At 63.8% G+C, this 56,159-nt stretch carries 56 protein-coding genes (2 of these 56 running past the window's edge); 47 read left to right on the forward strand and 9 right to left on the reverse strand.

All coding sequences use genetic code 11. The annotated features are described in order from the left end of the window. Nucleotides 1-864, reverse strand: the 5' portion of a protein-coding gene (locus ACXIUA_RS03365) for an amidohydrolase (RefSeq protein ID WP_457976114.1). Its footprint begins 339 nt before the window's first position; 864 of the gene's 1,203 nt are visible here — the first part of the coding sequence; the start codon lies at nt 862-864; its stop codon lies beyond the left edge, outside the window. 122 nt (nt 865-986) lie between these two features. Here ACXIUA_RS03365 and ACXIUA_RS03370 point away from each other — a divergent pair, with 122 nt between their 5' ends. The 14 genes from ACXIUA_RS03370 (at nt 987) to eccB (ending at nt 13,296) form a co-directional block, all read left to right on the forward strand. Beyond that, nucleotides 987-1,601, forward strand: coding sequence for a hypothetical protein (locus ACXIUA_RS03370; RefSeq protein WP_457976115.1), 615 nt, complete (start codon nt 987-989; stop codon nt 1,599-1,601). A gap of 123 nt (nt 1,602-1,724) precedes the next feature. Then, nucleotides 1,725-3,053 carry a preprotein translocase subunit SecY gene (gene secY, locus ACXIUA_RS03375; protein ID WP_070477568.1) on the forward strand — a complete coding sequence of 443 codons (1,329 nt, stop codon included), beginning with the start codon at nt 1,725-1,727 and terminating at the stop codon, nt 3,051-3,053. After that, nucleotides 3,053-3,598, forward strand: coding sequence for an adenylate kinase (locus tag ACXIUA_RS03380; RefSeq protein WP_256000512.1), 546 nt, complete (start codon nt 3,053-3,055; stop codon nt 3,596-3,598). The genes secY and ACXIUA_RS03380 overlap by 1 nt, the downstream gene beginning before the upstream one ends. A 92-nt stretch (nt 3,599-3,690) precedes the next feature. Next, nucleotides 3,691-4,488 carry a type I methionyl aminopeptidase gene (gene map / locus ACXIUA_RS03385; protein ID WP_457976171.1) on the forward strand — a complete coding sequence of 266 codons (798 nt, stop codon included), beginning with the start codon at nt 3,691-3,693 and terminating at the stop codon, nt 4,486-4,488. 14 nt (nt 4,489-4,502) lie between these two features. After that, on the forward strand, nt 4,503-5,276 hold the full coding sequence (locus ACXIUA_RS03390) for a L,D-transpeptidase (protein ID WP_070363066.1): 774 nt from the start codon (nt 4,503-4,505) through the stop codon (nt 5,274-5,276). 196 nt (nt 5,277-5,472) lie between these two features. Continuing rightward, nucleotides 5,473-5,691 (forward strand): translation initiation factor IF-1, encoded by a 219-nt coding sequence (gene infA, locus ACXIUA_RS03395; RefSeq protein WP_018017508.1) that lies wholly within the window; start codon nt 5,473-5,475, stop codon nt 5,689-5,691. A 179-nt stretch (nt 5,692-5,870) separates the two neighbouring features. Further along, nucleotides 5,871-6,239 carry a 30S ribosomal protein S13 gene (gene rpsM / locus ACXIUA_RS03400; protein ID WP_070477572.1) on the forward strand — a complete coding sequence of 123 codons (369 nt, stop codon included), beginning with the start codon at nt 5,871-5,873 and terminating at the stop codon, nt 6,237-6,239. A gap of 3 nt (nt 6,240-6,242) precedes the next feature. Further along, nucleotides 6,243-6,647, forward strand: coding sequence for a 30S ribosomal protein S11 (gene rpsK / locus ACXIUA_RS03405; RefSeq protein ID WP_070363064.1), 405 nt, complete (start codon nt 6,243-6,245; stop codon nt 6,645-6,647). Nucleotides 6,648-6,674: 27 nt separating this feature from the next. Next, on the forward strand, nt 6,675-7,280 hold the full coding sequence (gene rpsD / locus ACXIUA_RS03410; RefSeq protein WP_070363063.1) for a 30S ribosomal protein S4: 606 nt from the start codon (nt 6,675-6,677) through the stop codon (nt 7,278-7,280). Nucleotides 7,281-7,397: 117 nt separating this feature from the next. Next, the gene (locus ACXIUA_RS03415; RefSeq protein WP_070363062.1) at nt 7,398-8,411 is read left to right on the forward strand and encodes a DNA-directed RNA polymerase subunit alpha; all 1,014 of its coding nucleotides are present in this window, start codon (nt 7,398-7,400) and stop codon (nt 8,409-8,411) included. A gap of 42 nt (nt 8,412-8,453) precedes the next feature. Continuing rightward, a complete protein-coding gene (gene rplQ / locus ACXIUA_RS03420) occupies nt 8,454-8,840 on the forward strand; it encodes a 50S ribosomal protein L17 (RefSeq protein WP_457976116.1) in 387 nt (128 codons plus the stop codon). A 116-nt stretch (nt 8,841-8,956) separates the two neighbouring features. After that, complete coding sequence (gene truA, locus ACXIUA_RS03425) at nt 8,957-9,796, forward strand: tRNA pseudouridine(38-40) synthase TruA (RefSeq protein ID WP_288792289.1); 840 nt, start codon at nt 8,957-8,959, stop codon at nt 9,794-9,796. A 58-nt stretch (nt 9,797-9,854) separates the two neighbouring features. Beyond that, a complete protein-coding gene (locus ACXIUA_RS03430; protein ID WP_288792288.1) occupies nt 9,855-11,993 on the forward strand; it encodes a DUF6541 family protein in 2,139 nt (712 codons plus the stop codon). 49 nt (nt 11,994-12,042) lie between these two features. Further along, complete coding sequence (gene eccB / locus ACXIUA_RS03435; RefSeq protein ID WP_288792287.1) at nt 12,043-13,296, forward strand: type VII secretion protein EccB; 1,254 nt, start codon at nt 12,043-12,045, stop codon at nt 13,294-13,296. Here eccB and ACXIUA_RS03440 read toward each other — a convergent pair. Together ACXIUA_RS03440 and eccD are read right to left on the reverse strand one after the other, a co-directional pair. Continuing rightward, nucleotides 13,293-14,486, reverse strand: coding sequence for a S8 family serine peptidase (locus ACXIUA_RS03440; RefSeq protein WP_457976117.1), 1,194 nt, complete (start codon nt 14,484-14,486; stop codon nt 13,293-13,295). The genes eccB and ACXIUA_RS03440 overlap by 4 nt on opposite strands. Nucleotides 14,487-14,490: 4 nt before the next feature. After that, entirely contained in the window at nt 14,491-15,816 is a 1,326-nt protein-coding gene (gene eccD / locus ACXIUA_RS03445; protein WP_457976118.1) for a type VII secretion integral membrane protein EccD, read from the reverse strand. 136 nt (nt 15,817-15,952) lie between these two features. Between eccD and eccCa the strand changes: the two genes are divergently transcribed. From eccCa to ACXIUA_RS03495, 10 genes are all read left to right on the forward strand, one after another. Further along, nucleotides 15,953-19,609 (forward strand): type VII secretion protein EccCa, encoded by a 3,657-nt coding sequence (eccCa, locus tag ACXIUA_RS03450; protein ID WP_457976119.1) that lies wholly within the window; start codon nt 15,953-15,955, stop codon nt 19,607-19,609. Next, on the forward strand, nt 19,606-20,523 hold the full coding sequence (locus ACXIUA_RS03455; RefSeq protein ID WP_288792281.1) for a type VII secretion-associated protein: 918 nt from the start codon (nt 19,606-19,608) through the stop codon (nt 20,521-20,523). The genes eccCa and ACXIUA_RS03455 overlap by 4 nt, the downstream gene beginning before the upstream one ends. Nucleotides 20,524-20,677: 154 nt before the next feature. Next, complete coding sequence (locus tag ACXIUA_RS03460; protein WP_071567367.1) at nt 20,678-20,995, forward strand: WXG100 family type VII secretion target; 318 nt, start codon at nt 20,678-20,680, stop codon at nt 20,993-20,995. Nucleotides 20,996-21,060: 65 nt separating this feature from the next. Further along, entirely contained in the window at nt 21,061-21,345 is a 285-nt protein-coding gene (locus ACXIUA_RS03465; protein ID WP_070477587.1) for a WXG100 family type VII secretion target, read from the forward strand. Nucleotides 21,346-21,539: 194 nt separating this feature from the next. After that, the gene (gene rplM / locus ACXIUA_RS03470; RefSeq protein ID WP_288792280.1) at nt 21,540-21,983 is read left to right on the forward strand and encodes a 50S ribosomal protein L13; all 444 of its coding nucleotides are present in this window, start codon (nt 21,540-21,542) and stop codon (nt 21,981-21,983) included. Beyond that, complete coding sequence (gene rpsI / locus ACXIUA_RS03475; protein ID WP_070363052.1) at nt 21,983-22,513, forward strand: 30S ribosomal protein S9; 531 nt, start codon at nt 21,983-21,985, stop codon at nt 22,511-22,513. Before rplM ends, rpsI begins: the two co-directional genes overlap by 1 nt. Before the next feature lie 95 nt (nt 22,514-22,608). Next, on the forward strand, nt 22,609-23,952 hold the full coding sequence (glmM, locus tag ACXIUA_RS03480; protein ID WP_288792564.1) for a phosphoglucosamine mutase: 1,344 nt from the start codon (nt 22,609-22,611) through the stop codon (nt 23,950-23,952). Nucleotides 23,953-24,074: 122 nt separating this feature from the next. Beyond that, nucleotides 24,075-24,410, forward strand: a complete 336-nt coding sequence (locus ACXIUA_RS03485) for a hypothetical protein (protein WP_288792565.1) — start codon at nt 24,075-24,077, stop codon at nt 24,408-24,410. Continuing rightward, nucleotides 24,404-25,762, forward strand: coding sequence for a hypothetical protein (locus ACXIUA_RS03490; protein WP_457976120.1), 1,359 nt, complete (start codon nt 24,404-24,406; stop codon nt 25,760-25,762). Before ACXIUA_RS03485 ends, ACXIUA_RS03490 begins: the two co-directional genes overlap by 7 nt. After that, nucleotides 25,763-26,068 carry a hypothetical protein gene (locus tag ACXIUA_RS03495; protein WP_070363048.1) on the forward strand — a complete coding sequence of 102 codons (306 nt, stop codon included), beginning with the start codon at nt 25,763-25,765 and terminating at the stop codon, nt 26,066-26,068. On the opposite strand, the gene ACXIUA_RS03500 is transcribed toward ACXIUA_RS03495, so the two are convergent. Next, on the reverse strand, nt 26,057-26,911 hold the full coding sequence (locus ACXIUA_RS03500) for a dienelactone hydrolase family protein (RefSeq protein ID WP_288792567.1): 855 nt from the start codon (nt 26,909-26,911) through the stop codon (nt 26,057-26,059). The genes ACXIUA_RS03495 and ACXIUA_RS03500 overlap by 12 nt on opposite strands. A gap of 128 nt (nt 26,912-27,039) precedes the next feature. Here ACXIUA_RS03500 and ACXIUA_RS03505 point away from each other — a divergent pair, with 128 nt between their 5' ends. From ACXIUA_RS03505 to ACXIUA_RS03550, 10 genes are all read left to right on the forward strand, one after another. Further along, entirely contained in the window at nt 27,040-27,699 is a 660-nt protein-coding gene (locus ACXIUA_RS03505) for a GAP family protein (protein WP_071572761.1), read from the forward strand. Between the two features lie 20 nt (nt 27,700-27,719). Further along, complete coding sequence (gene alr, locus ACXIUA_RS03510; RefSeq protein WP_288792568.1) at nt 27,720-29,267, forward strand: alanine racemase; 1,548 nt, start codon at nt 27,720-27,722, stop codon at nt 29,265-29,267. A gap of 20 nt (nt 29,268-29,287) precedes the next feature. Next, nucleotides 29,288-29,788: a hypothetical protein gene (locus ACXIUA_RS03515; RefSeq protein WP_288792569.1), complete on the forward strand. Its 501-nt coding sequence runs from the start codon at nt 29,288-29,290 to the stop codon at nt 29,786-29,788. Further along, entirely contained in the window at nt 29,788-30,456 is a 669-nt protein-coding gene (tsaB, locus tag ACXIUA_RS03520; protein WP_288792570.1) for a tRNA (adenosine(37)-N6)-threonylcarbamoyltransferase complex dimerization subunit type 1 TsaB, read from the forward strand. Before ACXIUA_RS03515 ends, tsaB begins: the two co-directional genes overlap by 1 nt. After that, nucleotides 30,453-30,926, forward strand: coding sequence for a ribosomal protein S18-alanine N-acetyltransferase (rimI, locus tag ACXIUA_RS03525; RefSeq protein WP_288792571.1), 474 nt, complete (start codon nt 30,453-30,455; stop codon nt 30,924-30,926). Before tsaB ends, rimI begins: the two co-directional genes overlap by 4 nt. Continuing rightward, entirely contained in the window at nt 30,923-31,975 is a 1,053-nt protein-coding gene (gene tsaD, locus ACXIUA_RS03530) for a tRNA (adenosine(37)-N6)-threonylcarbamoyltransferase complex transferase subunit TsaD (RefSeq protein ID WP_288792573.1), read from the forward strand. The genes rimI and tsaD overlap by 4 nt, the downstream gene beginning before the upstream one ends. A 166-nt stretch (nt 31,976-32,141) precedes the next feature. After that, nucleotides 32,142-32,441, forward strand: a complete 300-nt coding sequence (groES, locus tag ACXIUA_RS03535) for a co-chaperone GroES (protein ID WP_070363040.1) — start codon at nt 32,142-32,144, stop codon at nt 32,439-32,441. Nucleotides 32,442-32,462: 21 nt separating this feature from the next. Further along, nucleotides 32,463-34,073: a chaperonin GroEL gene (gene groL, locus ACXIUA_RS03540; protein ID WP_256006185.1), complete on the forward strand. Its 1,611-nt coding sequence runs from the start codon at nt 32,463-32,465 to the stop codon at nt 34,071-34,073. Nucleotides 34,074-34,209: 136 nt separating this feature from the next. Further along, a complete protein-coding gene (locus ACXIUA_RS03545) occupies nt 34,210-34,794 on the forward strand; it encodes a sigma-70 family RNA polymerase sigma factor (protein WP_070363038.1) in 585 nt (194 codons plus the stop codon). Continuing rightward, entirely contained in the window at nt 34,791-35,549 is a 759-nt protein-coding gene (locus tag ACXIUA_RS03550) for a hypothetical protein (RefSeq protein WP_256020650.1), read from the forward strand. The genes ACXIUA_RS03545 and ACXIUA_RS03550 overlap by 4 nt, the downstream gene beginning before the upstream one ends. Here ACXIUA_RS03550 and ACXIUA_RS03555 read toward each other — a convergent pair. Next, nucleotides 35,546-35,968, reverse strand: coding sequence for a DUF5319 domain-containing protein (locus ACXIUA_RS03555; protein ID WP_070363036.1), 423 nt, complete (start codon nt 35,966-35,968; stop codon nt 35,546-35,548). The genes ACXIUA_RS03550 and ACXIUA_RS03555 overlap by 4 nt on opposite strands. 104 nt (nt 35,969-36,072) lie before the next feature. On the opposite strand from ACXIUA_RS03555, the gene guaB reads away from it, so the two are divergent. The 4 genes from guaB (at nt 36,073) to guaA (ending at nt 41,870) form a co-directional block, all read left to right on the forward strand. Continuing rightward, nucleotides 36,073-37,596, forward strand: a complete 1,524-nt coding sequence (gene guaB / locus ACXIUA_RS03560) for an IMP dehydrogenase (protein ID WP_457976121.1) — start codon at nt 36,073-36,075, stop codon at nt 37,594-37,596. Nucleotides 37,597-37,632: 36 nt separating this feature from the next. Then, a complete protein-coding gene (locus ACXIUA_RS03565; protein WP_070363034.1) occupies nt 37,633-38,787 on the forward strand; it encodes a GuaB3 family IMP dehydrogenase-related protein in 1,155 nt (384 codons plus the stop codon). Between the two features lie 24 nt (nt 38,788-38,811). After that, nucleotides 38,812-40,104 carry a PAS domain-containing protein gene (locus tag ACXIUA_RS03570; protein ID WP_070477610.1) on the forward strand — a complete coding sequence of 431 codons (1,293 nt, stop codon included), beginning with the start codon at nt 38,812-38,814 and terminating at the stop codon, nt 40,102-40,104. A gap of 212 nt (nt 40,105-40,316) precedes the next feature. Next, complete coding sequence (guaA, locus tag ACXIUA_RS03575) at nt 40,317-41,870, forward strand: glutamine-hydrolyzing GMP synthase (protein ID WP_457976122.1); 1,554 nt, start codon at nt 40,317-40,319, stop codon at nt 41,868-41,870. Between the two features lie 9 nt (nt 41,871-41,879). On the opposite strand, the gene ACXIUA_RS03580 is transcribed toward guaA, so the two are convergent. Next, a complete protein-coding gene (locus ACXIUA_RS03580; protein ID WP_457976123.1) occupies nt 41,880-42,926 on the reverse strand; it encodes a PspC domain-containing protein in 1,047 nt (348 codons plus the stop codon). Nucleotides 42,927-43,037: 111 nt separating this feature from the next. On the opposite strand from ACXIUA_RS03580, the gene ACXIUA_RS03585 reads away from it, so the two are divergent. Continuing rightward, nucleotides 43,038-44,165: an ATP-binding protein gene (locus ACXIUA_RS03585; protein WP_457976124.1), complete on the forward strand. Its 1,128-nt coding sequence runs from the start codon at nt 43,038-43,040 to the stop codon at nt 44,163-44,165. Then, complete coding sequence (locus ACXIUA_RS03590; protein WP_457976125.1) at nt 44,162-44,785, forward strand: LuxR C-terminal-related transcriptional regulator; 624 nt, start codon at nt 44,162-44,164, stop codon at nt 44,783-44,785. Before ACXIUA_RS03585 ends, ACXIUA_RS03590 begins: the two co-directional genes overlap by 4 nt. Here ACXIUA_RS03590 and ACXIUA_RS03595 read toward each other — a convergent pair. After that, nucleotides 44,782-46,686 carry an FAD/NAD(P)-binding protein gene (locus tag ACXIUA_RS03595; RefSeq protein ID WP_457976126.1) on the reverse strand — a complete coding sequence of 635 codons (1,905 nt, stop codon included), beginning with the start codon at nt 46,684-46,686 and terminating at the stop codon, nt 44,782-44,784. The genes ACXIUA_RS03590 and ACXIUA_RS03595 overlap by 4 nt on opposite strands. A gap of 109 nt (nt 46,687-46,795) precedes the next feature. Here ACXIUA_RS03595 and ACXIUA_RS03600 point away from each other — a divergent pair, with 109 nt between their 5' ends. Genes ACXIUA_RS03600 through ACXIUA_RS03620 form a run of 5 tightly spaced genes read left to right on the forward strand, consistent with a single transcriptional unit; the run spans nt 46,796 to nt 53,088 of the window. Further along, nucleotides 46,796-48,451: a TIGR04028 family ABC transporter substrate-binding protein gene (locus ACXIUA_RS03600; RefSeq protein ID WP_457976127.1), complete on the forward strand. Its 1,656-nt coding sequence runs from the start codon at nt 46,796-46,798 to the stop codon at nt 48,449-48,451. Then, complete coding sequence (locus ACXIUA_RS03605; RefSeq protein ID WP_457976128.1) at nt 48,436-49,449, forward strand: ABC transporter permease; 1,014 nt, start codon at nt 48,436-48,438, stop codon at nt 49,447-49,449. Before ACXIUA_RS03600 ends, ACXIUA_RS03605 begins: the two co-directional genes overlap by 16 nt. Nucleotides 49,450-49,454: 5 nt before the next feature. After that, nucleotides 49,455-50,267, forward strand: a complete 813-nt coding sequence (locus tag ACXIUA_RS03610) for an ABC transporter permease (RefSeq protein ID WP_457976129.1) — start codon at nt 49,455-49,457, stop codon at nt 50,265-50,267. 3 nt (nt 50,268-50,270) lie between these two features. Next, a complete protein-coding gene (locus ACXIUA_RS03615; protein ID WP_457976130.1) occupies nt 50,271-51,872 on the forward strand; it encodes a dipeptide ABC transporter ATP-binding protein in 1,602 nt (533 codons plus the stop codon). Then, nucleotides 51,865-53,088, forward strand: a complete 1,224-nt coding sequence (locus ACXIUA_RS03620) for an alkylhydroperoxidase domain protein (protein WP_457976131.1) — start codon at nt 51,865-51,867, stop codon at nt 53,086-53,088. The genes ACXIUA_RS03615 and ACXIUA_RS03620 overlap by 8 nt, the downstream gene beginning before the upstream one ends. Here the strand turns inward: ACXIUA_RS03620 and ACXIUA_RS03625 are convergent. Further along, a complete protein-coding gene (locus ACXIUA_RS03625; RefSeq protein WP_457976132.1) occupies nt 53,085-53,528 on the reverse strand; it encodes a hypothetical protein in 444 nt (147 codons plus the stop codon). The two genes, ACXIUA_RS03620 and ACXIUA_RS03625, sit on opposite strands and share 4 nt — an antisense overlap. 106 nt (nt 53,529-53,634) lie before the next feature. Between ACXIUA_RS03625 and ACXIUA_RS03630 the strand changes: the two genes are divergently transcribed. Both ACXIUA_RS03630 and ACXIUA_RS03635 read left to right on the forward strand, forming a co-directional pair. Beyond that, the gene (locus ACXIUA_RS03630) at nt 53,635-54,348 is read left to right on the forward strand and encodes a hypothetical protein (protein ID WP_457976133.1); all 714 of its coding nucleotides are present in this window, start codon (nt 53,635-53,637) and stop codon (nt 54,346-54,348) included. Then, nucleotides 54,345-55,889 (forward strand): Y-family DNA polymerase, encoded by a 1,545-nt coding sequence (locus ACXIUA_RS03635; protein ID WP_457976134.1) that lies wholly within the window; start codon nt 54,345-54,347, stop codon nt 55,887-55,889. Before ACXIUA_RS03630 ends, ACXIUA_RS03635 begins: the two co-directional genes overlap by 4 nt. A 3-nt stretch (nt 55,890-55,892) precedes the next feature. Here ACXIUA_RS03635 and ACXIUA_RS03640 read toward each other — a convergent pair whose 3' ends face one another. After that, a protein-coding gene (locus ACXIUA_RS03640) for an AMIN-like domain-containing (lipo)protein (protein WP_457976135.1) crosses the window boundary here: on the reverse strand, nt 55,893-56,159 show its 3' end. The gene runs 327 nt beyond the window's last position; the window shows 267 of its 594 coding nt (coding positions 328-594); its start codon lies beyond the right edge, outside the window; it ends in the stop codon at nt 55,893-55,895.

The following is a 56,159-nucleotide window of genomic DNA, read 5'->3' on the forward strand; positions in this document are numbered from 1 at the left end:
GCACTCTGCGCGAACGATCCGCTTGATGGAGGCGTTGAGCTTCTCCGAAAGCTCGGAGGTAAACGCGCGCGTGGAAACGGAAATCTCGGCCGTCGCGGCAATTGTGTTCGCCGAGTTGCCCGCGTGGACCGCGCCAACCGTGACTACGGCCATGTCCTGCGGGTCCACTTCGCGTGCAACGATCGTTTGCAGCCGAGTGATAATGCTTGCCGCGATCACCACCGGGTCGATGCCGTTGTGCGGTTGCGAGCCGTGGGCACCCTGCCCGAAAATGGTGACCTTCGTCTGTTCGGCCGCAGCGAATACTGGCCCTGGTAGTGCGCCGAGGCCGTAGTTCGGCAGCATCGGTCCCACGTGCTGGCCAAGCACTACCTCGGGGGTAGGTACCTTCGTGGCTAGCCCCGCGTCGGCCATGTCCTGGGCGCCAGCGCCGGTCTCCTCACCAGGCTGGAAGATGGCAAGGAAGGTGCCGCTCCACGCGTCGGTATTTTCCTGCAGCAGGCGAACCGCACCCAACAGTGCGGTCGTGTGCATGTCGTGGCCGCAGGCGTGCATGATGCCCAGCTCCGGGGAAGCCGAGTACTCAAGCCCCGTTTCTTCCTTGATTGGGAGGGCGTCAAAGTCGGCGCGGAAACCGACAGTTGGGCCGTCGCCGTTTCGTACGACGCCCACGAGCCCCGTTGTGCCGACGGGCACCACCTCGACGCCGAGCGCCTCCAGCTCCTCCTGAATGCGAGCGGAGGTAGCAAACTCCTGCATGGACAGTTCGGGGTTCTGGTGGAACCACTTGTACAAATTCTCTAGCTCACCGCGGTGAGCTTCCAGGCTTTGTAGGAACGGCGTGAACTTTTCTTCTAGGCGCATGGCTTGAGCATAGTTCCGCACTCACACCTTTTGTGCTGGCTGCCGTGCCGATGGGGCAAATTAGGGCAAAAGGTGGCATTGTGTACTCAAGAAACGTCTGTGGTCGGAGTGGAAGGGTGCCTATGTTGCTTCGCCGAGTGTGTGCGCTCGTTGCTGGGGTTGGAATCGCGGTCGCAGGGGTGGGGCTCGCGCCACCGGCAATAGCGCAGGTGCGCTCGGAGTACGAGGGCAACGTCGACCCAAACTATGTCTGGCGTAGCGACGCCGCTTCGAAGCTACTCGCCGGAAAACCTTGGACCGACTACGTGCTGCACCGCGTGCCCGGTTCCTTCCACGACGCCCCGCGGATTCCGGAGGCCTCGAACCAAGCGCTCACTCGGGGGACGGTGCAGGCCGACCAGACGAACTTCGAGTCGGTGCTGGAGCCTTCCGCGGCTTCGGCGGCGCCGACACCTGGGGTGCCGCGCAGGAGCGTGCCAGAGACGGCCGTCGTCGCTACGGCCGCGCCGCCTACGAGGCCTGACCATTGGAGAAATTTACGCCGACTGACGGGAGTCGGCGTTGGTGTAGGTGCTGTGCTCATCGCTGTCCCTTCGAATGCGAGGATTTTCTACAGAAAAGTCGTGAATAAATGTAATACCAATTACCTATTTTCGAATGTAGTGATTTTCAATCGAAAGTTGGAAACCCTCGCGGGGGTGCTGGCCGAATCGGGGGTTTGGCCTGCTAACTGGTAGAGTAGTGGGGTCAATCCTGTCTGGAGTGTCCCGTCAGCCCGCTACGGTGGTTGTGACGTGCACTTTTGGCAACCGTACTGTCCACTATCTCCTGCGTGAGTGCTGCAGGAGCCAGGAGGCTTTGTGTCCGCTATATTGCAAGCGTTCAAGGACCCGGATCTTCGGAAGAAGATTCTGATTACCCTTGCGTTGATGATTCTGTACCGCATTGGTGCCCAGATTCCGACGCCTGGTGTCGACTACGCGTTGATTAACTCCCGTCTGGAGGAAGTCGCTCAGGGTGACAACGCCACGATGTTCTCCATCATCGGGCTGTTCTCTGGTGGTGCGTTGCTGCAGTTGTCCATCTTCGCGATTGGCATCATGCCGTACATTACGGCGTCGATTATCGTGCAGCTGCTGACCGTGGTGATCCCGAAGTTCGAAGAACTGAAGAAGGAAGGGCAGTCGGGCCAAACCAAGATGACGCAGTACACGCGTTACCTCACGGTTGCGCTGGCGCTGCTGCAGTCCGCAGGTATTGTGGCGCTGGCCGACCGTGAGCAGCTGCTCGGCCAGGGGATTCCGGTGCTTATTGAGGACCGCAACATCTGGACGCTCATCATGATGATCATCGTCATGACGTCGGGTGCAGTCCTGATTATGTGGCTCGGCGAGATCATCACTGAAAAGGGCGTCGGCAATGGTATGTCCCTGCTGATCTTCGCTGGTATTGCGACGAAGCTTCCGTCCGAGGGTGCCTACATCCTGAAGAACTCCGGCGCGGTTACCTTCGCCATGGTCGTTGCGGCGATCATTGCGTTGGTCGTTGGCATCATCTTCATCGAGCAGGGCCAGCGCCGCATTCCGGTGCAGTACGCGAAGCGCATGGTTGGGCGCCGTCAGTACGGCGGTTCCTCTACGTACCTGCCGCTCAAGGTCAACCAGGCTGGCGTTATTCCTGTGATTTTCGCCTCCTCACTGATGTACGTCCCTGTCTTAATCACGCAGATCGTGACCATGAACAACACGACTCCGCCGGACAACTGGTGGATGAACAACGTTATGGCGTGGCTGCAGAACCCAGGCTCCTGGCAGTACATCCTGGCGTACTTCGCCATGATCATCTTCTTCTCCTACTTCTACGTCTCTATCCAGTATGACCCGGTCGACCAGGCAGAGAATATGAAGAAGTACGGTGGCTTCATCCCAGGCATTCGTCCGGGTCGCCCAACCGCCGAGTACCTCGCGTTCGTGATGAACCGCCTCCTGTTCGTTGGCGCGCTCTACCTTGCACTCATCGCGATCCTGCCGAACCTGGCGCTCGACGCCGGCATTGGCGGCGCTGGCCGCGGTGGCATGAGTGCGTTCGGCGGTACGGCTATCCTGATTATGGTGTCCGTAGCATTGACTACGGTCAAGCAAATTGAATCCCAACTTCTCCAATCCAACTACGAAGGACTGTTGCGATAATGCGACTTGTACTACTTGGCCCTCCCGGCGCTGGCAAAGGCACTCAGGCAGCCATTCTCTCCGAGAAGCTCGGCGTTCCGCACATCTCCACCGGTGACCTGTTCCGTGCGAACATCGGCCAGGGCACCCCGCTTGGTGTCGAAGCGAAAAGCTACATCGATGCTGGCAAGCTTGTGCCGACCGATGTCACCGCACGCATGGTGGAAGACCGACTCAGCCAGGAAGATGCTGCGAACGGCTTCCTGCTCGACGGTTTCCCGCGCACCGTTGAGCAAGCAGAGATCCTGAAGGAGCTGCTGAGTAAGCAGGGCCTGAAGCTGGACGGCGTGCTCAACTTTGTTGTCGACGAAGACGTGGTGGTCGAGCGCATGCTCGCCCGTGGCCGCGCGGACGACAATGAGGAAACGATCCGCACCCGCCTCAAGGTTTACCGCGAAGAAACCGCGCCGCTGATTGATCACTACGGCGACGAGATCATCTCCATCGACGCTGTTGGTGACGTTGATGAAATCAACGAGCGCGCGATGGCGCAGCTGAAGAAGTAACATACAGCGTCTATATAGGCGCAAGGGCCGGTAGGGACTCGACGAGTGCCTACCGGCCCTTTTACGCAGTAACTCTAGGAAGGAAGCGAATGATGGGGTTCCGGAAGCGCAAGATTGTCGCAAAGACACCTGAGCAGCTCGACGCGATGGAGAAGGCAGGCCGAATCGTCGGTTTGGCGCTGCAGGAGGTGCGGGCGGCGGCCGCCCCCGGCAAGTCGACGCTTGACTTAGACAAGGTCGCGGAGGCTGTTATCCGTGATCACGGGGCCACGCCCACGTTTTTGGGGTACCAGGGGTTTCCGGGCTCGATCTGTGCATCAGTCAACGAGGTAGTCGTGCACGGAATCCCGAACAATGAGACTGTGCTCCGCGAGGGAGACCTGGTCTCTATCGACTGTGGCGCGACCTTGCATGGTTGGGTAGGGGATTCTGCGTGGACGTTCGGTGTGGGTGAGCTCGAAGCGGACGTCGAAAAGTTGAACCGGGCAACTGAATGGGTGCTGTACGAGGGGCTGAAAGCGATGGTGCCGGGCAACCGGTTGACCGACGTGTCGCATGCACTCGAACGCGCGACGTATGCAGCAGAGGAGAAGTTCGGAGTGGAGCTCGGCATTGTGGACGGGTACGGCGGCCACGCGATCGGACGCACGATGCACGAGGATCCATACCTTGCCAACGAGGGAAAACCCGGACGCGGCCCTGTGATCCAGGAGGGGTCGGTGTTGGCGATTGAGCCGATGCTGATCCTCGGCGGGGAGATCGACACGGAGGTGCTCGGTGACGACTGGACGGTCGTTTCCATCGACGGCGCCCCGGCATCGCACTGGGAGCACACGGTCGCCGCCACGGCTGACGGGCCGCGCATCCTCACTGTCCGCGAAGCGAAGTAAGCTATACTGCCCACATGCGTTATCAACCTCGACATGCGAAGCCATCCCAACTGAGCCGCAAGCTTGCCGGTTTGAGTGTTGGAATTGGCGTCGCCGCCTCCCTGCTTGCCCAGCCAGCGATGGCGGAGGCGCAGCAGATGCCAGCGATGTCTTCGAATGGTGGACTGGGTGCCCTGCTTGAGCAGACGCAGTCTCAGCTCTCCAGCATCGGCTCCAGTACGCCCGACGCACGTGAGCGAGCATGGCAAACCCGCAACTCGCTGCGCGCGCAGGCCGACGGATTGGCGGCAATCAACAAGGACCTGCCAGCCCAAGCGAAGGCCAGCATCGATGCTACTGTCGAACGCTTCTACCCAGGCCTGATCGCCGAGAAGACTCCGAAGCCAGCGCCGAAACCAGCTGCACGCCCGGCGCCACCTGCACAACCCGCGTTCGATTACGGCCCATGTCCGAAGGATGCGAAGGTGTGTGTGGACACCGGCGGACGCCGTTCCTGGCTGCAGAATAACGGCCAGATGTACTACACGGCTGACCTGATCGGTCCGGGCAGGCCTGGACTTGATACGCCGAAGGGTACGTTCTACGTCAACCGCAAGGTGAAGGATGAGATCTCGTGGGAGTTTGGCAATGCGCCGATGCCGTACGCGACGTACTTCACCAACAACGGTATCGCGTTCCACCAGGGGGATCCGTCGATTCTCTCGCACGGCTGCGTTCGCATGTACCGCGCGGACGCCCAGCGCTACTTCCAGGATCTCGCTATCGGGGACAAGGTCTTCGTCTTCTAGCTGCTCCATTCTTTTCGACGCCCACCTGCGGACTTAGCTTCGCAGGTGGGCTTGTGTTTGCGCTGGTGAAGGGATATAGTTGACCACTGGTGTTTATGCACCACGTAGTACAAGTATGTTTTACGTCAGCTACCAGCGGAAACATTGCGCATCAATGAGGATCGCTGTGTTCCGTGAGCTATAGGAAGTGGAGTGTATGGCAAAAGAAGGCGCCATTGAGGTAGAGGGTCGCATCGTCGAACCTTTGAAGAATGCTATGTTCCGTGTCGAGCTCGACAACGGGCATGAGGTCCTTGCTCACATCAGTGGCAAGATGCGCCAGCACTACATCCGCATCCTTCCTGAAGACCGGGTCATCGTGGAGCTGTCTCCATATGACCTGGACCGTGGGCGTATTACGTACCGCTACAAGTAATTTCGTTTGAAGCCTCCTTACCCAGACGCGTGGCGTTGCTGCGCGTCGCTTACCTTTGGCTACGGTGGCCAAAGCCACGTGTATCACGGCCCATCCTCCGGTACGGTCCGGATAAAGAGTCGGTTGGCGTGGGCGGATAGGGAGAAAACCGCCGTAACAACCCGAAAGGTACGTTCCACATGGCACGTCTAGCTGGTGTTGATCTTCCGCGCAATAAGCGCATGGAGATCGCACTTACTTACATTTATGGCATCGGCGCAACCCGCGCCAAGGAGCTGCTCGAGAAGACGGGCATTTCTCCAGACCTGCGTACGGACAACCTGAGCGACGATCAGCTGTCCGCACTGCGTGACGCAATCGAGTCCTCCTACACCGTAGAGGGCGACCTGCGTCGTGAGGTGCAGGCAGACATCCGCCGCAAGATTGAAATCGGCTCCTACCAGGGCCTTCGTCACCGTCGTGGCCTGCCTGTTCGCGGGCAGCGCACCAAGACGAACGCTCGCACTCGTAAGGGCCCGAAGAAGACCATCGCAGGAAAGAAGAAGTAATCCATGCCTCCTAAGACTCGTTCCGGTGCGCGCCGTGGTGGCCGTCGCATCGTAAAGAAGAACGTGGCTGCTGGCCACGCATACATCAAGTCGACCTTTAACAACACCATCGTCTCGATCACGGATCAGACCGGTGCTGTTATCTCCTGGGCTTCCTCCGGCCACGTTGGCTTCAAGGGATCCCGCAAGTCCACGCCGTTCGCTGCTCAGATGGCAGCTGAGAACGCTGCTCGCAAGGCGATGGACCACGGTATGAAGAAGGTTGACGTTTTCGTCAAGGGTCCAGGCTCCGGCCGTGAGACCGCAATCCGTTCGCTCCAGGCTGCTGGCCTGGAGGTGTCCTCGATCTCTGACGTGACCCCACAGCCGTTCAACGGCTGCCGTCCGGCGAAGCGTCGTCGCGTTTAAGGCAGAAAGGAAAAGAGGTAATACATCATGGCTCGTTATACCGGCCCTGCTACCCGTAAGTCCCGTCGCCTCCGCGTCGATCTCGTCGGCGGTGACATGTCCTTCGAGCGTCGCCCGTACCCTCCGGGGCAGGCTGGCCGCGCTCGCATCAAGGAATCTGAGTACCTGCTCCAGCTCCAGGAGAAGCAGAAGGCTCGCTTCACCTACGGAGTGATGGAGAAGCAGTTCCGTCGCTACTACGAGGAGGCCAACCGCCTCCCAGGTAAGACCGGCGACAACCTGCTGATCCTGCTTGAGTCCCGTCTGGACAACGTTGTATACCGTGCAGGTCTGGCGCGCACGCGCCGCCAGGCACGTCAGCTTGTTTCCCACGGTCACTTCACCGTGAACGGCAAGCGTATCGACGTTCCTTCTTACAAGGTCACGCAGTACGACATCATCGATGTTCGTGACAAGTCCCGCAAGATGCTCTGGTTCGAAGAGGCCCAGGACAACTTGCTGGACGCCGTTGTTCCGGCATGGCTCCAGGTCGTTCCGGACACCCTGCGCATTCTCGTGCACCAGTTGCCGGAGCGCGCTCAGATCGAGGTGCCGCTGCAGGAGCAGCTCATCGTCGAGCTCTACTCGAAGTAAGCCCGCTTACTTCACCCCGCACTGCGTCGATACGTACGTATACAAGTGGTGCGATATCTTTCCGAAAGTCCATATTCTCGCGGCTTCATATAGTGGTAGCCGGAAAAGGAGAAGTTCATGCTCATCTCACAGCGTCCGCAGCTGACCGAGGAGTACATCGATACCAACCGCTCGAAGTTCATCATCGAGCCACTCGAGCCAGGTTTTGGTTACACGCTGGGTAACTCCCTGCGCCGTACGCTGCTGTCGTCCATTCCGGGCGCAGCGGTTACCTCGATCAAGATTGATGGTGTGCTCCATGAGTTCACCACCATCAACGGTGTGAAGGAAAACGTTTCCGAGATCATCCTCAACATCAAGGACATCGTGCTGTCGTCGGAGTCCGACGAGCCAGTCGTGATGTACCTGTCCGTTGAAGGCCCGGGAGTCGTTACCGCCGGCGACATTGAGACGCCAGCTGATGTTCAGATCCACAACCCGGATCTGCACATCGCTTCGCTCAATGAGCAGGCACGCCTTGAGATGGAGCTTGTCGTGGAGCGTGGCCGTGGCTACGTCCCGGCGATGCCGAACTCTGGTGGGGAAGCCGGCCGCATTCCGGTCGACCAGATCTACTCGCCAGTGACCCGTGTTGCCTACAAGGTTGAGGCAACCCGTGTTGAGCAGCGCACCGACTTCGACAAGCTGATCATCGACGTGGAGACGAAGAACTCCATGTCTGCTCGCGACGCGTTGGCTTCGGCCGGTTCCACCCTGGTGGAGCTGTTCGGCCTGGCACGTGAGCTGAACACGGCAGCAGAAGGCATCGAGATCGGCCCGTCCCCACAGGAGACGGAGTACATCGCGGCTTACAACCTGCCGATTGAGGATCTCAACTTCTCCGTCCGGTCCTACAACTGCTTGAAGCGCGAGGGCATCAACACCGTCGGCCAGCTGGCTGAGTGCTCCGAGACCGACCTGATGGATATCCGCAACTTTGGCGAGAAGTCCATCAATGAGGTCAAGATCAAGCTCGCCTCCATGAGCCTGACGCTGAAGGACGCTCCGGAAGATTTCGACCCGACCCAGATCGAAGGCTACGACGCCGAGACTGGTGACTACGTCGACGACACCGCGGAAGAAACCGAGTAAACCAAGAGCACGCGCTCACAATCCCATACGAGGAGTACGAAAATGCCTACCCCGAAGAAGGGTGCCCGTCTCGGAGGGTCCGCCGCCCACCAGAAGCACATTCTGTCTAACCTGGCGCAGTCCCTGTTCGAGCACGGCGCCATCACGACGACCGATGCAAAGGCGAAAGCACTTCGCCCATACGCTGAGAAGCTGATCACCAAGGCGAAGGGCGGTTCCCTGCAGGAACGCCGCGCTGTTGCTGCGAAGCTTCCGAACAAGCAGATCGTTGCATACCTGTTTAACGAGCTTGCACCGAAGTTCGAAAACCGCAACGGCGGCTACACCCGCCTGATCAAGGTTGCACCTCGCTCCGGCGACAACGCTCCAATGACCCAGATTTCCCTGGTTCTGGAGCCAGCTGAGGTGAAGGCTTCCAAGGAGGACTAATCCTTCGCTGAGTGAGCTTTTCTAGCTCAACCACATGAGACCCCGCGTCCACCTTCACGGTGTCGCGGGGTTTTCGCATTCCAAGAGCACGCGACCAGTTTGCTAGCCTGTAACGAATGAACACGATGCGGCTGCGTTTCGACATCGCCTATGACGGCACCGACTTTCACGGCTGGGCCCGGCAGAAAGGCGACCTGCGGACCGTCCAAGGAACCGTTGAAGACGCGCTCGCGCTTGTGCTGCGCCACCCCGTCGCCCTGACGGTCGCGGGCCGTACGGATGCGGGGGTGCACGCCCGCGGTCAGGTTGCGCACGCGGACATTGCTCCGGAGTCATTGCAGCAGCGCTCTCTTGACGGTGATCCTGCGCGCCTGGTGCGTCGCCTTGCCAAACTGCTACCGGACGACATCCGAGTTCATCAAGTCCGGGAGGTTGCCCCTGAGTTCGACGCTCGCTTCTCGGCGATGGCGCGTCACTACATCTACCGCGTTACTACCAACCCAGCGGGGGCGCTGCCAACACGGACGCGTGACACTGCAGTGTGGGCTCGCCCAGTCGACGTGCAGCTAATGCAGCAGGCCGCCGACGTGCTGCTCGGGCTGCACGACTTCGCGGCGTTCTGCAAGCCGCGACCGCACGCGACGACGATCCGCGACGTGCACAGCTTTCGCTGGGTGGACGCTTCCACGGAGGCGGAGCCGCAGCTCTACGAGGCACACATCAGTGCCGACGCGTTCTGTTGGAACATGGTGCGCGCACTGACCGCGACGTGCCTCACGGTCGGGCAGGGCAAGCGCGACCTGGCGTGGGCCACTGGACTGCTCGACGCCACTGAGCGGCGCGCCGACGTACCGTTAGCCCCCGCGAAGGGGCTGACCTTCGACCACGTTGTGTACCCACCAGAGCAGGAGTGGGAGGCACGAGCCAACACAACTCGTGATCGGCGTTCGCTCTGAGAGCGCAAAGCGATAAGATTTCACCAGTCTCAACGTCTTAGGTCTCGAAGGAGTACGCGTGGTCACTGCCGGGATGTTCATAGCAGCGGTACTTGTGTTTGTGCTGCCAGGATTCCTGGTCAACGTCATCTCCGGCATGCGTGTGCCGGCGTCGGTGGTGGCGTCGATACCCGCGAGCTTCGGCATTATTGGCTTCAGTGCCTGGTCTTGGGGCCTGACGTCGGCGAGGTTTTCGCCGTGGACGTTCTCTGTGAGCGTGGTGTTTGTGATGTTGTGTGCTGCGGGGTGGCGCTACGCGTTTGCGCGCCGCGCCCGCGAGCGCTGGACTGGCACTGGGCAACTGTCGTGGCGTCGGGCGCTGCTGCCGGGGACTCCGCAGGAGCGGCGCGAAGGCAGCGTGGTTGACCCCGTCTGGGTGCTGCCGCTGCTTGGTGTGATTGCGGGGTCGGCGATGCTGATTAGTGACAAGCTGCGGTGGCTGCAGGGAACTCCGCTGGGTTTGGCAAATATCGTGCAGGGTTGGGATTCCCAGTGGCACGCTAATACTGTGCGCTTCATCATGGATGAGGGGATTGCGTCGCCAACGCGCATGGGGGAGCTGATGTACCAGGAGACGCACAGTTCGCTGTTGTATCCCTCGGGGTACCACGCGGGGGTTGCGTTGTTTGCCAAGACCGCTGGGATGGCGCCGATCCCCGCGCTGAATGTGGCGCAGGCGATCGTGCCATCGGTGGCGGCTTGCGTGTCCGTGGCGTGCCTGGTGTTTGCGTTTCTGCGGTCGCGGGGGCTGACGGCGCAGATCGCGGCGGGGTTCGCGCCGCTGCTGGTGTACGGTGCGCCGCAGCTGATGTGGGTGTCGGATTTTGTTGGCATGTGGCCGTACATGATGGCAGTTGCGCTCACGGGCATTGTGATTTGGCAGTTCCTGGAGGTGCCACGGCATCACAACTCGGCGTTTGCGGCGGCCATCGGGTTCTTCGGGGTGGTGGCGGTGCACCCGTCGCCGGTGACCACGATTGCGCTGGCGGTGGCCTTCGCTTGGTGCTTTTCGACGCTTCTTCGTCCCGTCCGTTCACGCCTCGTGGACACTGTCTGGTTAGCGGCCCCGGCGCTTGCCGGTGCGGTGCTGTTCCTGCCACAGATGTTTGCTGGTTCCGAGCAGGCGCAGGAGGTCGCGGGGTGGTCTACTCCGGAGGATGGCACGGCGCCAAATCCGTGGGCGCTCGCGATCACGATGGATACGCGCCACGTCACTGAGTACTTCGCGAACTACAACCCGACTGTGCTGCTGTGGCTCGCGCTCGTGGGGGCGGTGGCGCTTGTGGCGTGGCGTCGCCAGGTGTGGCCGGTGGCGTTCTACGTCCTGTCACTTGCGACGGTGGTGCAGGCAACCGCACCGCTTCCGCCGGTGCTGGACGTGGTGCCTTCGCTGGTTTCGGGGCTGCACTACAACACGGCGCACCGCCTGGTGTTGCCGGTGGTGATGTGCGTCATCGTCGCGGCGGCCATAGGGGCCTCGGTGATGATTCGGATGCTGACGTTGGCGCCGGTTGCCGCGCGTGAGGGCACGGTGGTGGCGAAGGGGGCGTCGACAATTGGGGCGGTGCTCGTGTCCCTCGTGGTGGCTGCGAGTACTGCGACCGCCGTGCACGCGAATGCAGCTCAATCGGCGGAGGGCATTTACACCGCTCCGCGCGTTGGCGGTCGAATGGTCAACGATGACGACCTGGCTGCGTTCGACTGGCTCGCGACGCAGCCTGTGGCGTGGGAAGGCGTGACCTACGGCGAGCCCGCGGACGGGCATTCGTGGCTGTATGCCTACACCGGCGTGCCGACGCTCTCCCGGCACTACCTGTGGCCAGCGAAGACACGAGGCGACGACACCGCAACCGCGTTGTTCGACGTAGAGATGCTCGGGCGCGGGGTGCTCGGCGACGCGACGGCGAAGAACGCCGTGGACCGGGCCGTTGAACGGCTGAACATCAAGTTTTACATCGCATCGCCGCCGTCGTTCTGGGCGCAGCAGCCGCCGCGCGTGAATTTGAACAATGCCACGGCCAATAGCGCGCTGACCCCGGTGTACGTGAAGGGAGACACGGTGATCTTCGCGGTGAACGAGGCGTTTACGCGCGCCGAGCTCGCGGAGATGCAGCACGACGCCGTCAAGCACGGCTCGGAACCGCTGGAGCTTTGGTAGTGTAAGGCAGCGTTATTGGTTATTGGGGGATACAACATCGGGGGTATACATGTCGCAACGTTTGTTGCCAACAACGCGACCGCAGGTGTCGGGGCACAGGTTCATGCAGCGCCGTGTGGAGCACGGCCTGATCTACGGCGACATCCGGATGATCCATGACCCGCTGGCGGCGCGGCGCCGCGCGGGGATCTTCGGGGCGGTCGGAGTGGCGTTGATCGCCGCGGTGATGGGGCTGTTCGCCTGGATGAGCCCGAACCCGCACCCCGGCGAAGCCTCGATCGTGCGAGCTACTGACGGCGGCCTGTTCGTGCGTGTCGACGGCACGTTGCACCCTGTGACGAACTTGACTTCCGCTCGCCTCATCGCCGGGGAGGCCGCCGAGCCTGCCCGCGCCGGTGGGGACTACTTGGCCACTGTGCCGCGTGGCCTGCCAGTGGGCATCGTCGCGGCTCCTGGGATGTTTGCCCCTGAGGCCACGGAGGCGCATGCCTGGTCCGCGTGCCACGCCGAGGGCAAGGTCACGGTGGTCGCGGGTCAAGCGCCTGCGCCGCTACCGAGGGGTACGGCGGTGCTGGCGGTGGCGGATCACCGGGAATGGGTCGTCGATGCGCACGGCCGCAGGCAGCTGCCGCCATCCACCACGCCGGAGGGGCGCATCATGCGCCGTGCCCTGGGGATCGACGCCACGACGTCGCGCTGGTCGCCGCCGAACGCGGTGCTCGGCGCTCTGCGCGAGGGACCGGCGTTCACGCTGCCACCGCGCCTCCCTGAGGTACTGCGCACCCCGGAGGCCACCTGGGTGCTTACGGAGCACGGCGGTGTGCAGCAAGTCTCTGACACAGCCGCCCAAGTGCTTCTCGACGCCGGCGCCGCCTCCCGCGACGTCAACCGCGCAGACATCGCGCATTACCCGGATGCGCAGCCGCCACTGGACCTGCGCATCCCGCACGAGGCTCCGCGCTGGGTGCAACCCACACAGGATACGGTGTGCGTGAACGACAAACGTGGCGCAGCCACCTGGCCGAAGGACGCCGGTGGCGTGCTCGAAGGAGCGATTGCGCTGGCGGGGACGGGCACCACGACCCACTTCGCGGGACTGCGCGAGGGTGCCGTCGGCGTGGATACAGGGCAAGGCCTGCTCGTGGTGTCGCCGGAGGGCTCCCGCCACGAGGTCGCCGGGCGGGACACGCTGGAGCTGATCGGCGTGCGCCACACCGAGGAAGCGCCGTGGCAGATCGTTGCGCTGCTGCCGAGTGGAGCTCCGCTCGAGCGGTCGGTGGCGCTGAAACCGGTGGCGTCTTAGAGCCCGCGGCGTCCGCGGCCCCCACGGAGGGAGCGCGCCACGATCGTCAGCGCGATGCATGCCAAGAGCCCACCGAGCGCCAGTCCGGCGCGCCGGACCGCAAGGGATGCGGTGGGCAACGGTGCGTCGATGGTGGTGACGGTTGCCTCGCGCGGTGGCGTGGGTGGGAGTTGCGTGACGATGTCTTCTGGGCGCAGCGCCCCGCCGTTGGGTTCCGCGGCGGCGTAGACGATCTCACGCACTTGTTGCGGTGAGAGGTGTGGATAGCGCTCGAGGAGGAGGGCGATGGCGCCACTGACGACGGGTGCGGCGAAGCTGGTGCCCACGTAGGGCTGCACGGTTGGTGTGCCGTCGGGTTGGAGCTCGCCGGTGATGCCGGTGGCGAACCCTGCGCCGTCGGACGCGAGGACCACGGGGGTGGTGCCGCGGGCGGAGAGCGGCGGCTTTGGGGATGCGATGGAGTAGTCGGCGACAGTGTGGGCGTCCTCGCGTGCGCCGACGGCAAGGACCGTGGGCATGTGCGCGGGGAAGACGGCGAAGCCGTGGGCGCATTCGTTGGTGGCGTTGCCTGCGGCGGCCACGACGACGGCACCGGAGGTTTCGGCGCGGTGGAGCGCGGCCTCCAGCTCGCGGGTGTCCAGGCTCGCGGCGAGGTAAGGCGGCATGCAGGAGACGATTGAGATGTTGATGACGCGTGCGCGTTCGTCGACGGCGTTGTTGATGGCGTCAGTGAGGGTGGCGAGTGATCCCGCGGTCTGCTCTTCGCGGTAGTGCGCGGAGGTTTGCCGGATTGAGATGAGGTGCGCTGTGGGCGCGATGCCGAGGTCGCGGCTGGCGATGATGCCGGCGACGATGGTGCCGTGGCTGTCGCAGTCGAAGAACGGATCGGGGTCGTCGGGTGTGACGAAGTCTCGGCCGGGTGTGACCGGCGGCAGTTGCGGGTGCCGCGCGATGCCGGTGTAGATGACGGCGACGCGCACCCCGCGTCCACTCGCGTGGCTGCGGGACGCGGCGACGGATGGGTCAAGCTCCGGTGGCGTGTTTCGGTCTAGTTGCAGGTGCGCAGGGCGGGCACAGGCGTAGTCCTGGGCCTGCGCCGGTGGGGCCGGGATCGAGATTGGCAGCGTCGTTCCAACGGCGAGCGGGACGCAGAGGGTGACGAAGAGGCGTCGAGAAGCAGTGGTGCGCATGGGCTTAGAGCCCCCGGATGAGGTCGAACAGCCCGGTGAGGTGCACCGCGAGCGGGATGACTGCGATGATGGCGGCGGCTTCGGCGCGCTCGAACCACACCACCGTGGTTGGCTCGAGGTCAGGCACGCGGCGCGACCAGATGACGGCGGTAGCGCACACAATGGCGATGCAGCCTGCGGCCACGAGGAACGCTGGGTGCGGGCTTGGCTCGTATACGGTGGCGAGCACCACGGCGCCGAGCGCGCCGAGGGCCAGCGCCGTCAGTGCTATTCGCGGGGTGGGGTAGTGGTGGCGCACCGCGTGGATGAGTAGCGCGCCAGCCATGCAACCGGCGAGTGCGACGCGCCAGCCCAGTGCGGCGTCCATCGTGGCAATGCCGTAGAGCGCTGGTAAGCAGCAGGTGGTCACGGCACATGCAATCGCGGCAGATACGGTCAGCGCGGTGAGGCTGCGTGTATCGACGTCATGCTGGTACACATCCGAGCGATCAAATTCCTCGCCAGCGGTGGGGATGCGTGGCACCTTCAAGCCCGCGGCGGCCGTGGCGATATGGGGCGTGAGCATGACCAGCAGCAACCCGAGCAGCACGACCACCGCCGCCCCCGCGTGGTGCTGTGGCAACCACGCACCGAGCGAGGCCGCGGCAAGGAGCAGCGCGCACACCGCCGCGAAGGTCGCGACGGCCGCACCGCACAGTCTGAGCATCGCGCCGATGACTACGCAGGACACGGCGGTGATCGCGGCGGCTAGCATCCCGATTGACGTATCGCTCGACCCGTCCCATGTAGCCGGAGGCCCAGCCACCCAGGCGCCGACTGCGAAAGGGGCCGCGCACAGAAACGCTACGTAAACCGCGCTGCTTCGCGCCGCGAGCGACAGCACCAGCGCCGCCGCAGCAGCAAGGCCCGCACCGAATGCCGAGCCACCGACCGTGCTCGCCACCGCTGCAATGCACAGCAGCCCCAACATTGTTGCGCCTATGTGCAGGCCACGCACATCGCGTGCAGAAGCCGCCGCGGCGCTGAGCGAGTGGGCCGCGTCGCGGATCACGGGCGGTGCCGCCTGCTCCTGTGGGCGCATCACCACCGTCGCGCCGTTTCGCATCTTGAGCTGGTACAACGGCATGTGTCCGTCCAGTGGGATGCCAGCTACGTTGGTGAACTCCCAAGGGCGGTGCAGCTGCGGTAGTTCCACGAAGCGCGCGATTTCGGGTATCAGCTCGTAGAGCGACGAGGACGTCGGCAAACTGAGATCGATATCGCGGTGAAGCGAAGCGACGTCGATACGAATGGTGACGTGCACGATGTGATGCGTTGCAGAAACTGCCACGATGAATCCCCCCGGAAAACAAACAAATGCGCGACTTGGCGCTTAACTTGAACAATGTAGCGCACCATCGCCTAGAATGCATGCAGAAGTTGCGCGAGGGGGAATGCGCAACCGGGGAATGCATGAGGGGGAATGCATGCTAGGTCTTGACCACGAACCAGTCGTGACACCATCGACGGCGCACACACTCGCGCCGCCACCACCACTGCCGACCGGTCAACTCCGCGCCGAAGCGGTACCGCAGGCGCACAAGGACCAGCCGATGCCACTGTTGAAAGTGCTGCTCCCGGTGGTCATGGTGGTCGCCATCGGCGCGGTGATGGCGCTGATGGTGATGTCGGGGCGCACCGTGAGCCCAATGATGCTCATCTTCCCGGTCATGATGCTTTTCGGCATGGTCACCATGTTTTCGCCGCAGGAGCGCCAGGGCGACATCGACGAGACGCGGCGGGTCTACCTGCGACACTTGGACGCACTAGCGCATCGGGCACGCAGCAACGCTGAGGTCCAGCGCGAGCACGCCGAATACCTTCACCCGGCGCCGAACGCTCTGCTCACGGCGGTGCCTGCGGAGCGTGTCTGGGAACAGTACGCCGCCTCGCCGTACGCGCTGCAGGTGCGCATTGGTGTTGGCGCGGTGGCACTGCATACCCCAATCGAGGTCGACGACCCTGGCTCGCCCGAGGACCTCGACCCGGTGTGCGCGGTGAGCCTGCGCAGGACGGTCGCCGCGGTGAACACGATCCAAGAGATGCCGATCGTGGTGGCGCTCAATGCGTTTCCCGTGATCACGATGGTGGGGCCGCGTGCGGCGGAGGTCGCGCGCTCGATCGTTGCCCAGCTGGCGTTTTTCCACGGCCCGGAGCTCGTCGGCATCGACGCCGCCCAGGCACCGAGCGAATTCGAGTGGGTGAAGTGGCTGCCGCACTCCGCCACGCCGGAAGCGGCCGAGTTCCAAGTCATACTTCTCGACGCCACCACCCACCCCTCCGTGATCTCCTTCAGCACCAGTGCCTCCAGCAGCGAGAACGTGTGCGTGCTGGTTATCCACCCGGACCCGGACTGGTTGGTGGATGAGGAGGCGTTCCACCTTGTCTGCGACGACGAACTCCACGCGCTGACCGGGATGGGCCTAGAGTTTCTGGGCAGGCCCGACAGGATTGATGCCGCAGAGGCGGAGCTCATCGCGCGCCAACTGGCGTTCTATCGCCGCCCCGAACAGCTCAGCGCCGAAAGCGCCTCCCACGGAGGCAAGCTGCTCCCGATGCTCGGCATCAACGACATCGCCGAGCTCAACGAGCACACCATGTGGACCGGACGTGAAGGCACCCGACAGCGCCTCATGGTCCCGATTGGCTCGACTGCCCAGGGCCAGGCCCTCTACCTGGACCTGAAAGAGTCCGCCCAGGGCGGGATGGGCCCGCACGGGTTGTGCATCGGTGCGACGGGGTCCGGAAAATCGGAACTTCTCAGGACGCTCGTGGTGGCGCTTGCCGCCACGCACTCGCCGGAGGAGCTCAACCTCGTGCTCGTGGACTTCAAAGGCGGCGCAACGTTTCTCGGCTGCGAGTCCTTGCCTCACACCTCGGCGGTCATTACCAACCTGGAGGACGAATCCATCCTGGTTGAGCGCATGTACGACGCCATCTCCGGTGAGATGAACCGTCGCCAGGAGCTGCTGCGCAAGGCGGGGAACTACGCCAATATCACCGACTACACCGCGGCCCGGCTCGCGGGCGAGGATCTCGCGCCGCTGCCGGCGCTGGTGATCATCCTGGACGAGTTCTCGGAGCTGCTGGCCCAGCACCCGCACTTCGCTGACCTCTTCGTCGCGGTCGGCCGCCTGGGCCGCTCGTTGGGTGTGCACCTCCTGCTTGCCTCGCAGCGGCTGGAGGAGGGCAAGCTGCGCGGGCTGGACTCGCACCTTTCTTACCGTATCGGCCTCAAGACGTTCTCCGCGGCCGAATCCCGCCAGGTGCTTGGCGTGCCGGACGCGTACGAGCTACCCAGCGAGCCCGGCGCGGGCTTCTTGTCCACGGGCTCAGGCGACTTGGAGCGTTTCCGCGCGGCGTACGTGTCGGGGCCGCTGGAGCGCGCCCGCGGCGTGACCAGGCGCGAGGCGGCCGTGGAGGTTCGCCTGTTTCACGGGTGGGAGCCTCCGCCGGTGGAGGACGCGAAGGAGAGTGTCGGTGTCGATACTGATGCGACGACGACGTTGCTGGCGGCGGTCGTCGAGAAGTCGAGGGAGGTGGCGGATGCCCTGGGCATGCGGGCGCACCAGGTGTGGCTGCCGCCGCTGCCTGCACAGATTGAGCTTTCGCAGGTCTACGGTGGCAGTGAGTCGATGCCGAAGCTGCGGGCGATTATCGGGGTGATTGACGAGCCGATCAAGCAGCGCCAGGTGCCGCTCGTGCTGGACCTGTCGGTGGCGGGTGGCCACGTGGCGCTCGCGGGCGGGCCGCAGACGGGCAAGTCGATGGCGGTGCGCACGATGGTGGCGTCGCTCGCGCTGCGCCACTCCACTGACGAGCTGTGCTTCTACATTATCGACGCCGGCTCCGGCGACTTCAGCGACGTCGCCGAACTGCCGCATGTGGCCGGTGTTGCGCAGCGCACGGACGAGGAGCGCGTGCGCCGCGTCGTCGACGAGCTGGTCGAGATGCTCGACGACTCGCAGCGGCGCACGAAGCGCCACACCGTGTTGATTGTGGACGGCTGGCACACGTTGCTCGCACCGGATGCGAAGACGGAAGACTTGCGTGAACCGCTGACTCGTCTTGCTGCGGAAGGCCCGGCTGTGGGCATTCACCTGGTTGCGACTACGCAGCGTTGGAATGCGATCCGTGCGAACGTCCGTGACGTGATCGGCACAAGGATTGAGCTGCATCTTACTGAACCGATGGACTCGGTGATTGATAGGAAGGTGCAGGCGAAACTTCCCGCGCTGCCGGGCCGCGGCATTACCGAAGAGGGGGCGTTCATGCTGGTCGCGCACACCTCCGCGCAGGACGTGGCACACGTCCGCGCAGCGACGCAGGGTCAGCCTCCGGTGCCACGCCTAAGGGTGCTGCCGAGTCACGTGGAGGTTGCGGACCTGCTCACCTCGGGAGGCCAACGTCTGCCACTCGGCGTCGGTGGACCCCGCCTTGCACCGCTGTGGAGCGAGTCTGGCCACCTGCTGGTCATCGGTGCGAGCGGTGCTGGCAAGTCCACCGCGATTGCCTCGGCCATCACCGCGATTGAGGCGATGGGCCGTGAGCAGGCCCGCATGGTGATTCTGGACGTGCGCCGCGCGCACCTCGGGCGGGCGAACCCGGACATGGTGGCGGCCTACGCAGCCTCTACCAGCGCCGTCGACGAGGCGGTCAGTGCGCTGATCACCACGCTGCGCGGCAGGCTACCAGGGTCGGATGTGACCCCGCAGCAGCTCGCGCAGCGTTCCTGGTGGGAAGGCCCGGAGCTCTATCTCGTCATCGACGACCTCGAGCTCGTCCCGGAGGACACCCTGCGCGAGCTGGCCACGCTGTTCCCGCACGCCCGCGACATCGGCCTGCACGTGGTTGCCGCCCGCAAGTTCGGTGGAGTATCACGCGCCATGTTCGGCAGCTTCCTGTCCTCGCTGAAGGACCTGTTGCCCGACGTCGTCATCCTCGACGGAACCAGGGACGAAGGCGCGCTCTTCGGAGTGTGCCCAGCCCCGCAGCCGCCCGGCCGAGGCCTGCTCGTCCAATCCGGCGAGGCCCGTGGCCTGGTCCAAGTCGCTGCACCCTACTCCGAAGGAGCCACCCTATGAAACCCGATCTCCGCATCACCATGACGCCCACGAACACCGTGTTCACCGGCGCCGCCAACGTCCACCGTTTTGACGGCCCCGGCCCACGGGAAGTCGCGCAGTACGTGCGTGGCCTGTTCGGGCCAGATCCGGGCGGCGCCGTGATCCAGATTGCCGCGACCCCCGAGGACCTCGATCAGTTTGAGCAGGCCATGAGCGGCTACGACGTCACCATCACCGGCGAGCCCCTCGAAGTGGAAGTCGACCCACCGACTGAGGAGCAGCCCGCCATCACCGCCGCAGACCTTGCGCCACGCCGCGCGTGGTGGCCGTTCGTCGCCCTCGGTGCCGCAGTGGTTGTGGTCGCAGCAATCTGCGGGTTCGTGCTCTTTCGTTTCTTATCGACGCCCTCTTCGCCCACGTCCGCCCAGGCTTCAGTAGGGGCGACATCGACCACTGTGCTGCACAGTCAACCGACGGCCTCGCGGGCGTCAACAAGCCCCTCTCCTTCTGTTGCGAGCGAGCCTACCGCCGTGCGAATCGCGCAGGACGGACTTGCGATTGAGCTGCCTCCCGGGTTCCAACTCGCGCAGCACGAGCAGGGCTGGATGGCAACAGGCGCCGACCCCGACATGCGCGTACTGATTTCCGCAGAGAACCGCTACACGCTGCCGCCCGAGCAGTTCGTAGCGCAGCTGCTCGGGGGTATCGAGCGCGACCCCGAGCTCACGCTCGTGGATCACAACCTCCACGCCGTGACGTACCGCGAGACCGCCCCCGGAGGAGCCGAAACTCTGTGGCGAACTTGGGCGCAGGATTCTTACCAGCTTTTCGTGGCGTGCCAGACGCGGCAGGCGCCCAGCAGGGTGCAGCAGGCGACGTGTCAGATGGCCTTCGACACCGCCGAATTCACGCCACCGACAGGGGAGGGGTGAGGCAAACTCGCAGCATACACGTGGTGGGAGGGTGGGGAGAAAAGTTTCTTCAACATTGAGGGAACCGGAGCACCAAAACGTGCGTCCAACTATATGAACAGCTTGGAAGGCTGTCGTTACAACCAAGACACAGTACCTAGTAGGGGGATTGAACATGGAACAGTTCAGAACAGAAGCCGACGTCATGCGCGCAACTGCCGACCGGGCAGATGACACCAACGCAAACGTCAACCGAGAAATCGACCGCGTGCAGCAGGTCGCGGAGTCCACGCGCAGCTACTGGGTGGGCAATGCGCAGCGCAGCTTCGATGACCTGATGGTCCGCTACGACGACGCGCAGCGACGCCTCTCCGAAGCGCTGCGTGACATCGCGAACAACATCCGCGACAACGCCAAGAACTACGAGAGCACCGACGCTACGAACACCGACAACTTCCGTTCGCTGTCCGGCTCAGCAGGCTTGGCTCTCTAAAACGCTCCCAGCGGTTCTCAGCAGACAAAACGACCATCTTCCGAATGTAAAGGGACATACTCATCATGCAAATCAAGTACGACTTCGCCCAGATCGCCAACGCAGCTGAAGACATGCGCTCGTCGGCGACCCGCATCACCAGCCAGCTCAACGAGCTGAAGCAGATCATCCAGCCGATGGCGCAGACCTGGGAGGGCACCGCAGCGTCCGCGTACCAGGCACACCAGGCGAAGTGGGACCAGGCCGCAGAGGATCTGAACACCATTTTGAACCAGATCGCCAGCACCGTTGAAGACGGCAACTCCACCATGCTCGCGGTAAACAACGCCGCGGCAAACAGCTGGGGATAACAACACAGAAGCTTGCTGAACAGCAAGGCGCCAGGGGGAGCGTCTTGCTGTTCAGTGCTTTGTGCTGTAAAGTTTGCAGCTTGTGTGCCGTGCTGCTTGTCGGGTCTCCACCGGCCGCCGTCTGAGCAGGATACAGCGCACAGTTTTATACGTTATGGCCGGCAGCCAACTAGACAGACTTGAAGGAGTCATGCATGTCTACTTACCACCCAAAGAGCGGTGACATTACCCGTAAGTGGTACGTCATCGACGCCACGGACGTGGTCTTGGGCAAGCTTGCGTCGACTGCAGCGGATATCCTGCGCGGCAAGCATAAGCCACAGTTCGCACCGAACGTTGACACCGGCGATCACATCATCGTGATCAACGCCGAGAAGGTCCACATCTCCTCGAACAAGCGCGATCGCGAGATGCGCTACCGCCACTCCGGCTACCCGGGTGGTCTGACTGCTATGACGCTTGGTCGTGCGCTCGACGAGCGCCCGGACCGCGTTATCGAGGAAGCTGTCAAGGGCATGATGCCGCACAACAAGCTTTCCCGCGAGTCCATCAAGAAGCTTCACGTCTTCGTCGGCTCCGAGCACCCATACGAGGCTCAGAAGCCGGAAACCTACGAGTTTAAGCAGGTGGTACAGTAATGGCTGATCAGAACAACATTGCAGCTGAGACCGACATCGACGCGGCAACCGCGGCGACGGAAGAGTTCAACTACACCATCGGTGACGCTATTGCTCCAGAGGTCGAGGAGACCCAGGACACCGTTGAGGTTGCTCCGCTGCACGAGGGCCCAATCCAGACCGTTGGTCGTCGTAAGCGCGCAATCGCTCGCGTGACCGTCGTCGAGGGCGAAGGCAAGATCACGGTCAACGGCCGTGAGTTCGAGGACTACTTTCCGAACAAGCTGCACCAGCAGGACATCCTGCTGCCGCTGACCCTGCTCGAGCGCGAGGGCCAGTTCGACATCAAGGCAAACATCAAGGGCGGCGGCCCAACCGGTCAGTCCGGTGCGCTGCGTCTGGCGATTGCCCGTGCACTGAACATCTACAACCCGGCTGAGCGCCCAACCCTGAAGAAGGCTGGTCTGCTTACCCGTGACGCTCGTGCGGTCGAGCGTAAGAAGGCTGGTCTGCACAAGGCCCGTCGTGCACCGCAGTACTCCAAGCGTTAATCACTACGCTGGTTGTATCATCAACCGCCCCCTGGCACTGGCCGGGTGGGCGGTTGTTGTTTTTGTATAGCTGTCGGTAGTGCATAATAAACAGCATGACTCGATTGTTTGGAACTGATGGTGTCCGAGGTCTCGCCAATGAGCGACTGACGGCGTCGTTGGCACTGAAGCTCGGTGCCGCCGCCGCGACCGTACTAACGAAGGACCGTGAGTCCTCGAAGCGCCGCCCGACGGCGCTGATTGGCCGCGACCCACGCGTGTCCGGCGAAATGCTTGCGGCAGCGATGGCTGCGGGCATGGCGTCGAAAGGCGTGGATGTCCTGCGTGTCGGCGTGATTCCTACTCCCGGCTTGGCGTACCTCACTGATGACTACGGTGCGGACATCGGTGTGATGATCTCCGCGTCCCACAACCCCATGCCGGATAACGGCATCAAGTTTTTCTCCGCGGGTGGCCACAAACTGCCTGATGAGGTCGAGGACGAAATTGAGCGGGCTCTCGACACGCTTGAAGAAGGCGGGCCAACCGGCACCCGTATCGGCCGCGTGATCGAGGAGGCGCCGGACGCGCAGGATCGTTACCTGACGCACCTCAAAGAGGCGATGAGCACCAGCCTGAAGGGCATCAAGGTCGTTGTGGACTGTGCGAACGGTGCGGCGTCCGAGGTCGCCCCGAAGGCGTACGAGGCCGCCGGTGCCGAGGTTGTGGCGATCTACAACGAGCCGAACGCTTTCAACATTAACGACGGCTCCGGTTCCACTCATATGGACAAGATCCAGGCGGCCGTCGTCGAATACGGTGCTGATCTTGGCGTGGCACACGACGGCGATGCGGACCGCTGCCTCGCCGTCGACGCCGAAGGCAACATCATCGACGGTGACCAGATTATGGCGATCTTGGCCTGCGGCATGAAGGCCGAGAACAACCTGCGCGACAACACGCTCGTAGCCACGGTCATGAGCAATCTGGGACTTACCCTCGCCATGGAGCGCGAAGGCATTGCACTGAAGCAGACCGCGGTGGGCGACCGTTACGTTCTCGAGGAGCTCAACCGTGGGGACTTCTCGCTTGGTGGCGAGCAGTCCGGCCACATCGTTGTCCCGGAGCACGCCACGACTGGCGACGGCACGCTGTCCGCGCTGCTGCTGATGGAACAGATGGCGGAAACCGGCAAGAGCCTCAAGGAACTCGCACAGGTGATGCAGGTGCTGCCACAGGTACTCATCAACGTGCCGGTGTCGGAGAAGTCCAAGATTATGAGCTCGCAGGAGGTGCTGGCTGCGATCGATGAGGCCGAGGAAGAGCTCGGGCACTCGGGTCGCGTGCTGCTTCGTCCTTCCGGTACTGAGGAGCTGTTCCGCGTCATGGTGGAGGCCGCTGAGGAAGAACAAGCCCGAAAGGTGGCGGGTCGCCTCGCAGCAGTCGTTGCGGCAGTGTAGAGTCCGTTGGTAAGAAATTTGGCCTCGCGGGGAACCGCGGGGCCGTTGGGGGAGTCTAACTAAGAGAAGTAGTTAGAACTGTCGGTGGTGAGCCGACGTGGATTTTGGGGGAAATTTTGAACATGGTGAACACGGTAAACACTGTGCACAACAAGGGCGTCAGCCTCAACGTTGACGCGGTGCGGTCATATTTTGCCGACGCCATCTCCGCCTACGAAGACACCGCCACGGACTTCGCCCGCCAGCAACCAGACCTGGGTGCGGACGACTTCGGTGCCGATTTTGCCTTGCAGGGCCAGCGCATCACGGCGGCGGTGCAAGCGGTCTATGCGGACTCGCTCCGGTTGTTGCAGGAGCGAACGCGGCAGTGGGAGGGGATTCGCAGCCTTGCACAGGAGGTCCGCGACGCTGACGAGGACGCCACCGATGGCATTTCGGGGGTGGGTTCCGCATGGTAACCAGCGACGTTGTCGAACAAGGGGTGCAGCGCTTCTCTCAGTCCGTTGCGACGGCCCCAGCCCTGGAGGGGCCTGAGCGCGACCAATTGCAGGCACTAGCGAAGGAAGTCATTCGGGAGCTGCAGGCCACCCGCTGCCAGGACCTACGCGGCTTCCACCAGGTCGGTGTCTCGCTGTCACAGTTCAATTGTGACGCCGTGGGCTACAGGTTTTCGTTGAAGGCGCCTTGCCAGGATACGCCGGGCAGTCAAGAGTGGTTTGAGCAGATCGGTGTGGGGCCGCGGGAGCGGTGCTCGGCAGATTCGGAGGCACAGCACTTTACACGCCTAAATGAGCTGGGAAGCTCGATCACCTCGTGCTGCAGCGCTATAGATGACGTCAAGAAGACGTCCAACCTGGCGGTGGAACAGTTCGTGGTCCTTGCGCACTCGCACCTTGAGATACTTGCGAAGCTTGGAATCGCCACCCTGATTCGCCCGTTGGTGCAGGTCGTAATTGATGCGATGCGGCAGGCGAGCCAGACAGCGAAAGAATGCAACGTAGCTGTCGCTGAGTGCCTCGATGCGATCGCGGTGTGCGTGGAGGAAGCACAACAGCCTTGCAGTCAGGCGCCCGGCGGAAAGCCAGCTGGAAGTGCGCCTGCTGCGGCGCCAGCGACGGCTGCGCACGCAGCCGGAAGCACCTCGACCGCCAGCGCGAGTGTTGCCGCACCACCTTCCGCCCCAGCACCAGCACCAGTGCCTGCCCCTGCTCCTGTGCCGCCGGCACCGCCGCAGCCGTGCGAGCGCCTTGTTTCTCTGGAGAGCGTCGGTACGCAGTCCGCGTCAGCGGCACTGGCAGGTGCGGCAGGGATCAACGTGGCCTTTAACTTCGACGTCGATGTGCATGTTAACGCGCCCATCGAGGCCGTGACACGCGACGCAGCGGCGTTGTTCGCACCGGTACAGGAGCAGTGCGACGCTGCGCAGGCGTTCACGGGCGCGTTTGCACAAACGGGCGCGGCCGTCGTCATTGAAAGCATCAACGTCTTTGCAGCAAATATCGACGCGGCCTGGCAGTGCGCGACGGAGGCTGTGGAGGTGCCGTGTGACGTCGCGGAACCAACACCACCGGCACCACCGACACCCGAGCCCGCTCCTGCGCCGGAGCCTGCACCGGCAGTCGACGAAAACGGTGTGTTCGTGCCACCTGAGCAACTCGGCGAGGTGGAGCAGCCACCAGTACCGGCCGAAAAGCAAGCGATGACGGCACCGGCGGCAGCAGAGACGTCATCAGAACAACACGCTGAGCAGCAGCCAGTCGATACAGACCCGGCTGATGCTTGGGGCGTCAAGAAATTGGGGGAATGGTAAATGGATTTTTCAAGGTTTGCAGCAGAGTACCGTCAGCGCACGGCGATGCGGATGGAGAACTTTGAAAAGATGATCGCTGAGCACCATCGCCAAATGGAGATGATGCTTACCGAGCAGCGAAGGGCCGCCGCGCTTGGCTACAAACGCCAACCTGTTGTCATTCCACAGGGCGGCGAGCGGTTGTTCCCATTTCGCCGCCCGCCGCAGGGCGGAATCGCGTCGATCCGTACCGAGGCACGCCCCAACGCCCCGGAGGCACAGGGGGAGATGAAGCGTGCTGGTCAGCCCGGCACGCTAGAAGAATGAGAAGAGGCTGTCATCCTTGGTGAGGCCCGCCAGCTCGGCGAGGTCCTCACCGGTAAAGGACGTCACGTTCTTTCCTTCGGCGTCCGGCTCGGAGTAGGAGGAGTACTTCTTCTCCCCGGCTAGCTGGTGGAGGAGGAACCCTGTGAGCAGGCCGCGCACTGTGGTCTGCAGCGAGGCGCTTGACTTGCCCAGGCCGAGCAGACGCTTGGTCAGTGTGTCCTCCGAGAAGCTTTGCTGGTCGCCTTTCTTGATGCTGCGGTAGGCCACCTCGCCGGCCCAGTTGTATGCAAGCTTGGCAGGGTTACCCGGATCAAAGAGCGAGTCGCCGTCTTCGCCGGGCCCGATGATGAGGCCTGGGCGAAGCGCGCGGCGAGCCGCCTCTACTGCGGAGGGCGCCACGTTCGCCGGGTAAATTGCGGCGACTGCCTGCACCTTCGGGTTTTCTACCGCGGTGAGTACGGCAGCGCCGCCGCCCATGCCGTGGCCAACGACGCCGAGGCGCTGTGGGTGGATGCTAATCTTGCCGTTCCCGAGGCGCACCCCAGTCAGGATTTGCAGGGCGGTTTCTAAATCGGCGGCGAAGCCAGCGTGGTCGGGGCGCCACCCCTTTTCAGTATCTGGCGCGGCGACCGCAATGCCCCAACTGGCCAGGTGGCGAAGTGTGCCGTGGTAGTCGTCGACACTCTGGCGCCAGTCGTGGCCGAAGGCGACGGCGGGGAGGTTCTTGCCCTCTGCAGGCGTATACACCTTGCCTGGCAAACCGGTGTAACCGAGGTCGCCTTCCAGCACCTTGTGGGGGCCTCGCTTGGACAGTTCAGCTAGCTTCTTCAAATTCGCAGACACGCAACCTACCCTACTTGAATTCTGCAGTACGGAAATAGCGCTTCTGTGTTTTCGTGGTTTAGGGTTAGGGGCCAGACCGAGAGAGGGCCGATTTTGAGCCCGATGAAGCCACGCGGAAGGAGCGATGCATGCTTGGAGCGTTGTCCTTTGCGTTTATTGATTCCATCAACGTGCTGTTGATCGGGGTTATCGTGGCAGTCGGGGTGGTTGCCTCCCAAGCGAAACGGCAGTATGCGAAGATCACGGCGCTGCTCATTGCTGGCGACTGGCTTGGGGTGGCGAGTCTCGCGGCGGTGATGTTGTTCGTATTCGATGGCCTCGGTCCGGTGGTGCAAACGTTTGTCGAGGGGCCCATTTTCGGGTGGCTCCTCATCGCTACTGGTCTCCTGACCGCGGTGCTGGCGCTGCGTGGGGGAGATAACCACGCGTTGATTGAACGGGTGATGCGCCCGCTGCGAGCACCCAACGCGCTGACGGTGCTGACGGGGTTTGTGCTGGGGATCGTCCAATCGGCGACCTCGGTGCCGTTCTTTGGTGGCCTTGCGGTGCTGTCTGCGACGGGCATCGATACGACGACGAAATACAGCTTCCTGGTGCTCTACGCGACGGTCGCGCTGTCTCTGCCAACGCTGTGCGCGTTGCTGGTCGGCTGGGTGCGGGCGAAGCCGGACTCGGTTGCTGGACGAGGTTTCGCGTGGGCGCGCTCACACCCGGATACGGTTGGTTTGACCGCGACGTGGGTGGTATCGCTGCTGCTAGGTGTAGTCGGCGTGGCGCATTTGCTGTGATCGTTGTTCAATAGATGCCCATGAACGCTTTAAAACTTCGCATTGACCTGGCGGCGATTGCCCACAACACGAGGCAGATGCGCCGTCAGGCTGGTGGCGCGCGTTTGATGTGCGTGGTGAAGGCGGATGCCTATAACCACGGCGCGGCGAAGTGCGTCCCCATCATGGAGGCGAACGGTGCGGATGCGTTCGGCTGCGCGACGATCGCGGAGGCGGCTAGTGTGGCGAAGCTGACGTCGAAACCCGTGATGGCGTGGCTGTGGGCTCCGGGGGAGGAGCTGGTGGAGGGCATCGAGATGGGTGTGCCGAGTCTTGCGCACCTGCGCGCGCTTATTGACGCCCCCTTCGTACCCACCGTGCATCTGATGATCGACACGGGGATGAACCGCTCGGGCGTAGATGAGGAACAGTGGCCGGAGCTGTTCGCGATGGCCGCCGAGGCGCAGCGCGCCGGCCAGATCCGCGTGGCCGGGCTGATGAGCCATTTTGCGTGCGCGGATAACCCAGCGGACCCGTATACGGACCGCCAGCTGGCGACGTTCCGGGAGGCGCTCCACCAGGCGCACCAGGCTGGTCTGAAGGACCTGGTGAACCACGTGGCGAACTCCCCCGCGACGTGGACGAGGGAGGACGCACGCTTTGAACAGATCCGTCCCGGAATCGGCCTGTACGGGTTGGAAGCAATCGACGGCACCGACAACGGGCTGCGGCCCGCGATGAGCTGGGTCGCAATAGTGACCGCGGTCAAACCGATCCGCGCGGGGGAGCCGGTGAGCTATTCAGGAACATGGACCGCGCCCGAGGACGGGTGTACCGCCGTGGTGCCCGCCGGCTACGCGGACGGTGTGATGCGCATTTGGCAGGACCGGATGGACGTCACCATTCGTGGGGCGCGCTACCCCCAGGTGGGCCGGGTGTGTATGGACCAGATCGTGGTGTGGCTGGGCGCGAACGAGGCCGGGGTCGCGCCGGGTGATGAGGCGGTACTTTTTGGTGCCGGCGGCGTGAGCGCGGACGAGTTCGCGCTGCGGGCAAATACCATTCACTACGAGGTGCTGTGTGCACCGAAAGGACGGACAGTGCGGGAGTACGGCGGCAGGCGCGTCTGCGAGACACGCGAGGAAACACAGGCGTTGGGGCGTGAGTTGGGGGAGACCTTGCGCGCCGGGGACGTGGTGATTCTCGACGGCCCGCTCGGCGCCGGGAAAACCACCCTGACACAGGGCATTGCCGAAGGGATGCAGGTCAAGGGGCGCGTGACGAGCCCAACGTTCACAATCGCTAGGGAACACCGCGCGAAGGAGGCGGAGGGGGCGTCGTTAATTCATGTCGATGCCTACCGCCTGTTGGGGGAGGGCGGATCGGGCGACCCGCTGGGTGAGCTCGACGCGCTGGACCTCGAGTCGGAACTGGACCGCAGCGTCGTAGTGGCCGAATGGGGCGGTGATCTTGCAGGTCACATCGCAAACGAGTACCTGTTGGTCACGATTGATCGCACCACGCTCGTGGAACAAGACGAAGACAGTGAGGGCCGCATCATTACATGGCGGTGGGTGCACACAGAATAGGAAGATGTAGGCTGTAGGCCATGCTGAAGCTGAACAATACTAGCCGTGGTTGGGTCGCTATTGCGTGTGCGCTGTGGGTGATTGTGCTCGTCGCTCTCATTTTCATCCCACTGACGAAGCCGTCGCCAATGGCGGCTGCGACGCCAACGAACTCCCTTTCCCGCTCCCTTGAACAGGTCAAGCCTAGTGGCGAGGCTGTTGCGGGCCAGCTGATCGACCTGACTCGCGTTTACGACAAGGACTACATCGGGTTCACCACGCTGTGCCCGAACGAGCCGGACCAGCTGTTGCTGAGCAAGCTACAGGCACTGAAGCTTGACCAGGATCGCTTTGATTTCTCCGGCGACTGGGGTTACATGCTGCTGTTCGACGAGGACGAGAACGCGGAGATCGACCTAGATAAGGTGGAGCTTTCCAAGGTGAACATCTGCTCCATCCCGCAGTCGGAAATGTTCCCAATGAACACGCCGCTGCCGTTCCACAAGGACGGTAACGGCTGGATCATGGGAGTAGCGGCGTAATGCTGACGCTGGCGCTCGATACCGCCACGCACGACTTGGTTGTCGGCGTGGGCGATCAGCAGTCGCGCCGCGTGGATGCACAGCGAGTGATCAGGACTCGCTCCCATAACGAACTTTTGGTCCCCACTGTCAACGAACTACTGGCGGAAGCGGGCTGCACGTACGGTGCGCTCGACGCCATTGTTGTTGGCGTGGGGCCTGGCCCGTTTACGGGCCTCCGCGTAGGCATGGCCACCGCGTCCGCGTTTGGGCAGGCGTTGGGAGTGCCGGTCTACGGCGTGTGCACCCACGATGCCATTGCCGCGGAAGTGGGGGACACTGAGGGCAAAAGCGTGCTTGTGGTCACCGATGCGCGCCGCCGCGAGGTGTACTGGAGCCTGTACCGTGACGGCACGCGCGTCGACGGCCCACACGTCAGCGCTGCCAGCGCGATCGGCGTCGAGGGCGACGCGGTGGACCTCCTCGTCGTTCCAGAAGCGCTGCGTGAGACTGTGAAGGTCGCCGCTGGCGAGGTACGTGATCTCGCGCCGGGTGTTCGCGGCTTGCTCGCCGCGTGCGATCCATCAGATACGCCGGAGCCACTCACACCGCTGTACCTGCGCCGCCCGGACGCCGTGCCGCCGAAGCCGCGCCCGCGCTCTGCTGCGCTGCCGGACATCAAACTGTGAATATCCGGGAGCTCACACCCAGCGACGCAGACGCAGTCGCGGCGCTGGAGGCGGTGCTGTTCGCTGGCGAGACCCCGTGGTCGCGGGAGGTGCTGCTGACGCAGTTCGCGCAGCCGTACACGTTCTATATCGGCGCCTTCGACGACGAGGGCGCACTTCTGGGGTATGCGGGCCTTGCGATGCTGGGCCCGCGCAACGACCCGGAGTTCGAAATTCACACCATCGGCGTCGCGCCCGAGGTGCAGCGCCGCGGGGTGGGTAGGGAGCTGATGGACCAGCTCGTCCACACCGCCGACCTTCTCGACGGCCCGATGTTCCTCGAGGTGCGCACCGACAACTCCGCGGCGCTTGGCATGTATGAACGCTACGGCTTTTCCGTGGTTGGCACCCGAAAGAATTACTATCAACCTTCTGGCGCGGACGCGTTTTCGATGATGCGCCCACGCAAGAGCGAAAGGGAGCAGGCATGATTGTTGCCGGGATTGAGTCATCGTGCGACGAGACGGCCGTCGGTATTGTCGACGTCCACTCCGACGGCACCATGGAGATCCTTGCGAACCAGGTGGCGTCTTCGATGGAGCAGCACGCACGCTTCGGTGGCGTGGTGCCCGAGATCGCGTCGCGTGCCCACCTTGAGGCGATGCCGCAAGTGATGGCCGCGGCACTGGAAGAGGCCGGTATCGATGCCCCGGACGTGGTTGCGGCGACGATCGGGCCTGGTCTTGCCGGTGCGCTGCTGGTCGGCGCGTCCGCTGCGAAGGCCTACGCGGCGGCGTGGGGTGTGCCGTTTTACGCCGTGAACCACTTGGGTGGGCACGTGGCGGTGGCGAACCTGGAAGGCCAGGAGCGGCTCCCGCACTCGGTGGCACTGCTGGTCTCTGGTGGGCATACGCAGTTGTTGGAGGTTGAGGCCGTCGGCAAGCCGATGCGCGAGCTTGGCTCCACCCTTGATGACGCCGCCGGCGAGGCCTACGACAAGGTCTCGCGCCTGCTTGGGCTTGGCTACCCGGGCGGCCCGGTCATCGACCGCTTGGCGGCGAAGGGTAACCCGGATGCGATTCCGTTCCCGCGCGCGCTCAGTAAGGCCGACGATCTGCGGGGCGAGCACCGCTTCGACTTCTCGTTCTCCGGCTTGAAGACTGCCGTGGCGCGCTACGTGGAAAAAGCGGAGCGCGAAGGCTGGGTGGTCAACGTGGAGGACGTGTGCGCGTCGTTCCAGGAGGCGGTGTGTGACGTGCTCGTGCGCAAGGCGCTGCTGGCACTGGAGGAGACCGGTGCGAAGACGCTGTTGCTCGGCGGCGGGGTGGCGGCGAACAGCCGCCTGCGCGCACTTGCCCAGGAACGTTGCGAGAAGGCTGGCGTGGAGCTGCGTGTACCGCGCTTCGGGCTGTGCACCGATAACGGCGTGATGATCGCAGCGTTGGCTGGCCAGCTCATCCATGAGGGGGCCAAGCCTTCGGAGCTGTCCGTGGCGACGGATACGTCGTTGGAAGTGGAGATCCCGCTCGTTCACCAGTAAAGATTGGTGAGTGTCGTCACAATGTTGAGTGTTAGCACTCGCAGGGGTAGAGTGCTAACAAGGTTGTGGAGAGCGCAGTTGTACACCCGCGACGACGGCTGGGCCTTCAAATAACCGCAAAACTACTGAACTGATAGATACAACATTGAAGGAAGGCGTTCAGATCATGGCAAACGTCAACATCAAGCCACTGGAAGACAAGGTTCTGGTACAGATCGCTGAGGCGGAGACCACGACGGCATCCGGCCTGGTTATCCCTGATTCCGCTGCTGAGAAGCCACAGGAGGCAGTTGTTATCGCTGTCGGCCCTGGCCGCTTGGATGAGCAGGGCAAGCGCATTGCTGTCGACGTCAACGAGGGCGACACCGTGATCTTCTCCAAGTACGGCGGCACCGAGCTGAAGTACAACGGTGAAGAGTACTTGCTGCTTTCCGCTCGCGACCTGCTGGCCGTCGTCGAAAAGTAATTGAAGGGGGCGTAGCCACCAATGGCAAAACTTATTGCATTTCATCAGGAGGCCCGCGAAGGCATCAAGAAGGGCGTTGACACTTTGGCGGATACCGTCAAGGTCACTCTTGGCCCGCGTGGCCGAAACGTTGTGCTTTCGAAGTCGTGGGGTGGCCCGACCGTTACCAACGACGGTGTGACGATCGCCCGCGACATCGACCTCGAGGAGCCGTTTGAGAACCTCGGTGCGCAGCTGGTGAAATCCGTCGCAGTGAAGACGAACGACATCGCCGGTGACGGCACCACGACCGCGACGCTGCTCGCGCAGGCGCTGGTCACCGAGGGGCTGCGCAACGTCGCTGCTGGTGCGAACCCGATCCAGCTGAACAAGGGCATCCAGGCTGCGGCCGAGAAGGTCATCGAGGAGCTGAAGTCGCGTGCGACGGAGGTTTCTTCGTCCGCCGAGATCGCCAACGTTGCCACCGTTTCCTCCCGCGACCCTGAGGTCGGCGAGATGGTTGCCGGTGCGATGGACAAGGTCGGCAAGGACGGCGTCGTCACCGTCGAGGAGTCCCAGACGATCGACTCGTTCGTCGACGTCACCGAGGGTGTCTCCTTCGACAAGGGCTTCCTGTCGCCGTACTTTATGACGGACCCTGACGCCGGCCAGGCGGTGCTGGAAAACGCCCGCGTGCTGCTGGTCCGTAACAAGATTTCCTCGCTGCCGGACTTCCTTCCGCTGCTGGAAAAGGTTGCGGAGGCATCCGTCCCGCTGCTGATCATCGCCGAGGACGTCGACGGTGAGCCGCTGCAGACGCTCGTGGTGAACACGCTGCGCAAGTCCCTGAAGGTTGTCGCCGTGAAGTCGCCGTACTTCGGCGAGCGCCGCAAGGCCTTTATGGATGACTTGGCTGTAGTGACCAATGCGACGGTCATCGACCCTGAGGTTGGCATGGCGCTCAAGGACGCCACGCTGGATGACCTCGGCTCGGTACGCCGCGTCACCGTGACCAAGGACGACACCGTGCTTGTCGACGGCGCCGGTTCCGCTGAGGACGTCGAGGAGCGTCGCAACCAGATCCGCCGCGACATCGAGGCGACGGACTCCACCTGGGACAAGGAGAAGATGGAGGAGCGCCTGGCGAAGCTGTCGGGTGGCGTCGCCGTCATCCGCGTCGGTGCCGCGACTGAGACCGAGGTCAACGAGCGCAAGCTGCGCGTCGAGGACGCCATCAACGCTGCCCGCGCGGCAGTCGAAGAGGGCATTATCGCCGGTGGCGGTTCCGCACTGGTCCAGATCGCACGCGACCTGGAGGAGTACGCGGAGTCCTTCGAGGGCGAGCAGAAGACTGGCGTGTTGGCGGTTGCCCGCGCGCTGGTGAAGCCGGCGTTCTGGATTGCGGACAACGCTGGGCTGGACGGCTCAGTTGTTGTGTCGAAGATCGCAGACATGGCGAACGACGAAGGCTTCAACGCCGCAACGATGGAGTACGGCAACCTGGTTGAGCAGGGCATCATTGACCCTGTGAAGGTGACGCACTCCGCGGTTGTCAACGCTTGCTCGGTAGCCCGCATGGTGCTGACCACGGAGGTTTCTGTGGTGAACAAGCCGGAAGAAGCTGAGGAACACGCACACGGTCACGCGCACTAATTAGCGTTTGTGACGAGGGAAGCCCGGACGGATACATGCCGTTCGGGCTTTTGCGTGCCTGATGGGTCAGACTTTGGGAATGGCATGCTCGGCGCTGTACCCTTAGGCGATACTGGAAAGGAGTCGGGCGTCGCGTATGAGCGGTATAGATACTGATGACGTGAATGCGCAGCTTGCGCAACTGCTGCCTGCTGCACAGTCCGGTGATGATCGGGCGACGCAGCGCGTCGTGGCGCTCATTTATCCATTTGTGCTGCGCTACGCCCGCGCCCGCATTGGCGGCGGGCGCACCCCGACCCCGGAAGACGTCACTCAGGACGTGTGCTTTGCGGTAGTCAAGGCGCTCAGTACCTATAAGGACCAGGGCAAGCCGTTCATGGCATTCGTGTACGGGATTGCATTTAATAAGGTGACGGATGCGCACCGCAGCTATGCGCGAGACCGAATGCTGCCCACCGAAGATATCCCCGATGGGGTATCGCAAGAGGCGGATCCAGAGGGATATGCGCTGGATGTCGACGCGAGTAACAAAATGCGCGAGCTGCTCGATGTACTCAATGAGAAAGCGCGAAATATCATTATTCTTCGCGTATTTGTTGGCCTTTCGGCGGAAGAAACAGCAGAGATTGTTGGCGGGACAGCTGGGTCGGTTCGTGTCGCACAGCACCGTGCCCTGGCTCGCCTGCGTGAGGCCCTTGAAGAAGAGGAGTCTGCGAAATGACACGTGATGCTCACCGCATCCCGCAGTTTGATGAGCTGTTGGCGGATGACGCCCTGTTGACCAAAGCGTCACGTGGAGAGGACCCTAGCGACGGCACCGATCCGCTTTTGGGCCTGATGGGTGCGCTGCGCGAGGACGTCGAGCGTCCGATGCCGGAGCCGCCATACATAGCGCCCGTGGCGGCGCCTGCGCGCAAACAGATGAACCCGTGGCTCAGTGGGCTTGTGGGCGCGGCAGCAGCCACCGCAATCGTTGCTGGAAGTGGGGCAGTGTTGTACAACGCGACTCCTGATTCCCCTCTGTGGCCAGTAGCCTCAACCGTGTTTGGGGAGCGGGCGTCGGTCATGGAGCTTGCGAGCACGCTCGACGAGATGGAAGTAGCCAGCGATGAGGGTAACGGCGACGCTGTGCGTGCCCTGGTGTTACAGGCCAAGGCGTTGCTTGACTCCATGGATGTGAAGAAGACGCAAGGGTCTGAGCCCACGGTGGCGTCGACAATCCCCGAGGTGACGGTGACGCGCACCGTGACTGTGACGGTGACACCTGAGCCGCGCGAACCGGTGACGGTGACGCAGGTGGTCACGGAGCAGCCTGCCGTCGAGCAGCATTCCTCCGCGCAGCCGACAGCGAGTGCGGAACCGAGCGGTGCGCACGTGTCGGCTACTACAGGTAAGGACGCCGCACCGGAATCGCCAGTGGCGACGACCTCCCCCAAGCCGGTTGAGCCCCCGGCGTCAGCCTCGCCGCAGCACTAGCGCCCGGCGGACTCGATGCCATCCATGTACCCCAGCGCGTAATCCCACGTGACATAGGCGTTGACGTCCGGGTTAGCGCTTGGTTCGTGGACGGGCGGCAGCGCGTTGTTGAGCGTGGAGATCATGTTTTGCTCCATGATGTCCCAGTCGTAGTAGTGCGTCTGCTCGCAGTCTTCACACATGAAGAAGATCCCGAGGATGCCGCGGGGGCGCAGGATACGTTGTGCGTCGCGGACGTGGGCGAGGTCGTGAATGATCGCCTGCCGCTCCTCGCTGCTTAAGGGCTCCGGCTGTTCGTCGTCCTCGATGAACGATGCCGGGTCGTTCGGGTCGTTTGCGAACGGGTCGAGTGGCATCATGTCGTCGTAATTCACACCGATCAGCCTATTGTGTGGGGAGTAGCAAGGCCAATTAGCCATGTGCGTTGGGATTTTTCGACGCCGCTGTGTGTCGTGTCGCGCGACGTTATATCATGGCTGAAAACCAATGTCGGGTACACCGCGCGCGGAAGGAGAAGTTGTCAATGGCAAACGAGCGAGTTCTTACAGGTGGGGATGACCCGCACAAGGTTGCACTGCGGGGCTTGACCTTTGATGATGTGCTGCTGCTGCCAGCCGAGTCTCACATTGTGCCGGCCGAAGTGAGCACGAGCTCGCAGTTCAGCCGCAACATCAAGCTGGGTATCCCGATCGCATCGGCTGCGATGGATACGGTCACGGAGTCGCGGATGGCGATCGCGATGGCGCGCCAGGGTGGCATTGGCGTGCTCCACCGTAACCTGAGCGCTCAGGACCAGGCGGAGCAGGTTGACATCGTAAAGCGTTCTGAGTCCGGCATGGTGACCAACCCGGTCACCGCCACCCCGGACATGAGCATTCGTGACGTCGACGCGCTGTGCGGCCGTTTCCACATCTCCGGCCTGCCGGTCATCGACGCAGACGAGCGCCTGGTCGGCATCATCACGAACCGCGATATGCGTTTCGAGCCAGACTTTGACCGCAAGGTCGCAGAGGTGATGACACCGATGCCGCTGGTTGTGGCGGATGAGGGCGTCGATAAGCAGGAGGCACTCGCGCTGCTGTCGGCGAACAAGGTGGAGAAGCTGCCGATCGTGGACAAGGCAGGCAAGCTGGTTGGCCTGATCACGGTGAAGGACTTCGTGAAGAGCGAGCAGTACCCGAACGCGTCGAAGGACTCGAACGGCCGTCTGCTTGTTGCCGCTGGTATCGGCACTGGTGAAGAGTCCTACGAGCGTGCCGCGCTGCTCGTTGAGGCGGGTGTCGACGCCCTCGTCGTCGACTCTGCGCACGCACATAACAACCGCGTGCTGGAGATGGTGTCCCGTGTGAAGAAGGACTTCGGCGACCGCGTTGACGTCGTCGGCGGCAACCTGGCAACGCGCGAAGCCGCGCAGGCCATGATCGATGCCGGTGCGGACGCGATCAAGGTCGGCATCGGTCCTGGCTCCATTTGCACCACCCGCGTTGTTGCGGGCGTCGGAGCACCACAGATCACGTCCATCCTGGAGGCTTCCGTACCTGCTCACAAGGCCGGAGTACCGATCATCGCAGACGGTGGCATGCAGTTCTCCGGCGACGTTGCTAAGGCCCTCGCCGCTGGCGCATCGACCGTCATGCTCGGCTCCATGCTCGCAGGCACCACTGAGGCACCCGGTGACGTCGTGGTTGTTGGGGGTAAGCAGTACAAGCGCTACCGCGGCATGGGCTCGATGGGCGCGATGCAGGGCCGTGGCCTGACCGGCGAGAAGCGTTCCTTCTCCAAGGACCGCTACTTCCAGGCAGACGTCACCAGCGAAGACAAGCTGGTGCCGGAGGGCGTCGAGGGCCGCGTTCCGTTCCGCGGAGATATCGACGCCATCACCCACCAGATCGTCGGTGGTCTGCGCGCCGCGATGGGCTACACCGGCTCCGCCTCGATCGCAGAACTGCAGACGAAGCAGTTCGTCCAAATCACCACGGCTGGCTTGCGCGAATCGCACCCGCATGACATCACGCAAACGGTTGCAGCGCCGAACTACCACAACTAATCCTTTCTGACTGGCTCCTGAAGGAGAGAACCTGACATGCGTGAATATGTAGAAATTGGCATCGGACGCGAAGCCCGCAAGGCCTACGACCTTGACGATCTGACCCTGGTTCCGACGCGGCGCACCCGCTCGTCGAAGGACGTCAACACGGAGTGGCACATCGACGCCTACTCCTTTGACATGCCGCTCGTATCCCACCCGACCGATGCCCTGGCGAGCCCCGAGTTCGCCATCGAGATGGGTAAGCAGGGTGGACTTGCGGTGCTCAACGCCGAGGGCATCCTGGGCCGCCACGCGAACTTCGAAGAGGCGATCAACGAGGTCTGCGGGCAGGCGCCAAATCCCAAGGACCTCGAGCAGGAGAATTACCACGAGATTCCTAGCAAGATTGCCAAGGCTACGGCAACGCTGCAGAAACTCCATCAGGCCCCAATTAATTTGGACGTGTTGAGCGAGCGCATTGCGCAGGTCCGCGCGTCGGGCGCGACCGTCGCTGTGCGCGTGAGCCCGCAAAACGTGCGCGAGCTTGCCCCTGCAGTGATCAAGGCCGGCGCGGAGATCCTGTTCGTGCAGGGTACGTTGATCTCCGCCGAGCACGTGCAGCCCGGTGGGGAACCGCTGAACTTGAAGGAGTTCATCGGCTCCCTCGACGTTCCGGTCATCGCAGGTGGTGTCTTCGACTACACGACGGCCACGCACCTGATGCGTGCTGGCGCTGCTGGCGTGATTGTCGGTTCGGGTCGTTCCTCTTCCGGCCTGGCGCTGGACGTTCCCCTTGCAACTGCGATTGCTGACGTGGCTGCAGCTCGCCGCGACTACTTGGACGAGACCGGTGGCCGTTATGTCCACGTCATCGCTGATTCGGCACCGTCGAACGCCGGGGACATCGCGTTGGCACTCGCCATGGGCGCCGACGCCGTCATGGTAGGCAGTCTGTTTGCGAAGGCGAACGAGGCCGCTGCTGGCGGCGCGTACTGGGAACCGGCGGCTGCGCACCCGCGCTTCCCACGCGGCGAGGTTGCCAACTGGGAGTTCGGCGATCGTCTTCCGCTGTCTGAGATTTTGTTCGGACCATCGAGCGATTCGGGCGCTGCCACGAACTTAGTGGGCGGTTTGCGCCGTATTATGGCGAAATGTGGGTACACTGATCTCAAGTCGTTCCAAAAGGTCGACGTGACCGTCCGCCCGTAAACAGATTGACCTAATATATCGAATATGGCCTACGAAGTAGTTATTAAACGAGATGCCCCTGACGGCCCACACCACGAGGTTGATGTCAACCACATCTTCTTCTCGGTGACGGACAGCAAGGGCATTATGACCCATGTCAATGAGGTCTTTATTCACTACGCGCAGTATCCCGAAGTCGAGATGATCGGGAAGCCACACAATCTCATTCGCCATATTGAGATGCCTGGTGGCGCGTTCAAGCTGATGTGGGACGTCATTGAGGACGGCCGACCGTTCGCAGGCTATGTTCGCAACCGCGCAAAGAGCGGCTCTGCGTACGACGTGTTTGCTACCGTGACGCCTCTGCCAAATGGCGACTACCTCTCGGTGCGCACCCGCCCGATGACCGAACTGTTCAAGGTCGTCGGCGACGTGTACCAAGCGGTGAACGACGTTGAGTGGAAGGCGCGCCACGAGGGCGTTGGCCGTCGCCGCCGTGCAGAGCTTGGCTTGGACAAGCTGCAGGAGCTTGTGCCTGATTACGACGCCTTCGTTGCCGAAGCGCTGCCGGCCGAGGTGCTGGCGCGTGAGGAAGCGGGCTTCGACCTTCCAGAGGGCACCGGTGAGGTGTACGAGGCCACTAAGCGCCTCTACCGCGAGCTGGACCGCTTCATGGAAATCCAGTCGTCCATTAAGGAAGCCGCTGAAGAACTGGCAAAGGCCAGCCAGACTTTGGTGGAAGAAAACGCTGTGACCAACAGCGTGAAGGGCGAGATGGAGAACGTCATGGCGGAGGGTGCTGCCCGTACGCTGTTGCTTGCACCACTGCAGGTGTGGGCGACGATGCGTGGCATCATCGACGAGAACGCGCAGTCGCTCAACGAGGTGGCTGGCGAGTTGGCGAAGAAGGCGGCGTCCGCGCGTATGGCGATTGCGCTGGCTCGTCTGCATACTGCGCAGACCGCGATTTTCTCCCTTGAGGCGAACCGTGGCGAGGTGCTCTCTATGCTGTTCGACGCCCTCGAGGTGGACGTGAAGCAGATGGACGACGCAGTCTTCCTGCACTCCTCCCTGGCGAACCGCGTGGACCTGAAGGTGAACTCGATTTCCGAGCTGACCAAGATGCCGCTCGAGATGATTCGTCGCTGGTCCCAGACCACGGCGCAGGAGCCGTTCGGCGAGAACATCGAGCCGCTTGTTGCTCAGGTGCACCGCGCTATCCAGGCTGCTGATAACTCTATCGAGCGCCTGCACGCTTCCTCGCAGAAGCTGGGCTCCGACCCGGCGATTGACGGGGTGCACGATGCGCTGGAGAACCTGCGCGCACTGCTGAAGTAGTCTGTTGTAACGCCGCAACGCTGAAGACACCACCTGCCTGGCGGGTGGTGTTTTGTTGTTTCGAAGGGATTCCCGCACCAGATTCCAGTATTTCGGCCGGGTGCATTGGTGTTTCCCCAGGTCCCGAATTGTGCGCGCGGGAATGTGGTGCGCAGGACACTGTCATCGGGCTCACGTACACATTAGGTGCTGCGTAGGTTAAGATTTGGTGCGTGACTACAGCTCAAACTCGCCCTGTTCTTGTTGTTGATTTCGGTGCGCAGTACGCGCAGCTCATTGCGCGTCGTGTGCGTGAGGCGCACGTGTTCTCCGAAGTCGTTCCGTCCACGATCTCCGCTGCGGAGGTGAAGGAGAAGCAGCCGCTGGCGCTTGTCCTATCCGGTGGCCCGTCGTCCGTGTATGAGGATGGCGCTCCGCAGTTGGACCCTGAGATTTTCGAGTTGGGGATTCCGATCTTCGGCATCTGCTACGGCTTCCAGGTGATGACGCGGGCGCTCGGCGGAAAGGTTGAGCAGACCGGCGCCCGTGAGTACGGTCGCACGTCGATGGACGTCAAGGGTGGTGTGCTGCACGCCGGCTTGCCGGAGGAGCACAAGGTGTGGATGAGCCACGGCGATTCGGTGACGCAGGCTCCGGAGGGCTTCGAGGTCACCGCGTCTTCGAAGGGTGCGCCGGTCGCCGCGTTCGAGAACGTGGAGCGCAAGTTCGCCGGTGTGCAGTACCACCCGGAGGTGATGCACTCGCCGCACGGCCAGGAGGTGCTGACGCGCTTCCTCACCGAGATTGCTGGTCTGGAGCAGAACTGGACGGCATCCAATATTGCGGAGCAGCTCATTGAGCAGGTTCGCACCCAGGTTGGCGACGGCTACGCCATCTGTGGCCTGTCCGGTGGTGTGGACTCGGCTGTTGCTGCGGCGCTGGTGCAGCGTGCGATCGGGGACCGCCTGACCTGTGTGTTCGTGGACCACGGCCTGCTGCGCCAGGGTGAGCGCGAGCAGGTGGAGAAGGACTTCGTCGCCGCGACCGGCGCGAAGCTTGTCACTGTCGATGAGCGCAAGGCCTTCCTGGACAAACTGGCCGGGGTGACCGAGCCGGAGGCCAAGCGCAAGGCGATCGGTGCGGAGTTCATCCGTTCCTTCGAGCGCGCCGTGGCTGATGTACTGTCGGACCACAAGGTGGATTACCTGGTGCAGGGCACCCTGTACCCGGACGTGGTTGAGTCCGGCGGCGGCACCGGTACCGCGAACATCAAGAGCCACCACAACGTCGGCGGCCTGCCGGACGACGTCGAGTTCGAGCTGGTCGAGCCGCTGCGCCTGCTGTTTAAGGACGAGGTCCGCGCGGTTGGTCGCGAGCTGGGCCTGCCTGAGGTGATCGTGAACCGTCAGCCGTTCCCGGGCCCGGGCCTGGGCATCCGCATCATTGGTGAGGTCACCGAGGAGCGCCTGGAAACGCTGCGCGCCGCGGATGCGATCGCGCGCGAGGAGCTGACTAAGGCTGGCCTGGATGACCAGATTTGGCAGTGCCCTGTTGTGCTGCTGGCCGATGTCCGCTCGGTGGGTGTGCAGGGCGACGGCCGCACCTACGGCCACCCGATCGTGCTGCGCCCGGTCGCGTCCGAGGACGCGATGACCGCGGACTGGGTACGCATCCCGTACGAGACGCTGGAGGTCATCTCGACCCGCATCACCAACGAGGTGGCGGATGTCAACCGCGTGGTGTTGGATGTTACATCCAAGCCGCCGGCCACCATTGAGTGGGAGTAGGTAGCCGAATTATTCGGCAAAGTACGCGGACACGGACCCGACGCGCTGCTTCACGTTGATCGTGAGTAGCTCGCCGTCCTTGTCCGCGTTTTGCTTGCCCTGGGGGCATGTAGTTTCGCCGACGGTTGCTTCGCAGTGGACGTCGACCGGCACATTGTTGGGCAGAATGATCTCGATTTCGCCGACGCCGTTGGCAATGTTGACGGTCTTCGGTTCGTCGAGAGGCGCGAGGCTCGACAGGTCGAGGTGGGTCTCGCCGATGAGGTTGTTGAGATCGGGGATCGAAGCCGCGTCCTCGAATGAGAGGTGCATTTCGCCGATGCGGCTGCCCACGTTGCTCTCGAATCGGGGGCCCGCAATACCGGTGATAAACAGGGCGCAGACGAGGATGACAGCCAGGGGCAGCCATGGCCACAGGCGTGTCTTTTTCTTCGGCTGTTCCGGCGCAGGTTCGCTCGGCTCAGGCAGGTGCCACAGCCCGGGCGCCGCGCCGAGTGGGTCCCACGCGGGTGGCGTGCCGGGGTGCTCGTAGCCCTCGGGCACGGTGAGGTGCGAGGTATCCACGGTAGGGCCTTCGCTTGTCGACGCCTCCTCAGGTTTCACCACCAGCAACCCCGCGGGAGGCTCTGGTTGGCGCTGGTGGGCGAGGTACCAGCCGAGCGCGAACAACACGAACGTAACGAGCACCCCGTTGAGATCGCCTGCCGCTGAGACAGATGGGAAGAAGATCACCAACCCGATGAGTAGCCACCAACCGGTGCTGCGGTCCTTCTTCTCCGGTTCGGTGAGTTGTTCTTTCGGCGTGGTGATTGTGTTCCACGGGCTGCGGGTCATGCCGAAGCGTGGCATGTTGATCCAGCACAGTAGGTAGAGGAAAAGTCCGCCGCCAAATACGAGTGCAAGTGCTACGAAGATGACGCGAACAAGCGTCGGGTCGACTTGGTAGCGGGCGCCGATGCCTTCACAGACGCCAGCGATGACAGCCTTACCGCCCTGGTCTTCTGGGATGCGGGGCGGGCGGGTCTCCCACATGCGCTTCAGTGTGTTGGTTTCCATGCCTCCATTGTCGCGTGGTGGGCCCGTGGGCGGTATCGGGAATGACCCTGATTTTTGATTTCAGGGTTTACCCCGATGTGGCCGAGGCGCCGCCCGTGTCATGATGAGTGCATGTCTGCGTTGTATCCCCGGCTGACCCGGGACCGTTCACGCCGCGTGATCGCGGGTGTGGCCTCTGGAGTTGCTGGCCACTTCGGGGTGGACGTGAAATGGGTGCGGCTGTTCTTTGTCGTCGCAAGTTTCACTGGCGGGATTGGCGTGTTGTTGTACACGGGCTTGTGGATGTTCGCACCGGTTGCAGAGAGTACCGAGCCCCGGCAGCGTCCTGGAGCGCTGGATGTTTTCCTTGTGCTGGTGGGGTTTGCGGGTGCGCTGATGTCCTTGCAGAGCTCCTCGGGCGTTGGATCGGCTGTGCTGTTCGTGGTTGGCGTGCTCATAGTGGGTGCGATTATCGCGTTGCAGGCCTACGACCGTGGTATGGCCTCATGGAAGAATCTTGCGGCGCTGGCGCTGGGTGCGCTGCTCATGATGGGTGGGGTGCTGGCGCTCGCGCTCATGGGGGAAAGCAGCGGGGTCGCAGGGGTGGTGGTCTCTGTGCTGGTGACGGTGCTGGGGGTAGCAGTGCTGGTGGTGCCGCTGATTACGAAGTTGGCGAACTCGCTCGTCGCGGAGCGTGAGCAGAAGGCGGTGGCGGACCAGCGCGCGGAGATCGCTTCCCGCTTGCATGATTCGGTGCTGCAGACCTTGGCGCTGATTCAGCGCCAGGCCGGTGACCCGGACGAGGTGGTGCGCCTTGCTCGTGGCCAGGAGCGTGAGCTTCGCGCCTGGCTTTTCGACGACACCGTGTCCAACCACACCACCACCTTCGCCGCGTTGCAGAAGGCTGCTGGCGAGGTGGAGGACGCGTACGGGGTCGTGATCAAACCGGTCACGGTGGGAGACGACATTCCTTTCGACGAACGCGCCGAGGCGGTCGTGCTCGCAGCCAGGGAAGCGATGGTCAACGCGGCAAAGCACGCCGGTGTGGACACCGTTGATGTTTACGCGGAGCACCTTGCTGGCAGGCTCACCGTGTTCGTGAGGGATCGCGGTAAAGGCTTCGACCCTCAGGCTGTGCCAATGGACCGGCACGGTCTGCGGGAGTCCATCGTGGGCCGCGTGGAGCGAGTTGGGGGAGAGGTGCACGTGGTGGCGTCGGAAAGCAGTGGCACCGAGATTGAACTAGCGTTGGACCTATGACTCGCGTGTTTCTAGTGGATGACCACTCCGTGTTCCGCGCTGGGGTGAAGGCAGAGCTGCAGGAAGCGGTGGAGATCGTCGGTGAGGCCGGCACGGTCGCCGAGGCGGTGCGAGGGATCGAGCAGACACAGCCCGACGTCGTGCTTCTCGACGTCCACATGCCCGACGGCGGCGGCCTCGCAGTGCTGAAGCGCGCTCCGGGCCCGGCGTACCTGGTACTCAGCGTGTCCGATGCAGCCGAGGACGTCATCGCCCTGATCCGCGCGGGCGCCCGCGGGTACGTGACCAAGAACATCGCGGGCGCGGAGCTCGCGGAGGCCATCGAGCGGGTACGCGGCGGGGACGCGTACTTCTCGCCGCGCCTGGCGGGGTTTGTGCTTGACGCGTTTGCGAGCGGGCCGGTCGTCGAGGAGGACGACCCAGCGGTGGACTCACTGACCCGGCGCGAACTCGAGGTGCTGCGGCTGCTGGCGCGCGGCTACACGTACAAGGAGATCGCGCAGCGCCTGTTTATTTCGGTGAAGACGGTGGAGACGCACGCGTCAAATATTTTACGCAAGACGCAGACCTCGAACCGCCACCAGTTGACCCGGTGGGCGGTTGCGCGCGACCTGGGTTAGCGTACGCCCGCCTGCCGCAGCAGCGACTGAGCGGTGAGGTCTGTTTCCTGCAGCATGCGCGGGTCGGTGCCGGGCATTGGGGAGATGGTGGTGTCTGCCCACTGCTTGCCGGTGGGGATGCCGGCGATGTGCAGGCGCGGGTCCAGGGTGCCGTCGGGGTGGATGGTGCGGCGGGTGTCCGCGTCGGTTTCTGGGGAGCCGGTGGGCGTGTCGAAGGGCGCGAAGGGGCGGATGCGCTCGTGTTCCAGCAGCGACGCGGTGAGTGGGTCGGCTGCGCGGGTGATGTTGGGGGACGGCAGGAAGGCGTCCGCGAGGGTATCCGCGGTGACGGTGCGCTCGGCGCTGGTGGCGGTGAACGTGGTGCCCGACTGCGTGACGGTTGGGGCTGGGCCGAGCAAGGTGACCAGGCCGGCGTCGATGAGTGCGAGGAGCTCGCGGGAGCGGAACAGCGGCGGTCCGGAGCCGACCATCTGGCCGAATGCCATGTAATCGGAGAGCGCGCCGCGCTGGTCCTCCGGGGTGCCGCGGCCGTTCTCCACAGCGATGGCGGTTGGTTTGCGGCCTGCGGAGATCACCCACAGGGCGGACTTGATGGGGGAGTCGTGGGCAGCGACGGCCTCGGCGATGTCGCGGGCCAGGGCGTCGGCGATGACGCAGTTCAGGCTCTCGTCGTCGAGGCCGTCGCACCCGGCCAAGGGGTCGATCCAGTAGGAGATGTCGAAGGGCTCGGTGGTGGCGTCGGCAAGGGCGTCGTTGAGCGCGCGGGCGCAGGGCAGGAGGCTGGTGCGGGTGGCGGCGCCGGCGAGTGGTGCGGCGTCGATGCGCGAGATGATGTCCGCAAGCGGGATGTGCAGGGCGTCGGGGCGTACGCGCGCAAGCGTGGTGTAGTAGGCGGCGTAGGAGTCGCGGATGAGCGCCGGCCAGAGCTGCTCTCCGAAGCTCACCGTGGTGGCGCCGCTGTGCTGCTCGATCGCGGCGCGCAGCCGCGAGAGGTCCGCCTTGGGCGGCAGCGAGTGGTACTCGGATTTCGGCAGGTAAGGGTAGCCGCGGCCAGAGGTAACCACGAGGTGAGGCTCGGCGCCGCTGGGCTCGTAGCGTAGCCCGGAGCGGGTGTCGGCGGGCACGAAGCGGCCGCCGCGGTTGATGGTGCTCAGCGCCATGAGGTCGAAAAAACCCATGCCAAGGCCGCGCACGATTGCGGTTTCGCCAGCAACCAGCGTATCGACGTCCTGTTCCACCGGGTTGCCCGGCTGAATCCAGTGCCCGCGGAAGGCCACCGAGTGCTCGGGGACGACCCAGCCGGTGGCGAGCACGGTGGCGTCGGCGTGGACGGTGGTGCCGTCCTCAAGCGTGATGGCGTCGCGGCCGTTCTCGGCGGTGATGCGCTGCGCGCGGGAGCGGTGGTTGGTGACGGTCACGTGTTCGGGGAGCTGCGCCAGCGCGACCGTGAGGACCCAGTGGAGGTACTCGCCGTACAGCGCGCGGGATGGGTTGGACTCCGGGCGGGTGGCAGCCAGCTCCGCGCCGAAGTCCGCGGTGACGTGGTTGGGGGTTGGGTGGGCGTCGAAAAGTGATTGCTTGGTGGCGGACACGGCGTCGCGCTCGCCGCGCAGGAGCTGGATCCACTCGTACATGGTGGGGCCCTCGAGTACGGGGGCGGTGACGGTCGCGCTGGGTTCGGTGAAGAGGGTGACGGCGCCGGCCAGCGTGTTCATGCACAGCGTGTGGGTTTGTGCGGTGTCCCAGACGCGCCCGGCGCCGTGCGGGGCGTCGTCGATGAGGTGGATTGTCAGTGGTTGGGTGGGCTGGGTGGAATTAGATTCGTTGAGCGTGGCGGCGACGCGTTCGATGATGGAAATGCCGCGTGGACCTGCGCCGACGATGGCGATTGCTGGCTGCACTGTGTGTTCCTTCCTGTTGCGACAGTGACCGTTTAGACTGCTTAGTCTAGACGCATGAGACCGCTCCGTCTAATCTGTGTTAGCGTTATCGCTCATCGAAGGGAGAACAGTGAAGCACACACGTCGAACGCAGGCCGGAGCGCTGCTTGCGGCTACCACGCTACTCGGGTTATGCACCGCATGTGCAGGACAAACAGAGCAAAGCGGGGACACGCAGGCAATCACGTACCTGGAGCCGAACTGGTTTACCTCGCTCTATCCGCCGGCGGCTGGGTTCTACCCGAATGGTGGCGTCGTGAATCAAATAACAGACAGACTGCTCTATCAGGACCCGGAGACACTCGAGCTGCACCCGTGGATCGCCACGAAGCTGCCGGAGATCAACGAGGACGCGACGGTATACACGTTCGACATCCGCACCGACGTCACCTACTCCGACGGCTCGCCGCTGACCGCGGAGAACGTCGTGGCCAACTTCGACCTCTACGGCAAAGGCGACAAGGAGCGGCTGCTCAACGCATCCGAGCAGATCTCGAACTATGACTACGGCGAAGTCATCGACGAAGACACGGTGCGCTTCCACTTCACCGCACCCTCGCCGGGGTTCGAGCAAGCGGTCTCCGTGTACAACGCCGGGCTGCTTTCCGACGCCACCCTGGCGCTCGACAACGAGTCCTTCGGGCCGGGCAGCGCCCACAACATCATCGGCTCCGGCCCGTTCGTCATCGCCGGTGAGGAGCTGGGCACCTCCATCGAGCTGCGGGCGCGCGAGGACTACGACTGGGCACCGCCCATCCTCGAGCACCAGGGCCGCGCCCGGCTGGACAGCGTGACGTACCGGCTCGCCGCCGAAGAAGCGATGCGCACCGGAGCAGTCCTATCCGGGCAGGCGGACATCGTGCGCGACGTGACTGCATCGGCTGAGCGCCACTTCCAAGACCGCGGCGTGCAGATCGTCTCCCGCGGCACGAACGCGATGAACAACCAGATCGCGATGCGCCCGCAGCACCCGTACCTGCAAGACATCCGGGTGCGCCGCGCGATCACGCACAGCGTGGACCGCGAAGAGCTGCTGCGCATCCTGTTCTCTGATTCCTACCCGCTGGCGACCTCGAGCGTGGCCGCCACGGGCTTGGGCTACAAAAACCAGGGCGACGCCTATACGTACGACCCGGAGCTTGCCCGGCAGCTCCTCGATGAGGCCGGGTGGGTCGTGGGCAACGACGGCATCCGCGTCAAGGATGGGGAACGCCTGCACCTGACCGTCAACTACGCGCAGACCCAGCCGCGCGCCCGCGAAGTGATGACGATGGTGCAGTCCAACCTGCGCGACATCGGCATTGAGCTCTCCGTGCTCTCCGGCGACCGTTCGACGCAAAACGTGGCGTCGAAGGACCCGAACAAGGTGCAGCTCTACCACACGATGGTCGGCCGGGCGGACTACGACGCCATCGAGTCGCACTACGCGGTTGGGCGCCGAGACTCCTTCATTAACCAGGATGAAAACGACAACGTGATCGACCAGCACCTCGAAGACCTGCTGCAGACCGTGGTCTCCACACCCGACGACGCCGGCCGGGCCCGTGCGGTGGAAGCCGTCCAGGACTACGTCACCGAGCAGGCCTACACGCTGCCGCTGTTCGAAGAACCACAGGTATACGCCGTCAGCCCACGTCTGTGCGGGTTCGGCGTGGAAGCCGTTGCACGCCCTGCGCTCTATAGCGCCTACCTCCAGGAAGGGGATACGCCATGCCGTACATCGTAAAGCGGGTAGGTCAAGCACTGATCGTGCTGCTGCTGACCTACACTCTCGCATTCTTTCTGCTTTCGGCTCTGCCATCCGACGGTGTCATGGCCCGCTACGCCGACCCGGCCCTGGGACTCAGCCAGGCGGAGATTGAGGCGATCCGTTCGGAGATGGGCGTCGATAAGCCGCTGCTCACGCAGTACGTGGCGACGCTGACGGGTCTGTTCACCGGCAGTCTCGGCTACTCGGTGCGCACGGGCACACCGGTGGGCCAGCTCATTGCCGACGCACTGCCGCACACGCTCGCGCTGGCCGCGACTTCGGTCGGACTCGCGATCATCGTGGCGCTGGCGACCGCATTCGTAGCGACGCTGCCCGGCGCCGGGCGCATCGGCGCGCTGTTTCGCGCGGTGCCCTCCCTGATGGTGTCGCTGCCAGGGTTCTGGATCGCGATCGTGCTGCTGCAGCTCGTGTCCTTCGAGCTCGGCTGGATCAACGTGATTGCGCCGGGCCCGCTCGAGGGGCTCGTGCTGCCGACGCTCACGCTGTCCGTCCCGATGGCGGCCCCGCTCGCGCAGGTGCTGATCCGCTCCATCGACGAGGTGCAGCGCAGCCCATTCGTGCAGGTAGCTCGTGCGCGCGGCGCGAGCGAGACCCGCATCTTCTGGTCCGACGTGCTGCGAAACGCACTGCTGCCGGCGCTGACCATGGCGGGCCTGCTCTTCGGCGAGCTCGTCGGCGGTGCAGTGGTGACGGAAACCGTCTTCGGGCGCACCGGGTTGGGCTCCATGGTGGTCACCGCCGTGTCGAACCGCGACACGCCGGTGCTGCTGGGCGTAGTCCTCATCGCTGCGGTGGCGTACGTGACCATCAACCTCATCATTGACCTGCTCTACCCGGTGCTTGACGTGCGGCTGCGCACCGCCGGCGGACCGTTTGCCGCAACACCGAAGCAGTACGCCAGCCAGTCCGCCGACGCCATCGACGTGCGGGCAATCGAAACGGGACGGGAGTAGCAACCATGCGAACGACGAATTGGAAACAGCATTGGAAACAACCAGGCACGGTTCTCGCACTGCTCGTGCTGCTGCTTGCGTGCGCGTGGGCCCTGCTGCCGGGCATATTTGCCACGCACGACCCATACAAGGGCGTCGACGTAGCCCTTGCAGCGCCGAGCGCGGAGCACTTCTTCGGCACCGACGCCGTGGGGCGCGACGTGTACTCGCGCGTGGTCTACGGCGCGCGCCAGTCGCTGCTCGGCGCGGTGATCGCGGTGGCGGTCGGGCTGGTGTTCGGCACGCTGATTGGCCTGGTGGCGGGCGCGCTGCGAGGCAAAGTCGACACCGTACTGATGCGGATCGTGGACGTCCTGCTCGCTATCCCAGGCATCCTGCTGTCTCTGTCCATCATCATCGTGCTGGGCTTCGGCTCACTACAGGCGGCCTTCGCTGTCGGTATGACCACGGTGGCGACGTTCGCCCGCCTTGCCCGCTCGCAGGTGATGCAGGTTGCAGGCGCCGACTTCGTGGAGGCCGCCTACGGTTCTGGGGCGACGAAGACGCAGGCGTTGGTGCGTCACATCCTGCCGAACTCACTGACCCCGGTCATTGCGCTGGCGGCCCTGCAATTCGGTACGGCAATCCTGCAGCTCTCCATCCTCGGATTCCTCGGCTACGGCGCCCCGCCTCCGACCCCGGAGTGGGGTCTCATCATCGCCGAAGGCCGAGACTTCATGGCCACCGCCTGGTGGATCATCGTCCTGCCTGGCGTGGCGATCATCGCCACCGTGATGAGCGCGAACCACCTGTCCCAACTCATTCGTACGGAGGTCTAACCCATGCAACCTTTACTTGAAGTACGTGGATTGACCGTCGCGTACGGCAACCAACCGCCATCGGCGCAGGACGTGTCCTTTTCCGTTGCGCCAGGCAAGCTCACCGCGATCGTGGGGGAGTCCGGCTCCGGCAAAACCACCTCGGTGATGGCGACGCTGGGCCTCCTCGGCGGGTCCGTTCGGATGTTGGACGGCGCGGTCTATTTCCAAGGAAAGGACATTACGCAGCTGTCTCCGCGGCAGTGGCGTCAGCTGCGCGGCACAAAGATCGGTTTGGTGCCACAAGACCCGAACAATTCGCTCAATCCGCTGAAACCGGTCGGGGCCTCGATTGAGGAGGCCATGGCGGTCCACGGCATCGGCAGCGCCGCCTCCCGTCGCGCACGTGCGCTGGAGTTGATGGAAGCCGTCGGCATCGACGACCCGCGCCGCCGACACGGCCAGTACCCGCACGAGCTCTCAGGCGGGATGAAGCAGCGCGTGCTCGTCGCGGCGGCCATCGCGCCCGAGCCGGAGGTACTGATTGCCGACGAGCCGACGTCCGCGCTGGACGTGACCGTGCAGGAAAAGGTGTTGGATGTGCTCGACGAAATGCGTGAGCGCCTCAACCTCGGCATCGTGTTGATCACACACGACTTGGCGGTGGCGGGTGACCGCGCCGATGACGTGGTGATTATGCAGCGCGGCGCCGTCGTGGAGGAAGGCCCCGCTGCGGAGGTGCTCGCCGACCCGCAAGAGGAGTACTCACAGCGCCTGCTTGCCGACGCCCCTTCGCTCGCCGTTGCGAACGCCTACCACCGGCCAGCGCCGGACGGTGACGTGCTGGTGCGTGTGGATCACCTGCGCCAAGAGTACGGGGACTTCGTGGCCGTCAACGACGTCACTTTCGAGGTGACGCGAGGGTCCACGCACGCGATTGTGGGCGAATCGGGCTCCGGGAAGACCACGACCGGGCGGGCGATCTCACTGTTCCGTGACCCGACGTGTGGCACCGTCACCATTGGCGGCAACGTCGTGACCGGCGTCGACGACGCCACTCGCAGGAAGCTCCGCTCCACGGTGCAGTTGGTGCACCAGAACCCGTTTTCCTCCCTGAACCCCAAAATGACAGTGGAGGCCATCGTGGCCGAGCCGGTTCGGAACTTGGCGGGGGCGTCGAAACGCGACGCGCGCGCGAAGGCGCACGAGATGCTGGCGCGCGTGGCCCTGGACCCACAGCAGTTCGCGCGGCGCACCCCGGCGCAGCTGTCCGGCGGACAGCGACAGCGTGTGGCCATTGCGCGTGCGCTCGTGGTGGAGCCGGAGCTCGTCGTGTTCGATGAGGCAGTTTCTGCGCTCGACGTGACGGTGCAGGCGCAGATCCTCCGGCTGTTGGAGGACCTGCAGCAAGAGCTGGGCCTGACCTATATATTTATTTCCCACGATTTGGCGGTGGTGCGCCAGATCTCGGATACGGTCAGCGTGCTCAGCCGCGGTACCCAGGTGGAGTACGGCCCGACCGACGACGTCTTCCAGTGGCCGCGCCACGAAGTGACAAAGAACCTGATCCATGCGATCCCGGGCGCGCGCTTCCGTGCCCGACAGTTAGGAGAATTCAGTGTCTAACATCATCAATATGCTTGCCGACGCCTCCCCGGAACTCGCGCGCCTTCGCCAGCGCCGCCCGGAGGCAGTCGAGAACGCAGAGCTCACGTTTACGGCCCTCTTCGAGCCTGACGACGAGGGCGACGTGCCGCTGGCCTGGCGCTATGGTGTCGCCGCGTTCGTGGCCGGGCTCACCGGACTGACAACTGCGAGCGCGTTCTACCGGGAGTTGCTCGAGGATGAAGATCCCGGCCTGGCCGAGGCCGTCGACGCCGCTCTCGCGCGTGGCGCATCTGAGGGGCCGTACTGGTACGGCGACTTCGTCCTGTTCGGTGACGTTGTCGGGGCGGCGTCGGAGCAGTTCGCCGCGGCTTTGGACTTCGCGCACCTGCTGGTTTTCCACCCGAAAGATTCCACCGCCGCAGCGATCGGGCACCTGCAGGCCGCCGGGTGGAGCGACAACGGCATCGTGACGTTGGCGCAGCTCATCGCGTTCGTGACCTTCCAGCTGCGCGTTGTGCACGGCGTGCGGGTGCTCGGCGGGGTTGACGCTGGTGGGGCGCAGCGGGCCGAGCGGGCGTCGACAAGCGGGCGTGCACACGGCGTGGCTGACCCCGGTTGGGAACCCGGGCCACGCACCCTGCTGCCCGAAGTTGTCGCGCCGACAAAGTTCGTGGAGCACTCCCTAGGCTGGCGCGCGTGGGTGCCCAGCCTGGACAAGTCCGAATTCACCGAGGAGCACCGCGACGCGCTGCTCAAGCCCGAGCGAATCGACATGGAGTATTTCCGGCTGCTCGCGCGCGACCCGGCAGTGCTCAAGGCGCGCACCCTGACTGACCTGGACATTTTCTACAACACCGACGGCGGCCTGGGGCGCGCCGAGCGCGAACTCGCCGCGACCGTGGTCTCCCGTCTCAACGGGTGCGAGTACTGTGCTTCCGTGCACCAGGGGCGCGCGAAGCAGGAAGGCGGCGACGCCGAGGCGATCTCCCGGCTCCTTGCCGAAGGCGTGACCGCGGACCTGGGCACCCCGCTGTGGAACGCGCTGCGCGACGCCGCCGTGGCGCTTACGCACACCCCGATTGCGTTCTCGCAACAGCACGTCGAAGCCCTCCGCGAGGCCGGCTGCGGCGAGCTCGAAATCCTCGACCTGATTAACTCGGCGGCGTTCTTTAACTGGGCAAACCGCCTCATGCTCAGCCTGGGGGCGGCTGACGTGCCGAAGCGCTACCGCTAGCGCTTCGTTGTAGGCGCTGCGGGTGCTGGAGGTGCGTATGCGAGGCGTCGCGTGCCGTCGACGTGCGGCATGAGCACCCACGCCACGACAAAGAGTCCGCCCGCAAGCAGTGCCAGCCCCCAGCCGGGCAGTGGCGCGATCAGCGGGCACAGCATGATCGCCAACCACCACAGCATCAGGGGTACCACCATGCTCAGCGACGGCACCTGCGAGACGTTGCGGCTGCGAGCGAACTCGGCCATGGCCTTGCGGTACGGGTGTGCCCGGGTGGTGGCGCGGGCGATGAGCACCGCGGCGAGAGCAACACCGACTTTCACGGCTGCGGGCAGCGGTGCAGCCATCACGCTTATCGACGCCGCTACGCACCCCGCGGTCACCGCCCGCACAGCGGGTGGCGTGGGAATTGGGGTGACGCGGTTGCGGAAGTCTGCGTAGTACATAGGGCAGAGCGTAGCGCATTGAGACTTGCTTCGCGCCACCGTGGTTCGAAATAGTGTTCGACCTTTGCTGTTGCTCGTGTCGGGGACGCGTTGCATACTAACAGGCATGAATGGAACACCTATTCGCTCGCGCGAGTTCGCTACGGACGGTGGTGAGCAGCCCAGCAAGGCTGAGCAGATTGCGCGGCTCCGTGCGCAATTAGCCGAGCTTGACGGTGGTGCCGCGCAGGAGCAGATCGGGGGCGAAGGTGTTGTTCCGTTGGGTGGTGAGTTGGCGAATGTACTTCCGAACGGAGGTTTGCCAAGGCGGCAGGTCACGCAAGTGAGCGACACGCCCTCACTCATTGTGGAGATCCTACGACAGGTCACGGAAGCCGGCGGCTACGCGGCCGTGGTGGGGTGGCCGGAGCTGTCCTACGCGGAGCTTTCAGGACAAGCGCTGCGCAGAACAGTCGCAGTCCCGGAGCCAGGGCTGGACGCAGTGCATGCCGCCGGTGTACTCGCCGAAGGGCTGGATGTGGTGGTGCTGCACACCCGAAGTGAAATCCAATTCACGCCCGCACAGGCCCGCCCGCTGCTTGCCCGTGTGCGCGCCGGGGAAGCAGCGATGCTCTGCGTGAACGTGACGGTGCCTTCGCCCGCACTGCGCATGAGCGCGGACATTGCTCGCTTTCACGGTATCGGGCGTGGCCGTGGGCGTATCGCGGGTATTGACCTTGAAGTGTCCGCGCACGCGAAAGGCTGGAAGCGGCCACCGGCACTACTGACGCTTGGGGTGGCGACAGGCGGTGTCACGCACCTGAAGGCGGTGCCCTCATGAGGGTTGCTGCACTTTGGTTCCCGGACTGGCCCGTACAGGCAGCCAAGCTCGAAGCCGAGGACACGCTGGAAGAACCGATTGCGATCGCGGTGCAGCATCGCATCAAGGTCTGTTCGCAGGAGGCGCGGCGCGTCGGGGTCCGCCGTGGGATGCGGGTGCGTAATGCGCAGGCCGTCGCGCCTGAGCTGACAGTGGTAGAGGACAACCCGGAGCGCGACGGCCGCACGTTCAGCGCGCTCGCAGGCTCCCTGGACGACGTAGCTGCCTCCGTGGAGGTGCTGCGCCCCGGCCTAGTGGTCGCGGATCTCGCCGCGGCGGGGAAGTTCCACGGCAACGAGGACACGGCGCTTGAGATGCTGATCGATGCCGCCGCCCGCCACGGCATCGACGTCATGGCAGGGGCGGCGGATGAGATCGCTACCGCGGTGATCGCCACCCGGAGCTCGCACGTGGTGGCCGAAGGGGGATCGGCGCAGTTTCTCTCAGCGCAGCCACTTCGGGTGCTCACGGCAGAGGCCGCGCTCGGAGCGGACTCGGAAACTGTCCGTACCCTGGGCCAACTTGGTATCCAGACATTGGGGCAGCTTGCGCAGCTGCCTGCCTCAGCCGTGATGACGCGCTTCGGGGTCGCGGGTATTCACCTGCACCGGATCGCCAGCGCAGCCCCGGACCGGCGCGTCGCCCCGGAACTGCCCGTGGAAGACTTCGCGGTGGAGATGACTCCGGAAGAACCAATCGAGCGCGTCGACGCCGCCGCGTTCGCCGCCCGCGCACTCGCGGCCAGGCTGCACCAGCGGCTCAAGGAGGCCGGGGTGCACTGCCTGAGGCTGAAGATCTCCACCGAGCTGAGCGACGGCGCCCGGGTCGAACGCGTGTGGCGCACGCGGGAAGCACTGACGGAAGCCGGCACCGCCGACCGGGTGCGCTGGCAACTTGATGGATGGCTCACCAACGGAGGCAGCGGACCGATCGCCTCGTTGCTGCTCGAACCGCTGGAGCTTGCGCAGCCTGACGTGGTGGGGGAGCTGTGGTCCGACGGGGCATCAGACGATGGTGCGCGCCGCGTGATCGAGCGAGTGCAATCCCAGCTCGGGATGGAGGCGGTGCTGCAGCCGGTCGCGGTCGGAGGGCGCGGCGTGGCCGAGCGTATCCGGCTTGTGCCCTACGGGGAGGTGCCACCACAGGACCGCGGGAAGTTCGTCGGCGTTGTCCCGTCGCCACTTCCAGCCAGGCTTGGTGGTGGGATCGAGCACCCGTCATCACGGGTAAAGTTGCTGGATAGCGACGGTCGGCCGGTGCTTCTTAATGCAGAGGTCCTGCTCAGTGGCCAGCCCGCCACGTTGGTGTGGGGCAAGCGCTGCTACGACGTCACCGCGTGGGCAGGCCCGTGGCCCGTCGATGAAGGGTGGTGGGGTGCGCACCCTATGAAGCTTGCGCGCCTCCAGGTGCTTGGGGTGAAGCAGGCGTCGACGGCGGGGCAGCGCGGGTGGTTGTTGGTGTGGCACCGGCAGCGCTGGAGCGTCGAGGCGCTCTACCACTAGGTGTTAGGACTGCACGATGTCGACGACCAGGCGCAGCGGGTGTTCCAGAATCTGCACCGAATACGGCAAGTCGGAGCGTAACCCTACGACCACGCGGCTGCGACCCTCGTAGGTGCCGGCGTTGACGACGTCAATAATGTTGCCGGTCTCTGCCGGGGTATCCACCTTGATCTGGTCCGCGTCCAGGCCAAGTTCGTAGGGGTAGACGGTGCCGTCGATGTTGATATTGAGGAACGCGTTGCCAGTCACCTTCAGTGGTTTGCCGGTGAT

The sequence above is a fragment of the Corynebacterium sp. UMB8791 genome, from assembly GCF_054166365.1.

Excerpts from the sequence above, each read along its gene's own strand:
- ACXIUA_RS03370 (WP_457976115.1), top strand. The coding sequence starts at position 987 with ATGTTGCTTCGCCGAGTGTGTGCGCTCGTTGCTGGGGTTGGAATCGCG.
- ACXIUA_RS03380 (WP_256000512.1), top strand. The coding sequence starts at position 3,053 with ATGCGACTTGTACTACTTGGCCCTCCCGGCGCTGGCAAAGGCACTCAG.
- map (WP_457976171.1), top strand. The coding sequence starts at position 3,691 with ATGGGGTTCCGGAAGCGCAAGATTGTCGCAAAGACACCTGAGCAGCTC.
- ACXIUA_RS03390 (WP_070363066.1), top strand. The coding sequence starts at position 4,503 with ATGCGTTATCAACCTCGACATGCGAAGCCATCCCAACTGAGCCGCAAG.
- infA (WP_018017508.1), top strand. The coding sequence starts at position 5,473 with ATGGCAAAAGAAGGCGCCATTGAGGTAGAGGGTCGCATCGTCGAACCT.
- rpsM (WP_070477572.1), top strand. The coding sequence starts at position 5,871 with ATGGCACGTCTAGCTGGTGTTGATCTTCCGCGCAATAAGCGCATGGAG.
- rpsK (WP_070363064.1), top strand. The coding sequence starts at position 6,243 with ATGCCTCCTAAGACTCGTTCCGGTGCGCGCCGTGGTGGCCGTCGCATC.
- rpsD (WP_070363063.1), top strand. The coding sequence starts at position 6,675 with ATGGCTCGTTATACCGGCCCTGCTACCCGTAAGTCCCGTCGCCTCCGC.
- ACXIUA_RS03415 (WP_070363062.1), top strand. The coding sequence starts at position 7,398 with ATGCTCATCTCACAGCGTCCGCAGCTGACCGAGGAGTACATCGATACC.
- rplQ (WP_457976116.1), top strand. The coding sequence starts at position 8,454 with ATGCCTACCCCGAAGAAGGGTGCCCGTCTCGGAGGGTCCGCCGCCCAC.
- truA (WP_288792289.1), top strand. The coding sequence starts at position 8,957 with ATGAACACGATGCGGCTGCGTTTCGACATCGCCTATGACGGCACCGAC.
- eccB (WP_288792287.1), top strand. The coding sequence starts at position 12,043 with ATGTCGCAACGTTTGTTGCCAACAACGCGACCGCAGGTGTCGGGGCAC.
- ACXIUA_RS03440 (WP_457976117.1), bottom strand. The coding sequence starts at position 14,486 with ATGCGCACCACTGCTTCTCGACGCCTCTTCGTCACCCTCTGCGTCCCG.
- eccCa (WP_457976119.1), top strand. The coding sequence starts at position 15,953 with ATGCTAGGTCTTGACCACGAACCAGTCGTGACACCATCGACGGCGCAC.
- ACXIUA_RS03455 (WP_288792281.1), top strand. The coding sequence starts at position 19,606 with ATGAAACCCGATCTCCGCATCACCATGACGCCCACGAACACCGTGTTC.
- ACXIUA_RS03460 (WP_071567367.1), top strand. The coding sequence starts at position 20,678 with ATGGAACAGTTCAGAACAGAAGCCGACGTCATGCGCGCAACTGCCGAC.
- ACXIUA_RS03465 (WP_070477587.1), top strand. The coding sequence starts at position 21,061 with ATGCAAATCAAGTACGACTTCGCCCAGATCGCCAACGCAGCTGAAGAC.
- rplM (WP_288792280.1), top strand. The coding sequence starts at position 21,540 with ATGTCTACTTACCACCCAAAGAGCGGTGACATTACCCGTAAGTGGTAC.
- rpsI (WP_070363052.1), top strand. The coding sequence starts at position 21,983 with ATGGCTGATCAGAACAACATTGCAGCTGAGACCGACATCGACGCGGCA.
- glmM (WP_288792564.1), top strand. The coding sequence starts at position 22,609 with ATGACTCGATTGTTTGGAACTGATGGTGTCCGAGGTCTCGCCAATGAG.
- ACXIUA_RS03485 (WP_288792565.1), top strand. The coding sequence starts at position 24,075 with ATGGTGAACACGGTAAACACTGTGCACAACAAGGGCGTCAGCCTCAAC.
- ACXIUA_RS03490 (WP_457976120.1), top strand. The coding sequence starts at position 24,404 with ATGGTAACCAGCGACGTTGTCGAACAAGGGGTGCAGCGCTTCTCTCAG.
- ACXIUA_RS03495 (WP_070363048.1), top strand. The coding sequence starts at position 25,763 with ATGGATTTTTCAAGGTTTGCAGCAGAGTACCGTCAGCGCACGGCGATG.
- ACXIUA_RS03505 (WP_071572761.1), top strand. The coding sequence starts at position 27,040 with ATGCTTGGAGCGTTGTCCTTTGCGTTTATTGATTCCATCAACGTGCTG.
- alr (WP_288792568.1), top strand. The coding sequence starts at position 27,720 with ATGAACGCTTTAAAACTTCGCATTGACCTGGCGGCGATTGCCCACAAC.
- ACXIUA_RS03515 (WP_288792569.1), top strand. The coding sequence starts at position 29,288 with ATGCTGAAGCTGAACAATACTAGCCGTGGTTGGGTCGCTATTGCGTGT.
- tsaB (WP_288792570.1), top strand. The coding sequence starts at position 29,788 with ATGCTGACGCTGGCGCTCGATACCGCCACGCACGACTTGGTTGTCGGC.
- tsaD (WP_288792573.1), top strand. The coding sequence starts at position 30,923 with ATGATTGTTGCCGGGATTGAGTCATCGTGCGACGAGACGGCCGTCGGT.
- groES (WP_070363040.1), top strand. The coding sequence starts at position 32,142 with ATGGCAAACGTCAACATCAAGCCACTGGAAGACAAGGTTCTGGTACAG.
- groL (WP_256006185.1), top strand. The coding sequence starts at position 32,463 with ATGGCAAAACTTATTGCATTTCATCAGGAGGCCCGCGAAGGCATCAAG.
- ACXIUA_RS03545 (WP_070363038.1), top strand. The coding sequence starts at position 34,210 with ATGAGCGGTATAGATACTGATGACGTGAATGCGCAGCTTGCGCAACTG.
- ACXIUA_RS03550 (WP_256020650.1), top strand. The coding sequence starts at position 34,791 with ATGACACGTGATGCTCACCGCATCCCGCAGTTTGATGAGCTGTTGGCG.
- ACXIUA_RS03555 (WP_070363036.1), bottom strand. The coding sequence starts at position 35,968 with ATGGCTAATTGGCCTTGCTACTCCCCACACAATAGGCTGATCGGTGTG.
- guaB (WP_457976121.1), top strand. The coding sequence starts at position 36,073 with ATGGCAAACGAGCGAGTTCTTACAGGTGGGGATGACCCGCACAAGGTT.
- ACXIUA_RS03565 (WP_070363034.1), top strand. The coding sequence starts at position 37,633 with ATGCGTGAATATGTAGAAATTGGCATCGGACGCGAAGCCCGCAAGGCC.
- ACXIUA_RS03570 (WP_070477610.1), top strand. The coding sequence starts at position 38,812 with ATGGCCTACGAAGTAGTTATTAAACGAGATGCCCCTGACGGCCCACAC.
- ACXIUA_RS03580 (WP_457976123.1), bottom strand. The coding sequence starts at position 42,926 with ATGGAAACCAACACACTGAAGCGCATGTGGGAGACCCGCCCGCCCCGC.
- ACXIUA_RS03585 (WP_457976124.1), top strand. The coding sequence starts at position 43,038 with ATGTCTGCGTTGTATCCCCGGCTGACCCGGGACCGTTCACGCCGCGTG.
- ACXIUA_RS03590 (WP_457976125.1), top strand. The coding sequence starts at position 44,162 with ATGACTCGCGTGTTTCTAGTGGATGACCACTCCGTGTTCCGCGCTGGG.
- ACXIUA_RS03605 (WP_457976128.1), top strand. The coding sequence starts at position 48,436 with ATGCCGTACATCGTAAAGCGGGTAGGTCAAGCACTGATCGTGCTGCTG.
- ACXIUA_RS03610 (WP_457976129.1), top strand. The coding sequence starts at position 49,455 with ATGCGAACGACGAATTGGAAACAGCATTGGAAACAACCAGGCACGGTT.
- ACXIUA_RS03615 (WP_457976130.1), top strand. The coding sequence starts at position 50,271 with ATGCAACCTTTACTTGAAGTACGTGGATTGACCGTCGCGTACGGCAAC.
- ACXIUA_RS03625 (WP_457976132.1), bottom strand. The coding sequence starts at position 53,528 with ATGTACTACGCAGACTTCCGCAACCGCGTCACCCCAATTCCCACGCCA.
- ACXIUA_RS03630 (WP_457976133.1), top strand. The coding sequence starts at position 53,635 with ATGAATGGAACACCTATTCGCTCGCGCGAGTTCGCTACGGACGGTGGT.
- ACXIUA_RS03635 (WP_457976134.1), top strand. The coding sequence starts at position 54,345 with ATGAGGGTTGCTGCACTTTGGTTCCCGGACTGGCCCGTACAGGCAGCC.